Origin of the sequence: Halobellus captivus (assembly GCF_003697845.1) — an archaeon.
GTDB classification, from domain to species: Archaea; Halobacteriota; Halobacteria; order Halobacteriales; family Haloferacaceae; genus Halorubrum; species Halorubrum glutamatedens.
In genome coordinates this window covers 170385-224743 of sequence record NZ_RDQE01000006.1, presented here as the reverse complement: position 1 = coordinate 224743, position 54359 = coordinate 170385, and the positions used below count along the sequence as shown (strand labels likewise).

Genomic DNA, 54359 nt, shown 5'->3' with positions numbered 1-54359 from the left:
CGACTCCAGGAGGTCGTCCTCGACGACGGTCCCCGGCGTGATCACCTCGGTCACGGCGCGGTCGACGAGCCCGGAGGCCGCCTCGGCGTCCTCGACCTGGTCGCCGATCGCGACGCGGTAGCCGGCGTCCAAAAGCGCCTCGAGGTAGGAGGCGGCGTTGTCGATCGGGATCCCCGCCATCGGGTAGTCGCCGGTCGAGTCGGAGCGTTCGGTGAGCGTCACCTCACACACGCGCGCGACGGCCTCGGCGGCCTCGCAGAACGCCTCGTAGAAGTCGCCGACCTGGAAGAGGACGATGGCGTCCTCGTGGGCGGCACACAGCTCCGCGTACTGCGAGAGCATCGGCGTGAGCTCCTCGCGGGCGGCCGCGATCCCGGGCGGAACCCCCGTGACCGTCTCCCGATCCGCGGTTGACATACCCGCAAGCGGGTCGCCCGCGAACATAAACGACACGGGCCGGCGGGCGAGCGAAATTCGACACGGATCGACGCTCGATACGAACCGAGGACGTCACGGAAGGGTTCACACACCTGAAACGGGTTTCGTTCAATACAGCCACTTTTTTTCGTCCTCAGAAATATTTAATTTCTGATGAGCTGCACGAGAGCTATGCTCTCGTGAACGTCGGGTTCCCTCGCTCACTGCGTTCGCTTCGGGAACCACTCCTCGAAAGACCTGGAGGGAAAAAGCCGACGGCGAGGCGAAGCCGAGCCGTCGGTGAACCGCTCGCTTCGTCGCCGGCGGCATTGCCGCCGGCTGCCAGAGGCGCTCCGCGCCTCGCTGCTCGCGGATGCTCAAGACAGCCTAAGCAACAATCACTTGTAGCGCGGTGGCGCGCCGGTGAGCGCCCAAAGGGCGCGAACCGCTCGCGAGGGACGCCGCGAGCGAAAGCGAGCGGCGAGGCTGGGGAGGCGTGAGGTGCGGTCGCCGGGAGGTCGGGCGGGACTCAAAGGGGCAGTCGCGATTCCCGCGAGTGAAACGAGCGGGAAGACGGAAGACGCAGCGCCGAGTGAAACGAGGCGACCGTCTTCCGGAAGGACGAAGCAGGGCGACGTAAGCACCGCAGTGAGGGAGCGAAGGCGACTGAACGAGGAGCGCAGCGAGCCGCGCGAGTCCTCGCGACTGGGGCTTTGTGAGTGTTCTCCCCACTCTCCTTCACCGCGCCAGCAACGATCCACTCTCGATCAAACGATCCGTCCTACACGCAAACTCGATATAACGGCCGGTTCACGGCAACAAACCGCAAAAGAACGTCTCGAATGGGATGGAATCGTCGCGAGCGTGCGATTCCGCACCCTCTACTCGTCCGTGACGCCCCAGGCGTCCGGCATCTCGATGACGTATCGGCCGTCCTCCTGAAGCGAGATGATGTACTCCTGGCGGTCGTACAGCTCCATCAGGTTGAGTTCGTACTGGCCGGGGCTCACGATCCGGATGCTCTCGAACTGCTCGTTGAGCTCGTCGCGGAGCTCGTCGACGCCGGGCTGTGACGCCGGCGGTTCCGTCGACTCCGAGTCGACCGCCGCCGACCCCGTCTCCCGAGCCGCGCGGTCGAGTTCGTCGGGACTGACGACGTCGGAGCGCGCGCTCGCCTGCGCGGAGTCCTCCGCCTCCTCGCCGTCGATGTGTTCGGCGTCGCCGTCGACCGGATCCGTCGCGGCCGACCCCGTCTCCCGTTCCGGGCGTCGATCGACTGGATCGCCCGGATCGTCCGATTCGGCCGGCTCGGGCGATGCGGCCCCGGTGTCGGATCCCGACCTCGAGTTGAAATCAGGGGCCGGTTCGGTCTCCGTGGTTGGCTCGGAGTCGGCGGACGGAGCGGAGCCGGCGGAGGGTTCGGCGGATGGCTTCGATTCGGCCGCGCCGCTGGGTTTGAACTGGAACTTGTTGCCCCCACAGTCGGGACAGCCGGAGAGCATCTCCTTCGAGCCGTCGGGGAACGTCCGACCGCACTCGATACACTGGTGAGGCATTATTTTCTGGAGACGAGGGTGCTGATGAGGTTCTCGTCCTTGTGGAGCGTCTCGATCCGGTTGGCCGGGCCGATGACGGTGAGCTTCTGTGTGGATTCACGTCCCATCAGCCTATCGAGGAAGCTCTGGTTGCCCGACTCCGGTTTGGGGTACGTCTCGATCTCGATCCCGGTGAAGTCGTCCGGGCTGATCTCCGTCATCGTTACTTCGATGAGCTTCGACTCCTCGTCGGGCGAGAGCCCCTCCTCGAGGATGACGATGTTTCCCTCGCGGACCCCGTCGAGGATGAGCCGGATCTTCTCCATGCTCGTGAGTCCCTCCATCCGGGCCCCGCTTATCATGTCGATGCGGACGCCGTCGTCGGCGGGGTCGTCGTTCCCGTCGACGTCTGGGGTAGCACCCGGCATTATCCGAAGTACTCCGCGATCTTCGTGTACACTTCGTCCATGTTCTCGCCCTCCAACGCCGACAGGGGTATCGTCTCGTGTTGGGGGAACGCGTTGGCGATCTGCTGGACGTCCGATCCGGAGAGGTCCGTCTTGTTCGCGAGGATGAGCGCCGGGAGGTCCTGTGATTCGATGATCCCGATGAGCATCGTGTTCACCTGCGTGAACGGGTCCGTCGTCGAGTCGAGCACGTAGATGACGCCGTCGACGTCCTCGCGGAGCCAGTGCATGGCCTCCGCGACGCCCTCGGTCGCCTCCCGGGAGCGACGGACCGCGTCCTCCTTGTCCATGTCGTGGTCGAGGAACTCCTTGTAGTCGACCTTCGTCGTCACGCCCGGCGTGTCGACGATGTCGATCGTGACCTTCCGGCCGTTCCGTTCGATCTCGACGTTCTCCTTCCGGCGGGCCCGCCTGGTTTCGTGTGGAATGTGGCTCTCGGGGCCGACGGCGTCGCCGGTCCAGTCGCGTGCGATGCGGTTCGCGAGGGTCGTTTTTCCGGCGTTCGGCGGTCCGTAGATCCCGATCCGCTTGGGCTCGTCGGCCGCGAACAATCCGTCCGTGACCCGCGATATGCTGTCTCTGAGGTTCGTTAACAGTCCCATCCTGACCTCCACTTGGTGTGGTGTTCTCCCAAACGGCCCGTGCGTCGCGTCATGTGATCCCAGGCGCGTGCGGGTATGACGTGGAATCCACGCCCCTTTCACTTAACAACTGCGTCAGACGTGGATGATCCGTCACGTCGCCGCCGAACGAGTCCGAAATCGGGCGGTCGAAACGCGACCGATGCGAGGGAGTGAAGCCCGGCAGTCGGACCGGTCACTCCTCGTCGCTCGCGGCGTCAAGGAGGACGAGGGCGGCACCGAGCAGCGCGAGGTTCTTCAGGAAGTTGATCTTGTTACCATGGCGCTCCTTCCCCTCCATGTTCCAGAAGTCGTGGATCGCGGGCGTCGTCCCGAGGAAGAAGACGACGAGTGCGCCCGCGGCGGCCCGCGGGAGCCGCCAGAGGACGATCCCGAGGTTGGCGACGAACAGCATTCCGGTGACGAACGGGACGAGGACGTCCGGCATCGGGACGCCCTTCCCTTCCGCGACCGCGACGCGCTTTTCGTTGTTTCTGAAGCCGTCGACGGCCATGTACGCGAGCACGCCGCCGTACAGCGACCGACCGAGAAGCGAGGGCGGGTCGCGAGTGGACTCCGACTCCGCGGATGGCTCGTCGCCCATTCACACCACCTCGATCCGGCTGACGTTGGCGTCGACTCGACCGACCGTCTCGTAGGTCGGGCCGTCGTCGGTCCCACGGTCGGTGCGACGCATGATCCGGCCCTCGACGTCGTCGCGCTGGTCGGGGACGTCGAAGAGCCCGGACCCGCAGATCACGTCGCCGTCGTGGACCGCCCACGTCTCGACGACCTCGTGTGGCTCTCCGGGGAACGGGACGCGATCGAAGTCGCGGCCGAAGTTCGTCGACTCGAACAGGGCGGCCTCGTGGTCGTCGTTCACCCACGCCGGAGGAGCCTCCTCGCCGCCACAGTAGAACACCCGGCCGTCGTGGACGAACACGCGCCGGACGTACGAGAAGTCGCTGCCGACGTCGAGCCGACTCCACGACTCGCCGGCGTCGGTCGTCCGCCAGAGCCCGCCCTCGCCGACGGCGTGGCCGAGTCCGAGGTTCTCCAGGTCGTGATCGAGGTAGCCGGTCGCCGCCAGCCAGACGTCCTCCGAGATGGGAAGGATCTGATGAACGTCGTCGACGATGGCGTCGCGACGGTCGGTCCACGTCCGCCCGCCGTCGCGGCTGACGTGGATCCCGCCGGCCTCGACGCCCGCGATGAGGTGCTCGGGACGGCCCGGAACCGCTTCAAGCGCGCGGAGACGCGCGTAGTGGGGGTCGATCGGCGACTCCCAGTGGCCGCGGGAGGGGAGCTCGCGGAACCCCTTCTGCTCGACCCACGTCTCTCCCCCGTCGACCGACCGGAACAGATAGGGGTCGTTCGTGCCGGCGTACAGCGCTCCGTCGGCCGTTGCGAGGATCGACCACACCTCGCTTTGCCCGGCGTGCCAGAAGCGGTCGCCGAGGGGCACCTCGAGGTCGGTCCACGTCTCGCCGCCGTCAAGGGAGCGGAACGCACCCGTCGAGGAGGCGACGAACACCCCCTCCGTGTGGTCCCACGACTTCACCGCAGTGACGACGCCGCAGTCGAGGACGGGTTCGAGATCGTCGCGGTCGAACGGTACGTCGGCGACTCGGTACAGACCGGAATCCGTTCCGATCAACAGTGACATATCCATGTGTGAGCCGGCCACATAATAAAGTTTTACCAATCCGTAAAACGCTAAGTACGGGGAAATACAACTCGCGAGACGACGGGATCTCATGAATCAACGCTACCCTACCGCACGACCGACCGACGCCGACCGTCTCGAGGAACTCGACCGCGACCGCCTATCAGACCCCGATCGTCGATCCGATCTCGACCTCCCGACGGAACTCCTCAATCTTCCCTGGATCGATCCCCACAACCACGCGCACACGCTCTCGTGGGGCGACCGCGAGCGCTACGCCCTCTCGGGCTGCCGGTCGATGATGATGGTCTCGTCGGGGTATCACTGGACCCCGTACAAGCCCGTCGAGGCGAGCGACGTCCGTTTCCTGTGGGACGACGCGATCAACCGACGGACGGCGATCGAGCGGAACCACTTCTTCGAGGCGAAACTCGGGCTCGGGATCCACACCGGCGTCCGGATCGAAGATCCCGACGACCTGCTCGCGGTGATGGACGACTACTGCGCGCTGGAGGAGGTCGTCGCGGTCGGCGAGACCGGCGTGACGCCGGGCCAGCACGTCGAACGGTGGGACGTCGACGAACAGCAGGCGGTCGTCGGGGCGCAGATGGAGATCGCCGCCGACCACGACCTTCCCGTCCTCCTCCACACGCCGAACACCTCGGGAGAGTCGAAGCGCGACTACCGCGACGGACTCGGCGTCACGCCGGGGTACGAGAAGAACGCCGGACTGGGTGCGGAGCCCGTCCTCGACGGCGAGAACCCGGCGCTGGAGGCCGTCGAGCGGGACGTCGAGGCCGCACGGAACGCCGGCCTCGACGAGGAGCGAGTCGTGGCCTCGCACGCGGACGCGAACAACACCGCCTACCTGATGACGGAGACCGACTGTTATCTCAGCTTCACGATCGGTCACTCGTGGCTGATCGGCGTCGACGCCGCCGACGTGGCGAACGCCATCGACGAGTACGGCCCCGAGCGGATCATGATCGACACCGACTGCGCGAACGTCCTCCGGACCGATCCCTACGCCGTGAAACGGGCGATATTCGAGCTGTACCGCTACGGGATCGACGTCGACGACATCCGGACCGTGGTGTACGAGAACCCGCGGGACGTGTTCGGGCTGGCCGAATGAGCGATTCGACCGATCCGTGGGTGCGGTGGCGCGCGCCTCCGAGCGGCCGCATCCGGCGGCCGCGAGGAGCGTCGCGCGAGGGACGCGGTGAGCGCTCGGAGAGCGCGAACCGCGAGGCTGGGGACGGGTGAGGCTGCGGTTGCGGTACTGGGCGGATTCGAAGCCCCAGCCACGAGACGGGTGCAGGCGACGTAAGGACCGCAAGGAGCGAACGGAGTGAGCGACTGAGGACCACAGCGAGCGTGTGCCCGCCTCGTGGCTGGGGCTTCGGAGGCGTTCGTCGTCGTCCAGCTCTATTTACAAGCAGCAACACACAGCCGAGCGATTGGGGCTTCGGAGGCGTTCGTCGTCGACTCGACTTCCGGGAAACGGAACGAAAACACGAATCCGCGAACCGCCTACTCCGTCACGAACTCGTTCGTCAGTTCGCCGACGCCCTCGACGCCGATCGTCACGGTGTCGCCGTCGCCGAGCAGCACCGGCGGCTCGCGGTAGACGCCGACGCCGGGCGGGGTCCCCGTGAACACCAGATCGCCGGGTTCGAGCGTGAACGCCTGACTACAGAACGAGACCAGTTCGTCCACGCCGAAGATGAGGTTCGCGGTCGACGATTCCTGGAGCCGCTCGCCGTTCACCTCGGCGAAGATCCCGAGGTCGTGTGGATCCTCCACCTCGTCCGTCGTGACGAGGTCGGGACCGATCGGCGCGAACGTGTCGAGGCTCTTCCCGCGGACCCACTGACCGTCGCCGTGTTGGAGGTCGCGCGCGGAGACGTCGTTGCCGACGGTGAAGCCGGCGACGTGATCGAGGGCGTCGTCGGGGTCGACCCGGCGAGTCTCCTCGCCGATCACGGCGACGAGTTCGGCCTCGTAGTCGACCTTCTCGGTGTAGTCCGGATCCCACCGGACCGCGTCGTCCGGGCCGACGACCGACGTGGGGAACTTCGAGAAGAGGACCGGCTCGTCGGGGATGGGGTTGTCGCCCTCCTCGGCGTGGTCGCGGTAGTTCAGTCCGACGCAGACGACCTTCCGCGGGTCGTCAACGGGGGCGGCGCGGTGGAGGTCGGTGGGATCACGGAGCCCGACGCCGGTCTCCTCCGCGTACTCCACGGCGAGGTCGGCCTTCCGGCGCCACTCCCAGTCGGCCAGCAGGTCCGTGGTCTTCGGACCGATATCGACGCCGGCGGCCGCGCCGGCGGTCGCGAGGTCGACCACGCCGCCGTCGATGGCGACGCCGCTCCGAGGTGATTCGTCGTCCGTCGTCCGGTATTGTCCGATTCGCATGTGAGGTGTGGTGAGTGAGTCGAGTTCCGCTCGACGGTTTCGTGTCGGTTCGGATGGTTATAGTTCGTGTCGGTTCGGGCGATTACAGGTCGATGCCGGCCTCGTCGAGGAGGCGCTCGCCGGAGGCGACGAACCGGTCGAACTCCTCGTGAAGCTTGGGGTTCGTCAGCTCGCCGTCGCGTTTGACGACCTCGCCGTCCACGAGGACGGTGTCGACGTGCGAGGGGTCGGACTGGAACACCACCGTCTGGACGGGGGAGTGCGAGGGAGCGGTCATGAAGTCCGAGGCGTCGATCAACACGAGGTCGGCGCGCTTGCCGGGGGTGATCGTACCGATCTCGTCGGCCATGTCGAGGGCTTTGGCACCCTCGATCGTGGCCATCTCGAGCGTGTCGCGCGCGGAGATGCTCACTTCGGTGACCTCCTCGTCGCCCTCGAGGACCGCCTGGTTGTCGAACATCCGCTGGAGCTGCATGCCGATCCGCATCTGACTGCCCATGTCGCCGCTGACGTTCGAGCAGACGTCCACGCCCCACGCCGGGCGGCCGCCCGCCTCCAACACCTTCCCGGTGACGGGGATGCCGTGGCCCATCTGCATCTCGACCTCGGGCGTCGACGAGAAGGAGACGCCCTGCTCGACGGCGTGGTCGACGTCCTCCTGCGAGAAGTGGTTCCCGTGGGCGACGTTGACGTCGGGACCGAGCAGGTCCTCGAGGCAGCCGAAGCCCTGGTAGTCGTCGCCGTAAACGGAGGAGGGCCACAACGCGGCACCCATGTGGATGGTCGAGAGCACGCCCAGATCGCGCGCCAGTTCCAGGTCGCCGCGGGCGGTCTCGTCGGTACAGAAGTCCGGTCCGCGGAGCCCGAGCGCGAGGCTGAGGAGGTCGTCGTCCCGGATCTTCTCCTCGTGGAGTTCGCGGATCTTCTCCTCGGGGAGGCCGACGTCGCTCTCGTACCACCACTTCGCCGCGTCGTCGCCCGGCGGCCCGTAGGTGTACACCGCGCGCAGCCCGGCGTCCTGCAGCGCGTCGACGGCTCGTTCGCCGTGTTCGAGCGTGTTGGGGTACGACCAGTCCAGCGCCGTGGTCGTCCCGGTATGGAGCTTCTCGAACGCCCCGAAGAGGCCGCCGAGGTACATGTCCTCGGGTCGGTAGAGCCCGGTGATGTTGCCGAGCATGTGATCGAAGTACTCGCCCATGAGCGACCAGTCCCCGGCGATCCCCCTGACCTGGGTCTGTGCGAGGTGGATGTGTGAGTCGACGAGGCCGGGGATGACGACGTGGCCCGAGGCGTCGATCTCCTCGGCGTTCGACGCCGACAGCCCGGTTCCGACCTCGACGATCTCGCCGTCCTCGATCAGGACGTCGGCCTCGTCGAGATCCCCCACGTCGGGATCCAGCGAGACGACGGTCCCGTTCCGTACGATCGTTTGTGTCATGTTCGATAATAGGATTTGACCAAGAGGTTAAAAGTTTACTGGACGGTAAAGTCGCGTCGGGATCGGCGGACGGCCGTCGCCCCCATCGCGAGGATTCCGCTCGCGGATGTAATGACCGATCACAGTGCGGTCGGCGCGCCTGCGAGCGCCCGGATGGGCGCGAGCAGCCCGCGAGGGACGCCGCGAGCGGAGCGAGCGGCGAGGCTGGGGAGGCGTGAGGTGCGGAGTTGTGCGGTTCGGGTGGGGCTCAAAGGAGCAGTCGCGGTTCCCGCGAACGAAGCGAGCGAAAGTCAGGGAGTCGCAGCCGGCGAGCAACGCGAGCCGGACCGTCTCCCGCGACAAGCAGAGAGGGACCTCCGGTCCCTCAAGCAGCCGGCGCAAAGCGCCGGCGACACTGGAAGGAAGTGAGCACTGCGAACGACTGAAGCGCGCAGCGAGCCGTGCGAGTCTCCGCGACTGGGGCTTTGGAACGTTCACCGCGCCAGCAACGATTCCGTTCTCATCACCCTCATCTCCCTCGAAACAACTCTCCTACAAGCACCCTCGATCGAGAACAATATTCAGACGAGTTGAATTGAAATAATGCTGTGATCACTCATACCTCCTCCTGGTATCCCGATCCGGAAACGATGTTGAGATCCGATCCGGCGGAGCAATCGTATTATGTACTTCACACGTAGAGTACGGGTATGAGCGAGTCATCGGACGACCCCTCGGGTGCGAGGTCCGGCGATCCGTCGAGCGGGTCCTCCTCCGAATCGTCGGGCGGATCTTCTTCCGAGCCGTCGAGGTCCTCTTCCGAGTCTTCGGAGGATCCCGTCGAGAGCGCCGGCGACGACACCGTCTCCTCCAAGGACACCAAGGAAGTCATCATGGAAGCGACCTTTCGCGCGCTGAGCAAACACGGGTACAAGGACCTGCGGATGCGCGACATCGGCGAGGAGATGGACCTCACGCGGCAGGTGATCCACTACCACTTCGACGGGAAATACGACCTGCTGTCCTCGTTCCTCGAGCACATCATCGACCAGTACGAGGGCAGCGTGGTCGTCGAGTGTGACGCCGATCCGCGGACCGAACTGCGCGCGCGGATCGACCAGTGTCTGTTCGGTCCCGAGTTCGAGCAGTTCGGCCACTGGGACCGGATGAAGGTGTACCACGAGCTGTACACCCAGGCGCAAAACGACGGCGACCACCGCGAGGTGTTCAACGAACACTACGACCGGATCCGCGGCAGCATCGTCGAAGTCGTCGAGGACGGGATCGAGAAAGGCGTCTTCCGGGACGTCGACGCCGAACGAATGGGACAGCTCATCACCGACGTGATCCACTCCGCCCGCGGGCGGCGGATCTCGTTGGGACACGAGGACGCTCCCGAGGAGGCACGGAAGGCGATGGACGAGTTCGTCCTCGACTCGCTGGAGCGGACCGAGTGATCGGGTACGCGGGACCGTCCGCTCCCGCTCAGTCGTCCTCCCCGAAGACGCCGAGTTCCGCGAGCCGGTCGATCGCTTCCTCCGAGTAGCCGCGTTCGCGGAACACTTCGCGGTTGTGTTCGCCGAGGAGCGGCGGCGGGAGTTCGAACCCGCTGTCCGCGTTGCGGAACTTGAGCGGGTGCTCGATCACGGGGACCTCGCCGAGTTCGGGATGTTCGATCTCGGAGATCGTCCCGCGTGCCTCGATCTGTGGGCTATTGAGGGCCTCCTCGACGCTGTACACCGGACCGGCCGGTACCCCCGCGTCCTCCGCGATGACCTCGATCCACTCGTCCGTCGTCCTCTCGGCGAGCGTCGCCTCGATCTCGGCTTCGAGCTCCTCGAGGTGCCCGACGCGATCGGCGTTCATCTCGAAACGCTCGTCCTCCGGGAGATCGGGGCGGTCCAGCGCCTCACAGAGTTCGCCCCAGAGCTTCTCGTTGAGGATACAGATGTTGATGAACCCGTCCTTCGTCTCGAAGGTCTGGTAGGGAGCGAGCACCGGATCCTTCGTCCCCATTCGCTTCGTCTCCTCGCCCGCGAAGACCATCCCCGCCTGTTTGGTGAGCCACGGGAGCGTCGCCTCCAGCATGCCGAGGTCGATGTACTCGCCCTGGCCCGTTCGTTCGCGGCGGTACAGCGCGGTCGTCGCGCCGAAGGCCGCCCACATCGCCGTGATGAGGTCCGTCATGGGAAGCCCGACCTTCACCGGCTGGCGGCCCTCCTCGCCCGTGACGCTCATGATCCCGCTCATTCCCTGAATGAGGAGGTCGTACCCCGATCGTTCGCTCCACGGGCCCGTCTGGCCGAACGCGGAGATGGCGAGATAGATCAAGTCCTCGTTGTGATCGGTGAGCGTGTCGTAGTCGACGTCGAGTCGTTCCGCGGTTCCGGGACGGAAGTTCTGGATGAAGACGTCGGCCTCCTCGACGAGTTCGTACAGGGCTTCCTTGGCGTCGGGGTTCTTCAGGTCGAGTTCGAGGCTCTTTTTCCCGTAGCTCAGCGTCCAGTAGTAGGGCGATTCGCCCTTGATGAAGGGCGGTCCGGAGTGTCGGACCGCGTCACCGTATCCCGGCTGTTCGATCTTGACGACCTCCGCGCCCTGGTTCGCCAGCATCGCCGAGCAGAATCCGCCGGTGACGAACGTCGAGAGATCGAGGACCGTTACGCCCTCGAGGATCTTCCCGTCCGTACTCTCGGTCATCGAAACACCGTCCGCGTGTGAGCCGACCTCATGTGTTGTCTACCCATACGAAACGAACTCGTGCGTAGTGTACTCATATGTTGTGTCTACTTCCTTTACCGTATGGTAAAACTATCGACATCGATCGTTATTTTTCAGGAGTCGCGATCAGATCTCACCCCCCACCCCTTCGTTTCGTGTGGAACGGTCGGAGGTGACGGTAGTCGTAGTGGGATGCCGGTGGATGATACCGACGACGGTTCGGTCCGATCGAGCTCTAATGATAGTTCCAACCTACGAGCCATAAAATGAACTACTCACACAAACAAATAAACTAAGGGAGATTGTCGAGGGTACTGTTCCGACTATTATATTATAAATCCTTTGGAATATAACCACCGGATCCCTCACCCCACCCTCCCGTCTCACCGTTCCACACGAAACGAAGGGGTGGGGGGGTCCGGGTGGAGGGAGACAACGATATCGATAGCGAAGTCGACATACCCGAACTCGTCCGACGAGATCGGCTATCCGTCCGTTGATCACGCGATCCCACGAACCACGAGGACCGTTTCAACTCCAGAGAGGAACACTTTAGTACCACCTCTTCGTCTGGTTCCACTGTATCAACTGGACGTGGTCGTTCTCGATCTCGACCACGTATTCGTGTTTCAGGCCGGAGACGGTGCAACGGCGCACTTACATCACCGGATTCCACCTGAAACAGAGGGGTTCACATGGACGAAGGCGACTACACACCGCGGGTCGACGGCGGCGGGGAATCGAATGACAGCGACGACTCGGACCATACTCCGTGGGAACGACCCGCGTCACAGGCTCACGAGGATCCGGAACGTACCTCGGAATCGACTCTCGACGACTCGCTCGATGACTCCGTTGATGGCGCCGATCCGGATCCCACGGACGACACGGACCCCACAGACCCCGCGGAGGATCCGGACCCCGCGGAGGACACGGGATCGAACCCGACGGACGACGTCGATTCGGAAGCTACGAGCCTCGGGAAGGGAGGTCGCGACCGATCGTCGCCGGACGTCGATTTCGACGGCGTCGTCCTCGACAACGACGACGACAATCAAGGACTGTTCGACGACCTCCTCTCGGGGGAACCGATATTCGAGAACAAGGAGGTTCTCCGGCCCTCCTACACCCCCCACGAACTCCCTCACCGAAACGATCAGATCAACCGAATGGCGACCATCCTCGTCTCGGCGCTCCGCGGAGAAACCCCCTCGAACATCCTCATCTACGGGAAGACCGGAACGGGGAAGACCGCCTCCGCGAAGTTCGTCTCACAGGAACTCGAGTCGACCTCCCAGAAGTACGACGTCCCGTGTGAAGTCGAGTACATCAACTGTGAGGTGACCGACACCCAGTACCGAGTCCTCGCACAGCTCGCGAACACGTTCATCGAAAAGAACCAAGCGGTCATCGCCGACAGACTCGAGCAATACGAGTCGATGCGCGCGGACGCGCGAGACGACGTGGTCGACGAAGGGGCGATCCTCGCCGGAACTGAATTCGACACCCTCGCCGAACTCGACGATCGGATCGACGAGCTCGAAGCCGACGCCGAGGAGATGGAGGAAGTGCCGATGACCGGGTGGCCGACCGACCGCGTGTACACGACCTTCTTCGACGCGGTCGACTACCACGAGCGCGTGGTCGTCATCATGCTCGACGAGATCGACAAGCTCGTCGAGAAGAGCGGCGACGACACCCTGTACAACCTCTCGCGGATGAACTCCGAGCTCGACAACTCCCGCATCTCGATCATGGGGATCTCGAACGATCTGAAGTTCACTGACTTCCTCGACCCGCGGGTCAAATCCAGTCTCGGCGAGGAGGAGATAGTCTTCCCGCCGTACGACGCTAACCAGCTCCGCGACATCCTCCAACACCGCGCTGACATCGCGTTCAAGGGGGACGCGCTCACCGACGACGTGATCCCGCTCTGTGCGGCCTTCGCCGCCCAGGAACACGGGGACGCGCGTCGTGCGCTCGATCTCCTTCGGACCGCGGGAGAACTCGCCGAACGATCCCAGGCCGAGATCGTCGCCGAGAAACACGTTCGGCAGGCCCAGGACAAGATCGAACTCGATCGCGTCGTGGAGGTGGTTCGAACCCTCCCGACCCAGAGCAAGATCGTCCTCTTCGCCGTGATCCTCCTCGAGAAGAACGGCGTCCACAACATCAACACCGGCGAGGTGTTCAACATCTACAAGCGGCTCTGTGAGGAGATCGACGCCGACGTGCTCACCCAGCGGCGCGTCACCGACCTCATCAGCGAGCTCGACATGCTGGGGATCGTCAACGCGGTCGTCGTCTCGAAGGGACGCTACGGCCGAACCAAGGAGATGGGGCTGTCGGTTCCAGTCGAAGAGACCGAGGCCGTCCTCCTTTCGGACTCGCGGCTCGGCGACATCGAGAACGCACAACCCTTCGTGCAGGCTCGCTTCGATAACTGACGTATCAGTCACGCGGCGACGGAACCCGCCGTCCCGTCCGACGCTCGGATCTCTCCGGCCCCGTATCCGGTCGATGGCGACACGACGACGGTCCCGACCACGTCGCCGATTTCCGCCTGTCCGGTCGTGATCAGCCGGACGTATCCGAGGTACGGCACTCGGACCCTGGCGACGCCGGTGACCCATTCGGCGGCCACGGGCTCGGCGAGCCCGTTGGCCTGGTCGTACTGGCGGTTGTTGTCGCCGAGGGTGACGAACCCGGCGTGCGGCGCGGGACAGTTGCGGAGTTCCGCGCAGTCGTCGGCGTTATGGAACCGATCGTCCGCCCGATCGTACCAGTTCTCGCCCTCCTCGACGTGAAACATCGCGCGATGGATGATCGGCGACGCCTGTCTCCCGGGCGGTTGGTAGATCACGACCGAGCCGTACTCGCCGAAGGTCCGGTAATCGCTCTCCTCGCCCGTCTCGTGGGTCACGACGCCCAGATCGTTGTCGGCGACGTCGGGCGCGAGCCGTCCGGGTTCGGTGACGAACACGAGGTCGCCGGTCTTCATGTTGGGATCCATGCTCGCCGACTCGACCGCGACCATCGGCGGCCACACCCCGCTCACCGCGAACAGGACCAGCCCGATCAGGAGCACGACCGCGACGCTGGAGAGCATCTCCCGGACCCACATGAGCGGCCCTTCCACGTCGTGACGGAACCGGTGGAACAGTCCCGGACCCTCGTCGTCAGCGACTCCCGTTTTCGCGGTCGGTACGTCGTCGGACGGATCGTCGGCATCAGAACCGCGACCGATCTCGGTAGTAGAACTGCTATCGGTCGCGGTAGCAGCACCGCCATCGGCCGGGTCGTCGACCGGTGGGCCGTCACCGCTCGATGCCGGCCGATCTTCGGGGTCCATCACCCCGAATTTGGCGGCTTCCGGTCATAAGTTTCCGGGTCCCGTCCGACGGATCGCCGAATCACCGTCGGATCGATCTGATGAGAAACCGCACAGGTCGTCGGCTTCTGCCCGGGGTCTCGATCGTCACCGGTCCCGATCGCCACCGGTCTCAATCGTCGTCGACGATCACTTCGACGGGGCCGGCGTCCTCGCTCTCGGAGCCGCTCGATCCGGTCCCGGCCGTTTCCGAGCCCTTCTGTTGCCAGTAGAGCCCGCCGGCGACCGCGAGGACGACCCACGAACGCCAGTTCGCGAGGTTCAGCGTGTAGCCGATCCCGAACGGCTTCTCGACTAACATTCCCTTCTCGGGCTGCCAGTACGACGAGAGGAGCCGACCGAGGCTCGGTCGATCGAAGTTGTACGGGATCCCGAGTATCTCTCCCGACGACGGTTTGTCTCCCATACCCGTACGTCACGCTCCGGGCATAAAAACCGTGTCGACGGCGAAACCGTGTCGACGGCGAAACCGTGTCGACGGCGAAGCCGTGTCGACGGCGATCCGTTCAGCGGTATCGACCTCGACCCCGAACCTCGCGGAGCCGATCGAGGACCGTCTCCTCTCCCTCCTCTCGATATCCCTCCTCGAACGCGTCGATGAGCCGATCGGGATCCGTCGCCGTCGCGGTCACCGACCCCTCGAACACGTGGAGATCCATCGCGTGATCCTCGACGTGTCCGGTGTGATATCCCAGACCGAAGTCGATGAGGTACGTCCGATCGTGGGTTCTTCCCGAACCGGACTCACCCTCTCGGACTCTGACGTTCTCCTCTCCGACCCTGACGTTTCGGGTCGTTGGATCGCCGTGAACGAACCCCGCCCCGTGGAGTCGCGCGAGGTGTCGTCCCACGGACCGAACCGCTCGCACCGTCCGATCTCCTCCAGTCCGATCTCCCCCCGTCCGATCGGCCCCCTCCCCGTCTCCCCCGCGGAGAAGCCTCGCCAGATCGCGTTCCCCGACGTACTGGAGGGTCAACGTCGCACCCGGCACGTCGACGTCGTACACGAGCGGGGTCGGGACCCCCGCTCGCCGCGCCTCGCTCGTCAACCGGGCCTCGGCGACGGTTCGTTCCCGCCGAAGCGAGCGGTCCAACGCCGGGTGTCGGTACTCCTTCGGGATCCGACGCTTCCGGACGATCGGTCCGTCGATCGTCGTTCCGTTGGCGGACGCGCGTACGACGTCCACGACCGCCTCGGCCCCTCGACGGTCGTGGTCGCCCTCGCTCTCGAGGTCGCCCTCGCTCTCGAGGTCGTCCTCGCTCTCACGGTCGCCCTCGCTTCCGGTTCCGAGTCGGGCGACGGACGACTCGTCGTCCCGCCACGTCACGGGCACCTGATCCGGCCGGAAGTTCGGATCGATACGCGAATCGCGGATCGCGAGCGTGTCGCCCGCGGCCGCCATCTTCGCGCCCAGCACCGCGATCATTCCGGCGTTGTCGCGGAGGTACCGCGGGTCGGGCGCGTGAAACGCCGCGCCGCGGGCCGCACACATCGTTTCGAGCATCTCGCGGAGCCGGTCGTTCTGGCCGACGCCCCCGCCCAACACGAGTTCGTCGGCACCGGTCAGGGAGAGCGCTCGCTCGGAGACCTCCGTGAGCATGGCGAAGACGTGTTCCTGGAGCGAAAAACAGATCTCCTCGACCGGCTCGCCGTCGTCGTACGCGTCGTTCGCGGCCGAGCTGATCCCCGAAAACGAGAAGTCCATCCCCTTGACCACGTACGGCAGATCGAGCAGGTCGGCCGCGTCGGCTCCCCGATCGGTTCCCGAGACCTCCGCGGCCGCGGCCTCGACCTTCGGTCCGCCGGGATGGGTCCACCCGACGTGTCGGGTGAACTTGTCGATCGCGTTGCCGACGCCGGCGTCCATGGTCTCGCCGAGGACGCGATACCGCCCGTCGTGGTAGCCGAGCAGGTGGGCGTTCGCGCCCGACGCGTTCAGACACACCGGGTTGGAGAAGCCAGACTCGTGGCGGCCGATCTCGAGATGGGCGACCATGTGATTGACGCCGACGAGCGGAACGTCGAGCGCGCCCGAGAGCGCCCGTGCGGCGGTCCCGACCGTCCGGAGACACGGACCGAGCCCGGGTCCTCGCGAGAAGGCGACGGCGTCTATCGCGTTCGGACCGTACTCCGACTCGGCGGCGTCCAGCACCGTTTCGACCACCCGCGGGATGGCCTCCGACATGTGCTCCGCAGCCTCGCGCGGGTGAATGCCGCCGCTATCGGGTTCGTAGGGATCGGATTCGATTCGCGTCGAGCCGGTCTCGGCGTCGTGGAGGGCGGCGCTCGCACACCACGCCGTTCCCTCGATACCGAGAACCCGCATTCGGTCGACGTCTCAGGCCTCTTCGCCGTCGTCGCCGTCGGCACCGATCTTGTTCCGCTCGAGCATGTAGTCCTGCTCGACGTCGAGCGCGTCCGCCGCGGAGTCGTACACCTTCGCGTACCCGACCGTCTTGCGCATCCCGAACTTCGTGTCGAGTTCGTGGACGACGACCTCCTCGGAGGCCTTGTCGAGCTTGGCGGCGAGCGAGTCGCGGACCGAGAGACGGGAGGGGGTCGCCTCGTCGTGGACCGTCTCGAAGCGGATGTCCGTTCGGTGCAACATGGGGTTTTCTTCCTCGGAAATGATGTCGACGTCCATAGTTCAGTTACGTGTACTACCCCCCGAACGCTGTAAAAGGATTTCGAAGCGGGTGGAGGGCCGTCCGAACGGTCGTCCCGCCCGTTCGGCGATCCCTCCTTCCGGCGGTTCGGTTCGTCGTTCCTTGGTTCGGTTCGTCGTTCCTTGGTTCGGTTCGTCGTTCGATCCGCGTCCCGTCGTTCGAACCCCTTGCTTTCCACTGGAACTCCGGACGTCGAACGAGAGATCCCCGCTCCGGTACGGCGATTCTCGATCAGATTCGGACCCGACCGATCCGGTCCGAACACTTCCGCTTCGGTGGACCCCTTCGCTCCGGTACGGACCCCGCGCTCCGAACTGGATCGGCATCCCGAGCCGCTATCGAGGGTCGTTCATCGAGCTATCGAGAGTCATCCGTCGAACTCGATCCGGACAGCCCGAGCGCGTCGAACCCGGCGTCGACGTCCCCCTCGAGCACCTCGAACAGTTCACGGGCGGTCCGTCGACTCTCCGGGGTGACCTCGACCCGAACCATTCCCTCGCCGGGCTGGCCGTACACGACGCTCGCGCCGTCGGGTGTGGCCAGGATCGCCGGCAGCGCGGCCAGGTCCTCCTCGCCGTCGACCTCGATCGTGACGGGATCGGGATCGGAAAGCGCGTCGACGAGCGCCTCGAGGAGCACGACGGTGAGCGTCGCCGGCGGGTTCTCGACGCGCACCCGTTTCTCGCCACCGGCCGCGAGAGCCTCCGATATCTCCGTCCTGACGGCCTCCCGTTCGGTCTTGCCGTCGACGAGCGCGACGTCCGGGACCCGGCCCGCCTCACGGAGGTGATACGTAACGACGTCGCCGACGGCGACGATCGGCGCGTCGGGCGCGTCGTACTCCTCGCGGCTCTCCGCCGCGGCCGCGAGCAACGCGTCGACGTCGGTCGTCACCGGGCCCATCGGCTCCTTGAACGCGTCGCGAAGCGAGTCGGGAAGGGTCAAGATCGGATCCGCCATGCCCGACCGTACGGCGTCGTCGTATGAAGAGTCGTGTGATCGTTCGGGGCGGCTACGCGTCGACGGCTACCGGACCTTCAGCGCGTACGATCCCGGCTTCGAGACGTTCATCTCCTCCGCGATCTGGCTCTCCTCGGGGCTCGTAATGATGACGTAGCCGGCCCAGTCCTCCGTCAGAGAGGAGGACCCACAGAGCTCGCAGGTCTGTGCGTCCGGATCGTTGACGTAGTGACACTCGCGGCAGGCGAGCCGATCCTCCGCCATCAGTCGTCCTCCCCGGTCGTGCCGGCCTCGGCCCGCCGGCGGCGGTCGCTCTCGAGCCAGTCGTGCTTGCCGAGCCCCGGCTGTTTGGCGGTGAGCCCGATCTTCGAGTCGCGGGGGTTCCGCTCGTCGACGCTCTTCGTGACGACCCGAACCCGGACCGCGTCGTCGACACCGAGGCTCTTATCGGAGTCCGAGGAGGCCAGCTGCTGGTTCGCCCCGTCGAAGGTGAGGTACTCGTCCGTGATCTGCGAGACGTGGAGCAGCCCGTCTACCGGGCCGATGCCGACGAACGCGCCGAACTCGACCGTCTCGACGACCGTCCCGTCGACGACCTCCTGCATGTCGGGGTCGAACGTGAGCGCGTCGAACTCCGCCTCGTAGTAGACGCCGGGTCGGTTGTGGAGGACCGCCCCCTCGCCGATGTCGTGGACCTCGATGACGCTCACGACGCTGCCGACGTCCTCGTCCATTCGTCCTTCCAGCTTGTCCTGGAGCAGGGCTTTCACCCGCTCGTCGGTGACGTCCGCCAGGTGCTCCGGCGGGACCTCGACCGTGTCCTTGAGTCGAACTCGTTTGTACATGTGCGTGGGTTGTGTCTGTGATCGCGTGTGTCGTCCGATCGCGCGTGCCGCGTCCGTCGTTTCTCCGCCGGTGCCTCTCCGGGCCGCCGCCGACGTCCGATTCCGGCTCCGTCGACGCCGTCGATGGCCGTTCAGCCCGCGTTCACTACGGGTCCGTTACCGTGAGTGTGTTCCGCCCCCGTAAACAGATTACCGGTGTGTCCGCGTCCAGTACCCGTTCCACGAGGGGTCGGTCGAGCGTGACCACGTACGCGACCCGACCCGTTCGAGCGAGATCGACGAGCGCGTCGTCGCCGTACGCGCCGTCGACCTCGACCGTTCGGGCCCGGTCCGCGAGGTCCGCTCCGACGCTCGCCGCGGTCGCGGCCTGCCCCGCCCCCGATCCGAGCTCGTCGAGTTCGTCGACGACCGCCGACGGCACGACCGGATCGTAGCTCCCGAGGAGCCGGTCGAGCTCCTCGAACAGCCGAACGTTCGCCTCGACCGGGGCCATCAGCGCGCTCGCGTCGAGCGCGACGACGGGGCGTTCGTCCGATCCGGGCGACTCGTCGGACACGCTACGACAGCGTCCCGACGCCGATCAGTCGCCACCGCGCGCCGACGCGACGGTTGATCGCGATCTGTGCGCCCTCCTCGGCACACACCGGGCGCTTGAGCTTGACCTCGCACTCGCCGTCGCGCGCGCTCGTCACGGCCCCGACGGTGGTCGCGGTCCCGACGGTCAACATGAGGGGTTCGCCGGTCGAGATCTCCTCGATGTCGCTCTCGCCGCTCTCGTCGTCCTCCTTGCCGACGACGCGGTCGAGGAGGTCGACCTGCATCTCGAACTCGTGTCGGGTCGGCGGGAGCGTTCCGGGCTCGCCGGCGACCTGTCCGGCGAGCGCGTCGCCCTTCGTCAGGCTGGGATCGAGTCCCGTCCCGACGCCGAGCAGGCCGCCGGGCTTCGCGGACTCGACGCTCCGCTCGCCGGCCTGAAGCGACCGGATCGACGTCTCGAGCGGTCGCCACTCCGTCTGTCCCTCCTCTTCGACCTCGCGGCCGGGACGGATCTCGAGTCCGCCGCCGACCGACAGCTCGCCCTGGACGAGCGAGCCGCCGACGACGCCGCCCTTGAGTTCGTCGGCGGTCGCGCCCGGACGGTTGATGTCGAACGAGCGGGCCGCGAACATCCGGGCGTCCTCGTCGGGATCGCGCTCCGGAGTCGGGATCTCCGCCTCGATCGCCTGGATGAGGAGGTCCAGGTTGACCTCCTGGCCGGCCGAGACCGGGACGATCGGCGCGTTCTCCGCGACCGTGCCCTCGACGAACTCCCGGATCTGTTCGTAGTTGTCCACCGCGCGGTCGCGGTCGACGAGGTCGACCTTGTTCTGGGCGATGACGATGTTCTCGATCCCGATGAGGTCGAGCGCCATCAGGTGTTCCTCGGTCTGTGCCTGCGGGACGTCCTCGGTCGCGCTCACGACGAGGACGGCCCCGTCCATGATCGACGCGCCCGAGAGCATCGTCGCCATGAGCGTCTCGTGTCCGGGGGCGTCCACGAACGAGACGGTCCGCAGCGGCTCGCTCTCGGAGCCGTCCGGACACTCCTCGTCCGTCGTGTAACACTCGGGCTCGTCGACGCCGGGACAGCGGCGGAACGTCGCGTCCGCGTACCCGAGCCGGATCGAGATCCCGCGTTTCATCTCCTCGCTGTGCTGGTCGGTCCACGAGCCGGACAACGCCTGTACGAGCGTCGTCTTCCCGTGGTCGACGTGACCGACGAGACCGATGTTCACCTCCGGTTGTGTGTTGGCTTGGGTCACTGTGGTTCCTCCTAACGGAGCAGTCTTACCCGGATTTTCGCCCCGTGCGAGTGATAAAGTTGCTGTTATAGCGGCGTCAGGACTCCCCGTCGCCTCCGTTTCGAGTCGATCCGAGCCGATATACGGTTCACGCCCGTACCCCGGGTCACGATGGGATACGCCTGTCCGGTGTGTGCGACCCCGCAGCGCGACGGTGAACACCTGGCCCACCACCTCGCGTTCACGGCCATGCTCCACGGCGACGACCACGAGGCGTGGCTCGACGACCACGCGCCCGACTGGCAGACGGCCGACCCCGGGGAACTGGCGGAGGACGTCGTCGACCACGCCGACCCGGCCGAGTACCACGAGGTGTTCGAGGACACGACCGACCGGGGTCGGCCGAACCTCGACGCCGGGATGGGTGGCGGACGCGGACAGGGCGCACGGGGTCACTCCCACGGCCACGATCACGCCCATGATCACGGTCCCGGTCACGGTCACGACGCTCACGGCGACGCGGCGGCTTCCGGAAGCGACCCGACCGACCCCGAAACCGCGGCCGCCCTCGAGGAGGCGCGCGAACTGACGCGCCGGATGTACGAGGGAGAGGACGGAGCGGACGTGGAGGAAACTTCCACCGACTCCTCCGATTCCGATTCGACCGATGCCGACCCCTCGTCGTAACCGAACGGTCTTTTCCTCCCGGCGGCAACCGCCTCGCATGGAGACGAGGGGCGTGTTCGCGCCGACGACTCGCGAGGAGGCGATCGACCGCTACGAGGCCGTCGGCCCGGCCGCGCAGGTGATCGTTCGCGAGACGGCCAAGGCGATGGAGTTCGACGCCGACGAGTACGAGGAACGCGTCACTCCGGCGGTGGTCGAGACCGCCCGCGACGCCGCCTTCGCCGAACTGCTCGTCGTCCACCTCGCCGACCGCGACGAGTTCGACGAGTGGCTCGCGGACAGCGAGTTCGACCCGGACGACGCGGTCGAACTCGGTTCCGAGCACGTCGACCGGGTCGCGTGGCACCCGGTCCCGTTCGCGGAGACCGTGGTCGCGACCACCTTCCAGGACCGCCCCGACGCGGCCGCGAGCACCCTCAGACGCAACGCGTTCGGTCGGGTGTACCGCGACGTCTTCACGGACGCCGACGGGTAGGAGGACCGTCGGATCCGGCCTGATCGTCGCCCGTGTCGTGGTATCTCGCCCGATCCCCACGGACACCGTTAGGTAGCCGGGGAACGTATGACCCGCATGTCCGACCGATCGGCCATCTCGTCGCCTGCCGTGGCGGTCGCGTCGCTGGCGGCGTCATCGCTGACGGCCGTGCTCCTGGCGGTCGCCGTCCGTCCATCGGCCGCCCACGTCGACTACGTCACCGAGGAGGATGGCGACCCGCTCGACGCGGTCGCGTTCCTGGTGGAGGTGCTCTCGGACCCGTTCAACGCCGCGGCGTTCGCCGGCTCCGGGCTCGTCGTCGTCGCGGGGATCACGGCGTACCTGTGGGTGCGGCCGACGATCCGCGACGTGGTCGTTCTCCGGGAGACGCTCGTCGAATACGGCGATCTCGTCCCGTGGATGCTGCGGCTCTCGATCGGGCTCCCCCTCGTCGGAGCCGGATTCCAGGGGTACCTGTTCGCGCCGACGTTGACCTTCGACACGGCGGCGAGTCCGCTGCTCCGGGTGCTCTTCATCGGGATCGGCTTCTGCGTCCTCTTCGGGCTCGCGACCCGGATCGTCTCCGCGATCGGCCTGCTGACGTTCGCGTGGGTGCTCCTCGTCGTCGACCCGGGGGTCGTCATCGCGATGGAGTACGTTCCGGTTCTCCTCGCCCTGCTCGTCGTCGGCGGCGGTCGCCCGAGCGCGGACGACATGCTGTTGGCGGTCGCGAGCACGCCCGGAACGTACTACGGGCGGGTCGACCCGGTCCACCACCTGAAGGCGTTCCTCGACGACTCGATGGCCCCGCTTCGCGAGTACGTCCCGACACTCCTCCGCGCCGGCATGGGCGTCACGTTCGTCTACCTCGGGCTGATCGAGAAGCTCGCCGACCCGGGTCGGGGACTGCTCGTCGTCGAGAAGTACGACCTGACCGCGGTCGTCCCGGTCGACCCCGGGCTCTGGGTCGTCGGCGCGGGCGTGGCGGAGATCGCGGTCGGGCTGGCGCTCGTCGCCGGCTTCTTCACCCGCGGCGCGGCCGCGGTCTCGTTCGTCCTCTTCACGACCACGCTGTTCGGGCTGCCCGACGACCCCGTGTTGGCCCACGTCGCGCTGTTCGGACTGGCCTCGGCCGTCTTCACGCTCGGGTCGGGCCCGCTCTCGTTCGACCGCTGGTTCGGTCGTCCCGCCCTCGAGGAGGGGGAACCGGCGATCCCCGCGGACTGAGCGTATCACGGTCGAATCCGGGAACTCGCCCGAACGACCCACGCTTATGGACCGCCGGAGCCTGCCTCGTGTATGGACGTGGACATCGGCAACGCCCTCGGCACCCAACCGGGGCTCACGGAGGAGACGCTCGACAGGCTCGACGATCGCGTCGCGGACGCCCACGAGCGGATCGCTCGGGGCATGGCGGACGACGAGTTCGGCTACGCATCGCTCTCCCTGCCCGAGACGGCCGACCCGGCGGCGATCCGCGCCGCGGTCGAGCCGTTCGACGAGCCCGCCGCGGTCCTGACCGTCGGGATCGGCGGAAGCGCGCTCGGGGCGGCGACGCTCGCGGACGCGCTCGAGAGCGACGTGGACGCGTACTTCCTCGACAACGTCGATCCCGACCACGTCGACGGACTGCTCGACGACCTCCCGCTCGAGGACGTCGTCGTCAACGTGGTCTCACGGTCGGGGACGACCGCCGAGACGCTCGCGAACTTCCTCGTCGTCCGCGAGGCGATGGACGCGGCGGGCGTCGACTGGACCGAGCGCACGCTCGTCACGACCGGCGTGGAGGGGAACCTCCGCCGGCTCGCGGAGACACACGACCTCCCCGCGCTCGACGCCCCGGAGGGCGTCCCGGGGCGCTTCTCCGTGCTCTCGACGGTCGGGCTCGCGGTCGCCGCGATCCAGGGCCACGACGTCGAGGCGGTGCTCGAAGGGGGGCGAGACGGGATGGACGCGCTCGTGGGGTCGCTCCTCGAGTCGCCGGCGTACGCCTACGGTGCGACGACGTACGCGCTCGCGGAGCGCGGCGCGCTCACGAACGCCTTCATGCCCTACGCGGAGTCGCTGGAGACGTTCGCGGAGTGGTTCGCTCAGCTGTGGGCCGAGAGCCTCGGGAAGGACGGGCTCGGGCAGACGCCCGCCCGCGCGCTCGGCGCGACCGACCAGCACTCACAGCTCCAGCTCTACCGCGCGGGTCCGCCCGACAAGCTCGTCACCCTCGTCCGGCCGACGGAGCGCGCCGACGCGCCGATCCCCGAGACCGACCTCGAGGGGCTCTCGTACCTCGGCGGCTCGTCGCTCGGCGACCTCCTCGACGCGGAGTTCGAGGCGACGGAGGCGAGCCTCGCGGCCGCGGACGTACCGAACGTCCGCCTCGAGATCGACCGCGTGGACGAACGCGCGCTCGGCGAGCTCCTGTACGGGATGGAGGCCGCCTGCGTGCTCTACGGCGAGCTCGCGAACGTCTCGACGTTCACCCAGCCGGCCGTCGAGTGGGGCAAGAAGGCAGCCCGCGGGCTGCTCGGCGGCGGCGAGTTCGCGGAGGTCGAGGCGGTCGCCGACAAGCGCGAGTTCCGGATCGACTAACACCCCGGGTCGCCTAGCGCCGGCGATGACCGAGGAGCTCCCCGCGTCGCTCGACATCGCCGTCCGCGTCGCGAGCGCGGCCTTCGCGATCGTGTTCGCGCTCGTCGTCGCGAGCGCTGTCGCCACGCCGGTCGCGAACCTCGCGGTCCGGATCGGCCTCGTCGACGACGGCGGAAACGGGTGGCGGCTGCTCCGGACGCTCGGCCAGTTCGCGGGATTCCTCCTCGCCGTAACCGGGTACCTCGTGCTCACCGACCAGCGGGACCTCCTCCGGTTCTCGCGACCGTCGATCCGGGAGGTCGGGATCGTCGTCGGCGCGGGGGTCGGCCTCCTGGCGATCCAGTACGGGACCTTGTTCGCGCTCCAGCAGATCGGGCTCTCGACCGGCCAGAACCGGGCGGTCGTCCCCGCCGGCGACCCCGTCGAGTACTACCTCGCGATGGTCGCGGTCTCGCTTCTCGTCGTCGGCCCGGTCGAGGAGGTGCTCTTCCGCGGGGTGGTCCAGGGCGGACTCCGTCGGGCGTTCGACGCGCCCCCGGCGGTCCTGATCGCGAGCGTTCTCTTCGGGCTCGTCCATCTCTCGGGGATCCAGGGGACGCCCGCCGAGCGGTGGGCGTACGTCGGGGTCGTGATCGTGTTGGGCTGCGTGCTCGGCTACCTCTACGAGCGGACCGGGAACGTGTTGGTGCCCGGACTCGCGCACGGCGTGTACAACGCCGCGATCTACGCGGTGTTGTTGGCGGGGGCGATCTGATCTGCGGTCGGGTGTGGACTACTCCGAGTCCCGGAGGAGGAGGTAGATGACGACCACCAGAAGCATCACGTCGATCCCCGCCACCACGGTCAGGGGCGTCCCGAACCCCCACTGCCAGGCCCACTCGCTTCCCCTGGCTTTGGCGTCGCGGTACAGCCACCGCCCGACCGTCGCCCAGAGGATCAACAGGGCGACCAGGAGCCACAGCTCGTCGCGCGCCACGACGACGCCCGGCAGGATCTCGTAGGTCGGTATCTGCGTCAGGGAGGGCGGAATCGACATCGTGTTGGTGTTCTTATTTGTTATGATAAATCCACCGCTCGGCGTGCTTTCCGTTCGGATTCGGTGAACGGGTCGAGGAGGGATCCGCGGACGTTCCGGACGCTTTGTCATACTCGGTCGTGATCGAGAACGCCGACCTGAGTTCCACCCACCCACCCTACCCCACCGCTCCGCCCCGCACCTCACGCCTCCCCAGCCTCGTCGGTGCTCCTCTGCTTCGCTCCGGACCACCGACTCCCTCGCGGACTCCTCGCGCCCCGTCGGGGCGCTCGGAGGCGCGCCGACGGCGAGGTTCGGGGTGGATCCGATCGCGGCGGATCCGGTCACGTTTCGGGCCGGGATCGGTCGCGTCGCTTTCCGAACCGTCACCCGCCGTTCGTGCGCTCCGCCACGGTGACCTCGCCCGAGAGCTGCTGTGCCGAGGGCGGAGCGAGCGTGATCCCCTCCTCGTCGAAGCGCCGTTTCACCGACCGGCGGAAGTCCGACCGGAGCGTCAGGACGTCCCTGTTGCCGGGTCGTCGATCCACAGATCGGCCTGTATCGTGATCGCGTTCTCCCCGAGATCGAGGACGCGCACGTTCGGTTCCGGCTCGTCGAGGACCGACTCCCGGTCCGTCGCGACCTGCCGAAGCTCCATCAGTGCTCGCTCGAGGTCCTCGTAGTAGGCGACGTACACCCGTTCGGTGATACGGTACGTGTCGCGACCGTAGGGCCGGGTGAGCGCGTTGCTCGTGAGGTCGGTGTTCGGGACGGTGATCGTCTCGTTGTCCGGCGTCCGGACCCGCGTCACGCGGAAGTCGACGGCCTCGACGGTTCCCTCCCCGCCCGGCCACGCGATCCAGTCGCCGACGTTGAAGTCGGGATCGGCCACGAGGAAGATCCCGCTGATGAGCGAGCCGAACACCTGCTGGCCCGCGATGCCGAAGACGAACGTGATGGCCGCGATGACGACCGCCGACTGGGTGAGCACGCTCCCGTAACCGGCGGCGATCACCCCCGTCAGGGTCGCGAACCCGATCAGAACCACCTGGAGGTACGTCTCGACTGCGGACTCGATCGTGGGGTTGTTGCGGTTGCGTGCCCGCACGACCCGGATCACGAACGGAACGACGACGACCCGGCCGAGGAGGTAGACGACCGCGACCCCCACGAGGAACCAGAACAGCTCCGAGAACGCCCGATCGTACGCCGACACCAGCTCCGTCGTCCACTCCGGCGGCGATAGCTGTCCGGTCGGTCTCTGGCCGATCATACGGTCGGGTCGCGGCGAACGGACAAAAAGCCCGGATCGGTGGAGCCGTGGAGCCGTCCCTCCGTACCGTTCAGTACCGCTCCTTCCCCCATCGGTGGTCGTCGTAGGTCGCCTGCTGGTCGCTGTCGAACCGCTCCTCGAACTTTCGACGGAGCGCCGCCTTCTCGGTGGCGTCGATCCGCGCCAGCGCGTCGGCCTTCCCGACCGCCGCGGGCGGTCCCCGGGTGGTCGCCACGTCCGCGAGCACCTGCCGGGTCAGCCGGTCGCGGGTCGCCTCCTCGCGGGTGAACGCGTAGGGAGCCTCCAGCTTGTAGGTCACGTCGGTTCGCGGGTCGTACAGCACCATGAACGTGGGCTCGTACAGCTCCGGATCGAGTGTACGGTCGATCCCGAGCGCGTCGGCGTCGGCCGCCATCGTCCCGTCCGCGCCGCCGCGGCTGTGGAACCAGGTGGTGAACGTGAGGTCGTCGTCGAGGCGGGCGTCGGTCCCCCGACCGCCATCGCTCCCGCCTCGTCCGGCGGTCCCGCCGTTCCCGCCGCCACCCCCCCGCCGCTCCAGGAGCCGGGTGAAGAGCGCGGTGTCATCGGGCCAGGGCGACTCGAACCCCTTCCGGGCGAGCGTCCGCACGATCGTTCGGCTGGAGGGGTTCTTCACGAAGCCCGCGAGGGGGACGTCGCGCTCGACGAATCGCTCGACGAGCCGCACGTACTTCTCGACGACCGCCCGCGGCTTCGCCTCGCGCGCGAGCTCGCCGAGTTCGGGGTCGCGGTCCTCCCAGGTGAACAGCTCCTTGGGGTAGATGGGGCCGTCGAGGATCAGGAGCTCCCCGACCTCGTCGGCGTGGTCGAGCGCGTGGGTGCCCTCGGCGAGGTAGAGCGCGAGCGCGTGGACGATCCCCTCGGCGTACCGGTTCACCCGCGGCGCGTGGAGCACGCGCTGGCGGGTGTGGCCCGCGTCCCGCTCCGTCCACTCGTCGTCGAAGTCGGCGGTCGAGTCGCCGGCGTGGACCGTCGCGACGATCGTCCGGTCGCGGTGGAGGTCGAGATCGGTCGGTTCGGCGGCCATCGCCGCGTGTGCCACGTCGACGACCAGCCCGTTCTTGAACGTCGTCGGGTTGATAGTTCCGGAGTCGAGCCCGTGAACCGTCCCGAAGGGCCGCTCCCCGAGCGCCACGTCGTCGATGGGCGTTCGCCGGCGCTCGTGGTCGGCGACGGGCTCGATCACGACGCGGCCGTCACGCCGGAGCCCGGTGAGCCAGTCGTCCCACACCCGCCCCGCGAGGTCCTCGTGGTCCGTCGTGTCCACGTCGCCCGCGATGCCGTACGCGAGCCGCGCGATGTTCTCAACGTGGATCGGATCGAGGGTCACGCCAGTACTGTGGTCCGGAGTGATTTAAAAGTAAATCGGCTTCCCCGGCCCGTCGTCCGAACGGGGATCGAGCCCGACGTCATCGACCGTCCGAACCGATCGTCGATCTCCTCCGTCGTCGACCCCCCGAATCCGTCGTCGACCGCCTCGAAACGGGACTCCCGTCGCAGGCCGTCGAGTACGGACGCTATTCCCCTCCCGTCTCGGCTGTTCGCTCGTCCCCGCCTCCTTCTCCGTCCAGGAGCATGTTCCTGAACCGATCGAGCCCCAGCGTGAGGACGAAGAAGCCACCCCCGACGTACAGGAGCGACTGCGGTTCCGCGACGAGCCGACTTATCAGCCCGTTCCCGTATCCGATCACGGTGCTCAAATACCCCAGTACGGACGTGGTCCATCCGAGCCCCGTGAGCCCGGTGAGCTGGTTAAGCAGGTCTTTATCGGTGTCGTGTATGGATCTGATCGGCATGGCGCTGTTAATATCCCCTTAACCGTGCGTATCCGGCGGCAGTACATAAATTTATTTTCATGAAATCATGACTGTATTTCTTGTGTGAACGTGTTGGTCAAAAAGATACGGCTTCCCGGGATCGACGGACGTCCACGGGTCCCGTCTCCGACCTCCGCCGGGATCGAACGACGGGTCGGACCGGCTACGCTTTTCCCGGCTCGTCGCTAGCGACACGTTCAACGAATATCAAACGAGATACTCGGAAGCCAACGTTCTTTGAGGGATCCCACTTCCCGCGACCATGAGCGAGCCAACGATGGGGTCTGAGGGGGGCGAACTGGACACGCCGGGAGGGGGCGATCACGGCCGAACGACGCCGACGGAGCACGATCGGACGGGCCTGGATGCGCTTCGGGAGGTGATCCGGTATATCCCGGACGGCACGTCGATGCCGGAGGAGATGTGGCGCGGCCGGCACCGGAACATCCTGCTTCTCGTGGTCGCACAGGTGCCGTTCCTCCTCGCGTTGGGCCTCTATCGGGGAACGGAGCCGTTCACCGGCGCGGAGATCCCCGCCGTCCCCTCCTGGATGCTCGGGGGCTTCCTCGGGGGGATCCTCGCGACCGCGGCGCTCGCGAACTGGTCGGTTCTCGGTCGGCGGACCCGGACCGTGATCGCGGCGTTCTCGGCGATGACCGTGTCGATGGCGCTCGTGAAGCTCTCCGGCGGCTACATCGAGGCGCACTTCCACTTCTTCGTGTTCCTCGCCGTGCTCGCGGTCTACGAGGACTGGCTTCCCTTCGCGGTGGGGATGGGGTACGTCGCGCTCGGTCACGGGGCGTTCAGCCTGATCGATTCGAGTCTCGTCTACAACCACCCGGCCGCCGTCGCCAACCCGATCGTCTGGGGCGGGATCCACGCGGTGTTCATCACTGGGCTCGCGATGGCCCTGGTGGTCAACTGGTACTCCATCGAGAAGTCTCGGGCGGAGGCGAAACGGCAGCTCGAACTCGTCGCCGAACAGAGAGCGGAGATCCAGGACGTCGAGGCGGCCAAAGCCGAGGCCGAGAGGCGTCGCGAGGAGGTCGAGCGCCTGAACCGACACCTCGAGGCGAAGGCCGACGACTACCGCGCGACCATGGCCGAGGCGGCCGACGGCGACCTCACGGTCCGGCTCGACGCCGACAGCGAGAGCGAGCCGATGGAGCGGATCGCCGTCGCGTTCAACGGGATGATCGACGATCTGGAGTCCACCGTGTGGGAGGTCCAGTCGTTCGCCGACGAGGTCTCCGAGGCGAGCGAGGAGACGATGACCGGCGTCTCCGCCGCCGAGGAACTGAGCGAGGATCTCGGCCGCTCCATCGCGGAGATCGCGTCGGGAGCCGACGAACAGCGCGAGATGCTCGAGGAGGTCTCCGGCGAGATGAACGACCTCTCGGCGGCGATCGAGGAGGTCGCCGCGTCGACCGAGACGGTCGCGGACGCGGCCCGGCGGACGGCGTCGATCGCGGACGAAGGACGGGACACCGCGGACGGGGCGATGGACAGCGTTCGGGAGTCGCGAGACGCGCTCGATTCCACCGCCCGGACGGTCAGGGACCTCGACGACCGGATGACCGACATCGGCGACATCGTCGACCTGATCGGCGACATCGCCGAACAGACGAACCTGCTCGCGCTCAACGCCAACATCGAGGCCGCCCGTGCGGGCGGTGGGGGCGGCGCGAACGGCTCCGGAGCCGGATCGAGCGCCGGATTCGCCGTCGTCGCCGACGAGGTCAAGCAGCTCGCCGAGGAGACGAAGGAGGCCGCGAGCGACATCGAGGAGCTCATCGCCGGAACCCAGGCCCGAACCGAGGCGGCCGTCGACGAGGTCCGGACCGCCGAGGATCACCTGGAGGCGGGGGCGGATGCCGTCGGGGACGCCGCCGACGCGTTCACGCGGGTGGCCGAGAACGCGGCCGAGACCGACGACGGGATCCACGAGATCGGCCAGGCGACGGACGACCAGGCGGCGAGCACCGAGGAGGCGGTGGCGATGGCCGAGGAGGTCGCCGAGATCAGCCATGCGACCGCCGACGAGACGGACGCCGCCTCCGCGGCGGCCGACGAGCAGCTCTCCGCGATGACGGCCGCCGCCGCGGAGGCGGGATCGCTCACCGATCGCGCCGAGCGCCTCCGCCGACTCCTCCGGAAGTTCGACGTCGCCGGTGAGTCGAGGGGGGAGGACCCCTCGCCGCCGGGGTCCCGATCGGTCGCGATGGGCGACGGCGGACCCGAGTAACGACGTGGTGGCGTGACGAAATGACGGCGGGGCACGGAATGACGGCAGGTCGACCGGCATCCACCGACCGTCTTCGTCCGGTTGGCCGCTCCGCTTCGTGCGGTTCGGCTGCTACGTCTCCGACCCGTCCTCGACGACCGTCTCCAACGCCGGCAGCACCCGCTTCACGTCCGCGCCGTCCTCGAGGAACACGAGCGTCCGCGGCGGGCGCACGGCCTTCGGTCTGACGAGCAGTCCCGCCTCGCCGGCGGCGTCGGCGACCCGTTCCGGCGCGCGGCGGAACTCGACCCTGACGCGGTCCGGCTGGACGTACGCGTCCGCGACGACGTCCCCGTCGTTCGCTTCGATCGCGTCGTCGTCGTCCTCATCGTCGTCGCCGGCGGCGGAGACGACGGCGACGTCGACCAGCCGGAACGCCAACGCGCCGTCGGCGGTCGGTTCCACGTCGGGGTCGGCGTCGGTCACGGCGAGCTCGCGAAGGCGTCCACGGTCGCCGGTCACCTCGGAGGCGAACAGCTGGCCGATCCGGACGCCGTCGGTCAGTCGGTCCTCGACCATCACTCGCCCCCTGCCAGCTCCGCGCGAACGTCCTCGACGAGGTGGTCGACGCGCGCGCCCTGCTCCTTCGCGTAGAGGACGGCGGCCGCCTCGATGGTCACCGCCAGCGCGCGCTGGCGCTCGTTGATCCCGGCGACCGCCCGCTGCTTCTCGACGCCCGCGGAGACGACTGCGTCGAGGGCGGTCTCGAAGGTGGACTGCTCGCGCAACACGTCCTCGTCGGGTTTGAAGTCCTCCGGAACGACGACCTCGTCGGGATCGAACCGCGCGACCAGCTCGCCGTCCTCCTCGTCGACGAGTCCGCGTCCGACGGCCACGTCGACGAGTCGCTTCGCCTGGTCCGGCGAGAACCACTCCCGTTCCAACGAGAGCGCGACGACGAACTCGCCCTCGCCCAGCCGCTCCGTGGCGTGTCGCTTGAACGGGGCGGCGACGGTGGCTTCGAGGCTCATGTCCCACCCGCGGCCGTCGACCGGGGTAAACGTACCGGGTCGGAAAGCGATCGGGTCATCCGGCGCCGTCGGCCCCTCCGTCGACGCCCTCGACCAGCCGCGTCGCGGTCGCCTTCCAGGCGATCCACACGTCCGTTCCCGGCCGTATCCCGAGGCGTTCGGCGCTCCCGTCGGTGACGAGCGCCCGGATCGTCGCGCCGTCGACGTCGTCGATGTCGTCGACGGCGACCCGGACCGCGTGGACCGTCTCGCCGCGGTCGACGCCCTCGACCCGGCCGCGACGCCGGTTCCGCTCGCTCGTCGCGGTCGGCTCCCCGTCGGCTCCCGCCGACCGAACCGTCACGGCGTCCGCGCCGATCCGCACCTGAACGCGGTCGTCGGCCGTCAGTCCCTCGTGAAGCCCCCACACCGTTCCGATCGGCGTCCCGACCGCGGCCAGTTCGCCGTCGACCGTCTCGACCGTTCCCGCGAGGACCGTCTCCGGGACGCCGGCGGTCGCCTCGATCGCGGCCGACAGCCGGTCATAGCGGCCGAGAACCCGGCTTCCGCGGTCGGTCAGGCGACTCCCGCCGCCGCCGCTCCCCCCGCGATGCCGTTCCACGAGGTCGCCGAAGGCGGTCTCGAGAACGTCGATCCGCGAGAGCGCGCGGGCTCGCGACCGGCCGAGCTCGGCGGCCGCCCGTGCGACCGATCCGGTTCGGGCTATCTCGCGGAGCAGGGCGGCGTCCCGTCCGTCGAACTCGACGTCGGCCTCGACGAGCGTCGCGCGCCCCCGACCGGTCGCGTCCTCCATCACCCGTGAGTACTCGCCGCGGGCGAGTTAACCCCTCCGCCGGGACGGGGTGGGGAGACGGGACAGGGGGACGGGACGGGACGAGGCGTCGACCGTCGGTCGGATCGGTCCTGAAGGCATCCGCTCAGTACACGAGCTCCCCGTCGATGAACTTCCGCGTGCGCGGATCCCGGGGATTCTCGAACACCCGCTCGGTCGGACCGACCTCCGTCACCCGGTCGTCGAGCAACACCGCGACGCGGTCCGCGACCCGCTCGGCCTGGTGCATGTCGTGGGTCGCGACGACGACGCCGATGTCCCGGCTCCGGGCCTCGGCGATCGCCTCCTCGATGACCGCGGTGTTCCGTGGATCGAGATCCGAGGTGGGCTCGTCGAGCAGCAGGACGTCCGGCTCGTACGCCAGCGCGCGGGCGAAGGAGACCCGCTGTGCCTCGCCGCCCGACAGCGACGCCGCGTGCTCGTGCGTCTTCTCCGCCAACCCGACGACGTCGAGGGCCTCGGTGACGGCCTCGGCGGTTCCGTTCGACCCCACGACGGACCGGAGTTCGCCTCGCAGCCGCTCCGACCACGACCGTCGGACCCGCAGCCCGTACTCGACGTTGCGCGCGACCGGGGCGTCGAAGAGGCTCGCCTCCTGGAACACCATTCCGACGCGCCGCCGCAACGAGAGCCGTTCGGCCTCGTCGACGGCCCACGCGTCGGTCCCGTCGAACGTCACCGACCCGTCGTCCGGTTCCCGTGAGAGTGCCAGCAGCCGGAGCAGCGTCGTCTTTCCGACGCCGGAGGGCCCGATGACCGCGAGGACCTCGCCGGTCTCGACGTCGATCGAGAGGTCCTCGAACACGCGTTCGTCCCCGAACGACCGGGTGACGTTACTCGCGCGGAGCATCAGCGCTGTACCCCCCGATCGCCGAAGCGAACGACGACGGCGTTGACCACCAACACGAGCGCGACCAGGACCGCTCCGAGCACCATCGCGGTCTCGTACTGGCCCTGTCTCGCTTCGAGCTGGATCGCGGTCGTCAGCGTCCGCGTCTTCGAGATCCCGTCCGCGCTCGTGATGTTGCCGCCGACGATGAGCACGGAGCCGACCTCGCTGATGGCGCGGCCGAACCCCGCGAGGACCGCCGTCGCGATCCCGTATCGCGCCTCCTTGAGCACGACCAGCGCGGCGTCGACGCGGGTCCCGCCGAGGACGCGTGCGGCGTCGCGGACGCCCCGATCGACGCCCGAGACGGCCGCGAGGCTGATCGCCGTGATCGGCGGCGTCGCGAGCACGAACTGCGACATGATCATCGCCTCCCGGGTGAACACCAGGTTCAGCGACCCGAGCGGCCCCTGATTGGAGACGGCGAAGAGGACGAGGAGGCCGACGACCACGCTCGGGAATCCCATTCCCGTGTTGATGGCCGACTTCACGAAGCCCTTCCCGCGAAAGTCGGCGAGACCGAGGACGACCGCGACCGGGATGCTAACGAGCGTGCTCAGCGCCACCGCCACGAGGCTCACGTACAGCGAGACGTAGACGATGCTGGAGACGTACCCCTCCCTGAACGGGAGGTCGAGGAGGGACGGGAGCGCCGTGAGTAGTTGTGCGGTCGGTTCGAGCGGCATGCTCACGCGTCGGAGGAGTCGCCACTCCAGCCTTCCGGAACGTACTGCCCGAAGTTCGGGTCCTCGGAGACCGCCTCCGGGAAGAACAGCTGTTCGCCGTCCACCTGGTAACTCGAGATGGCCTCCTGCGTCCCGGGGCTCGTGATCCAGCCGATGTACGCCATCGCGAGGTCGTAGTTGGCGTTCTCGTGGACGCCGGGGTTGGCTGCCATGACCCCGTAGGGGTTCGCCAGGACCTCAGGACCGTCCTCGATCGGCCCCTGAACGAGGATCACCAGGTCGATCTCGGACCGCTGTGAGATGAACGTCCCGCGGTCCGAGAGCGTGTACGCGCCCTGCTGGGTGGCGACGTTCAACGCCTCGCCCATCCCGGTCCCGGTCTCCTGGTACCAGTCGCCGCCGGGCTCGGTGCCGGCGGCCTCCCAGAGGTTCAGCTCCTTCGTGTGGGTTCCCGAGTTGTCCCCGCGCGAGACGAACGTCGCCCCGGCGTCGGCGACGGCGGTAAGCGCCTCCGTCGCGGAGTCCATCCCCTCGATTCCGGCCGGGTCGTCCTCGGGGCCGACGATCACGAAGTCGTTGAACATCAGGTCGCGCCGGTTGACCCCGTACCCCTCGCGCATGAACTCGTCCTCGAGCCCGCGGGCGTGGACCATCACCACGTCGGCGTCGCCGTTCCGGCCCGACTCCAGCGCCGCGCCGGTCCCCTGGGCGACCGCGTCGACGCTCACGCCGTACATCTCCTCGAAGTCGCCGTGGATCTCGTCGAGCAGCCCCGTGTCGTACGTGCTCGTCGTGGTCGTGAGCGTGAGCGTCTCGCCCGCGACGTCCGCGCTCTCCTCCTCGCCGCCCGCAAGTCCCGAACAGCCGGCGAGTCCGGCGAGCGCGCCCGTTCCCAGCGCCGTGAGCATTTCCCTTCGATGTATCGACATAGAAACATCGATAACGGCGACACCGAAATAGGTTGTGGTCGTGAACGAAACCGTCTCCGGGCACTTCGTCTCGGCGGCGATCGAACCGATCTCTCGTGATACCGGTCCGGACACTCCGATATATCGCCTATTTAGGGTCTGATACCGGTTCTTCTAGTGTCTCTTCCTGTCGGTCTCTCGTTTCACGTCGAGATAGGAGAAACCAAAATATGTTACCCGATCGGCGTTATCGAAGTCGGTCGGCAGTCCGCTTCCGTCGGTGACGGCCCGTGACGGACCGTGACGTCTCGATCCGTGTCTCGCGGTGTCGTGGGGCCTCGAAACGGACGCGCTTATACGCCTCGGCCGGGTATTTCGGAGCATGATATTCGAGGGCCTCCCGACGACCCCCCGTTCGGAGGAGCTCGTCGACAAGGCGTTCTCGCGGGCGGCCCGCGCCGGTCGCGCGAAGCGCGGCCACGAGGCCCAGGAGTCGATGCTGCGGACGGCCGGAAACGTGCTCTCGGACAACCTCGAGAACGTGGTCGTCTCCTGGCCCGACTTCGGCTTCGACGTCGACCCGTTCTACTACGAGCTCGCCGACGCCATCGTCGACGTCGACCGCCTCCAACAGGCGCTCTCACAGGTGATGTGGGCGAGCCGGCAGATCGAGTCGCTTCGCGACGAGTACACGACGAAGATCCGCAACTCCGACGTCGACGCCGCGCGGAAACACCGCAAACAGGCGTTCGCCCGCATGGCGGACGTGATGGACCAGATCGAGGAGGACCTCCGGTACATCGGCGACTCCCGCGACGACCTGCGCGACCTGCCCGACATCCGGCCCGACGAGCCCGCGATCGTCGTCGCCGGCTACCCCAACGTCGGCAAGTCGTCGTTCGTCAACCGAGTCACGCGCGCGTCGAACGAGATCGCGGAGTACCCGTTCACGACCCGCGGCGTTCACGTCGGCCACTTCGAGCGCGACCACGTCCGCTACCAGATCGTCGACACGCCCGGGCTGCTCGACCGGCCCGAGGACGAGCGCAACGACATCGAGCGGCAGGCGGTGAGCGCCCTCGAACACCTCGCGGACGTCGTCCTCTTCGTGCTCGACCCCTCCGGCGACTGCGGCTATCCGCTCGACGTCCAGCTCGAGCTCCGCGAGGAGGTCCGGGCGCTCTTCGACGAGTCGATCCCGCTTCTCACCGTCGCGAACAAACACGACCGCTTCGACGCCGTGCGCGCCGAGGCGGTCGACGCGACGATGAGCGTCACCGACGACGAGAACGTCGAGCGCGTCCTCGAGATGGCCGTCGAGGCGGCCGCCTTCGAGCCGGACCTCCCGACCCGCGACCCCGAGGAGTAGTCGCGTCTCGAGCCGATCCGACGGTCCCGGATCTGGTCACTTCGAGCCCGTTTCGTCGCCGTCGTTGTTTCCGTCATCAGCGTCCGCTCCGGCCTCCTCGTCGGGGTCGTCCTCGTCGGGGTCGTCGTGATCCGTTATCACCGCCGGCTCGGGCGGTCGATCGTCCCCGTCGTCGTCCTCGTCGGGGTCGTCGTGGTCGGTGACGATCGCGGCCTCCGGCGGTTCGTCGTCGTGCTCCTCGTTCCTTCCGGCCTCTTCGTCCGGATCGTCGTCCGGATCGTCGTCCGCCTCGTCGGGGTCGACCGCGTCGGCATCGCCGTCCCGATCGCTGCGGACGTCCGTCCCGCTCGATCCGTCGGGATCGCGTTCGACGGCCCCGTTCGGTGGGCCGGCCTCCCGGCGTCCCGAGCCGAACAGTCGGTCCCAGATCGAGCGGCGGCTGGGCCGTTCGGCGAGCAGCACCGAGCAGTCCACGTCGTGGATCACGTCGAGGTGGAGCGAGTTCGAGACGAGCCGCGAGAGCAGCCCCTTCTCCGTCGCGCCGATGACCACGAGCGTGTGCTCTCTCGCCTCCCGGACGATCGCCGCCTCGACGTCCCCGCCGTCGTCGACGATCCGCTCGGCGTCGCCCACGCCGTTCTCGTCGGCCCACGCCGCGAGGAACCGTTCGCCCCGCTCGCGGTCCTCCGGGCCGTCGACGACGTGGAGCAGCGTCACCTCGGCGTCGGCGGTTCGCGAGAGCACGCTCGCGACCTCCGCGCCCAGCCGCGAGTCCGGACCGCCGGAGGTGGGTAAGAGCACCCGTGAGGTGTCCAGGTCGGTCTCGCTCAGGATGAGGAAGTCACACGGGAGCTGGTTCGTGAGCTCGTCGATCGGTCGCTCCGCGCGGGCGGCGCTCCAGAGCTGGTCCTCGCCCCAGCCCATCAACACCGCCTCCGGACGGGTCCGGCGGGCCATGTTGAACACCTCCTCGAAGGACCGATGCGTCACCACCGTCGAGGTGGAGACGTCGACGTCGTACCCCTCGGCGGTCTCCCGGAGCCCCTCCATCCCTTCCTCGGAGACGTCGGCGATCCGGCCAGCCCCCGCCGACAGCGACATCCGCTCGGGGGCCTGGACGACGTGGACGATGTGGACGAGCCCGTCCTCGTGGTCGCTCGCGATCCGGCTCGCGAGTTCGACGATCGGCCCGTCCGTTCGCGGGTTCGAGATGGGGACCATGATCCGATGACCCTCGCTCGCGAACAGCGTCGCCTCCGTCGAGTCGAGGATGGGCACGTACGACCGCCCCGCGGCCCGGCCGAGCAGCCATTCGGGCACGGTGAGCCGACGGTTCATCCCCTCGAAACGCGCCTCCTCCAGCCGCTCCTCGCTGGTCTGGAAGTAGTTGACCAGGGTGACGAGCACCACGCCGCCGATCGTGTTGCCGAGGAGCACCGGGAGCACGAACCCGAACAGTCCGTCGTACAGGGTGACCCCGCCGCCGTAGAGCCCGATCGCGCCGACGAAAAGCAGGTACAGCACCTCGGTGAAGGAGACGACGACGTGGTAGAGGTTCCCGAGCGGGATCGCGAGGAACGCGAGGTAGACGACGAGCAGCCGGGTGACGGAGTTCGTGGAGGCGAACCCGACCCAGACCACGCCGGCGACGATCAGCCCCGCCACGGCGGCCTTGAAGAAGAGCGGCCAGAAGCCGAGGTCGAACCCGCTACTGGAGACGTAGATCGCCGCGTCGACGCTGTCGCCGGAGAAGACGCCGCCGTACGAGAGCACGAGCGCGCCGACCGCGCCGCCGGTGAAGTTCCCCGCGAGCACGATCCCCCAGTGGCGCAGCAGCGTCGGGACGCTGGCGAGTCGTTCGAGGGTCAACGCCACCGGCGGCAGCGTGTTCTCCGTGTACAGCTGGTAGCCGCCGATGATGATGTAGATGAACCCCAGCGGGTACAACATGACGCTCAAAAGCGGGTGTCGGCCGGTCGCGGCGGTCAACGAGACGTACAACAGGAACGTGATCGTGATCGCCAACCCTGCCGCGACGCCGCTGAAGAACAGCTCGCGCCGTCCCGATGTCACCTCCTCGTCGGCCGCGGCGACGATCCGTTGGAACACCTCGTCCGACGAGAAGCGGTCCCGGACTGCCTCGCCGACGGCGGGAGCGCCGCTTCGCGATCGTTCGACCACCTCTCGCATGGAGTCGTCGTCGGGGTCGGTGGGGTCCGTCACTGCCCTACACAGGGCGATGCCGATAAAAAGTAGTTGCTCTTCCGGCCGGCCGAGATCCCACGATCGTTTCGGAATCGCTCGGTTCGAGGCGGTTCACGCCCGATCGACGGTCACCAACCGGACCTCCACGCCGGGGGTCTCCCCGGTCACTCGCTCGATGCGCGCCTCGAGACCCGTCGCCACTCCGTCGATCGAGACGCCGGGCGGCGCGCCGACGGTGACGATCACGCGGTCGGTCTCCCGCGGCGGGATCGTCCCGGTGCGTTCGATCTCCAACTCGAGCAGCTCGGCCTCCGGATCGAGCGTCGCCAGTTCGTCGCCGACCGCGTTCCGGACGTCGGTCTCCGTCGTGGTCGCGACGTAGCTGTCGTAGGTGACCCCGCCGAGGAAGACGCTCAACACCGCGATCGCGGCGACGAGGACGGCGACGCGTTTCACGACCGCCGCCCGCGCGTCGTCCTCGCGGAACCACCGCTCGGGGCGGTACCCCTCGTACCACAACATCACGAGCGCCGCGAGGTTGATCGAGAGCACGTTCACCGCGACGATAACGCCCGCGCCGAGCACGAGCCGCGGGATCGAGAAGGCGATCCCGATGCCGACGGCTGCGGCCGGCGGGATCAACGCGACCGCGATCATCACGCCGACGAGCGTGGCGGAGACGCCGGTCATGAGCGAGACGATCCCGGCGACGCCGGCCCCGATCGCCACCGCGAGTACGAGCACGTTCGGGGCGAGCCGCTCCGCGACCTCGGCGAGTTCGAGCGGGTCGAGGCCGGGCGGGACCAGCCCCAGCGTCCGGAGGGCCACGGCGAACAGCGTCGCGGCCGCGACCGCGACGACGACGCCGAGCACCTGCATCCGCACGCCCCGCCGGAACATCTCCTCGTCGTCGACGACGGTGCCGATGGCCGCCGACATCGCGGGTCCGATGAGCGGCGCGATCACCATCGACCCGACGACGGTCGCCGGCGAGTCCAGGAGGAGCCCGGCGGTCGCGATCACGGCCGATATCACCGTCATCAGGACGTAGGTCCGCAGCCCCGAGGCGAGATCGTCCGCCTTCGCCTGGAGCTCCTGTCTCGATATCCGGTCCTCGTCCCGCTCGGACTCCTCGGCGTACTCGGCCTCCAACTCCTCGAACCGCCGGGAGATGACCGTCTCGGCCGCGACGATGACCGTGTAGGTCCGATCGTCGATGCCGGCCTCGCGCAGTCGCTCGAGGACGGGCTCGACGGCCGTCTTCGGCAGGGGAAAGGTCGCGACGCCCGTGTACTCGCGGTTGCTCGTCTCGTCGGTGACGACGTAGTCGACCCCCTCGTCCTCGAGCGCGCGCACGACCGCCGCGCGCTTTCCCGCCGGGATCATGACCTGTACGAGTCGCACGATCCGTCGTCTCCCCGGTGCGGCTTATAAGCGAGGGTCGTCGGAAACGGAACTTTAATGCGCGAATCGCTCGCATCTCCCGACGAGATGCTCTCGCCGCTGTTCATCGACACGTTCCTGCTCGACTATCACCTCGGGCACGTCCTGTTGCTCGCGTTCGTCGCCTCGCTGCTCGGGGCGCTCCCGCTGAAGTCACAGAAGGTGATCGCCGCGGTGATCATCACCTTCGGCCTGATATTCTCGATGTCCCCGTTCACCACCATGCCGGCGACGTACATCCTCCTCGGGATCGGCCTCGTGGTGGTCGGGCCGCTCCTGTGGACCACGGCCGACTCGTAGCGTCACCCTCAGTTTCGACGCCTCTCCGTCCGCGTTCGACACCCCATCGCCTCTCCCGCCCCCGGCGTCTCTTCCCCCCAGCGTCTCTTCCGCCTCTACCGTCTCTCTCTTCCGCCTCTACCGTCTCTTCCGCCTCTACCGTCTCTCCCGTTCGTGTCCCGCCGCCGCCCGCGATCCCGCTCCTTTTTGACGCCCCGGAGTAACGCCTCGGCATGGTCACGGTACGGGCACCCGCAACCAGCGCGAACCTCGGGAGCGGCTTCGACGTCTTCGGGGCGGCGCTCTCGCGGCCCGCCGACGTCGTCACGGTCGAGCGGGCCGACCGGACCACCATCGAGGTGACCGGCGTCGGGGCCCAATACATCCCGGAGGACCCCGACGGAAACACCGTCGGGGCGGTCGTCGAGGCGCTCGACGCGCCCGCGCACATCCACATCGACAAGGGCGTCCGCCCGGCGTCCGGACTCGGCTCCTCGGCGGCCAGCGCCGCGGGTGCCGCGGTCGCGCTCAACCGGCTGTACGATCGCGGGTACTCCCGCGAGGAGCTCGTCCCGATCGCCGCCGAGGGCGAGGCGGTCGTCTCCGGCGTCGCCCACTCCGACAACGTCGCGCCCTCGCTGCTCGGCGGCTTCACGATCACCACGACCGACGGTACCCACAGCGTCGACGCCCGCGTCCCGCTCGTGGTGTGTCTCCCCGACGTGGCGGTCTCGACGCGCGACGCCCGCCGGGTCGTCCCCGAGACCGCATCGATGGACGACCTCGTCGAGACCGTCGGCAACGCCGCCACCCTCGCGGTCGGGATGTGTCGCTCGGACCCGACGCTCGTCGGCGCGGGGATGAGCGACCCGGTCGTCACGCCCGAGCGCGCCCGGCTCATCACCGGCTACGACGCGGTCCACGACGCCGCGCTCGCGGCCGGGGCGACCGGCGTCACGGTGAGCGGGGCCGGTCCGGCCGTCGTCGCCGCCTGCCGCGAGGGGGACCGGCAGGCGATCGCGGCCGCCATGCTCGACGCCTTCGCTGACGCCGACATCGACGCCCGCGCCTACCAGACCCGGATCGGTCGGGGCGCGACGGTGTTGGAGGAGTAGCGTCGGACGGCTCGAACGGACGAACCGCCTCTCTCACGGTCCGCGACCCGATCACTTCACGACCGCCGGATCGGGGAGGTCATGCAGTGGATCCCGCCGCCGCCGTTCGTGAGGTTCTCCGGATCGAGGCCCTCGCCGTCCGGCAGCACCTCGACTCCCTCGCGTTTCAGCCGCTCGATGGTCCGGTTCTCTTCGGGGTCGTACTCGCCGTCGTCGGTCTCGTAGATGGGGAGGACGGTCCCGTCCGCGACCGTGAGGAAGTTCGTCGCCCACCGCTCCGGGTAGGGCGCGTCGATCACCTCGTAGCCGTGGCGGTCGAGCAGTTCCGCGAGCGTCTCCTCGCCCCGGCGCTCGTACCCGTCGCCGGCCCGCTCGAACACCTCGACGGTCGCGGCCTCGATCAGCGGCTCACGCGCGACCGCGAGCCCCTCGGCGGCGACGTTGAGCCAGCCGTCGAGGTGGAGCAGCCGCGAGGAGGTGCCGTGTTCGGCGGCGAGCCGTTCGTCGGCCGCGAGCGGTGGCCGGACCAGTCCGACCTCGTCGTAGCCGATCGCGCCCGCCTCGAGCAGCTCCTTGCCCCCGTCGTAGGTGGTCCGGAACACGGTCTCCTCGCCCCCTTCGAGCGCCGAGACGCCCACGAGCGCGAAGTCGCCGAGCGGGAGGAAGTCGCCGCCCTCGAGCGTCTCGGTCGCGCTCGTTCGGTGGGCGATCTCCGCCCCGCGGGCGCGCCAGGCCGCCTCGATCAGCGGTCGCTCCCGTCGGCGCGTCGCGGTTCCGAGCCGCGGCAGGATCGGGCCGCGGTCGCCGACGAGCTGGCAGTCGCGCTGGAAGTAGAGGTTCGTGACCGCGCGCTCGACGCGGACGCTCGTGTCGAGTGCCTCATCGGTTCCGTCGGCCCCGCCCGTCCGGCCGACCGTCGGCCCCAAAAGAACGGCCTGGAGCCGCTCGTAGGCGGACGCGTCGCGGAGGTCGTCGGCGAGTTCCTCGCGCGTCGGCGGGGCGGGACCGCCGTCATCGACGTCGATCGCCTCCGCCAGGAACCCGTCGAGGAGGCCGCCGTCGGCGAGGTCCTCGTGGAGGTGGCGGACCTCGACGCCCGCGTCCTCGAGGGTCTCGACCATCCGTCGGTGTTCGCGTTTCGCCTCGCGCACGGAGAACGGCCGGGCGAAGTGGTTCGGCCCGGGATCCATGGCCCCGATGGCCGCCTCGACCCCCGGTTCGTGGACTCGTACCGTGCGCAACGTGTCGTACTCCGCCTCGACGGTCGGTTCCGGCATGCGATGGTGTCGCGTACCGTGGTCGGGCGGATAAGCGGATCGGTCAGTGTAGTTGATTCATATCCCGAGATCGGTCATCATCGGTTCTCGTCGATCCATTCGCAGAATGCTTCGAAGTTCTCCGCACCGGCGTCGGCAGCAATATCATGGAGCGTTCCAATGCTAATCGAGTCGTGGGCCGGGACAGTCACGGTACGCGCATCTGTATTCTCATGGCTTTCCGGTGGATCCCATCGAAGAATCAGGTGATCGCCTGTGGTACGAACGTGCCGAAACCCACCAACGTTTACCAGCACTTTGTACACGTCTTCACCGGAAAAGTCCCGCGTCACCATCGCTACTGAAAGACATCGGGAAGTTCATCGCTCTGAGACCGAGCGACTTCAGGATCAACACCGAGATCACGTATCTCCTCGTCGGTTGGAGACCGCCCGCCATCACCTTCTACCGCCTCAATAACGGCATCAAGATTGTCAAGTGCTACGTCCCGGCTTTTACCTTGAGCAGTCACTCCAACGCGGAGATCACGAGCCGTCCACTGACCATCCGGATTCTTCACTAAGCGGATCTCCCGGTCAGGAGAGTCCGAATTACCGGAATCGGCTCGTGCCATACGTGCCGATACTTCATCAAGACGCAAAACACTTCGGGAGACCTACCATCTCACACGGACCATTAATGTTCGATACGCAGGCTGGATCTATCGGCCGGTTCACGATCTAACGGACCGAAAAAATCACTCGTAGATCACCCTACGACACGCTCCCCATGATGCCTTCGCCGATCTAGACGCCGCGACCCTGGAGCTTCTCCTCCTCGGGGAGCGACTCGTTCGACTGGCCCTTCATCCCCTTGCCGATCCCGCTCGCGATGTCGGCGAGCTCGTCGGGGTCGTCCCAGTTGTTGACGGCCTCGACGATCGCGTTGCCCATCTCGACGGGGTCTTCCGCGCCGAAGATGCCGGATCCGACGAAGATGCCGTCACAGCCGTGATACATCATGAGCGCGGCGTCCGCGGGCGTCGCGATCCCGCCGGCCGCGAAGTTGACGACCGGGAGCCGGCCGGCCTCAGCGGTCTCGTGGACCAGATCGCGGGGGGCACCGTGCTCGCGGGCCCACTTCTCGCGCTCCTCGTAGTTGAGCCCGGTGAGCGTCCGGATCTGGTTCTTGATGGTACGCTGGTGTTTGACCGCCTGGTTGACGTCGCCGGTCCCGGCCTCGCCCTTCGTGCGGATCATGGCCGCGCCCTCGCGGATCCGGCGGAGCGCCTCGGGGAGGTTCCGCGCGCCGCAGACGAACGGCGAGGCGAAGTCGCGCTTGTCGGTGTGGTACTCGTCGTCGGCGGGGGTGAGCACCTCCGACTCGTCGATCATGTCGACGCCGAGCGACTCGAGGATCTCCGCCTCCTTGCGGTGGCCGATCCGCGACTTCCCCATCACCGGGATGGAGACCTCGTCGATGATCTCGACCACGTTCGCGGGGTCGGGCATCCGGGCGACGCCGCCGCGCTTTCGGATGTCGGCCGGGACGGCCTCGAGCGCCATCACCGCGACCGCGCCGGCGTCCTCCGCGATGCGGGCCTGTTCGCGGGTGACGACGTCCATGATGACGCCGCCCTTCTGCATCCGCGCGAAGCCGCGCTTGACGAGCTCGGTACCCCGCTTCAGCTCCTCCAGATCCGTAGGCTCGGGCATATCGTTCGATAGTATCGCGGGCCACTTAACGGGTCGCTTTCGGCGGAATACCGGCCGTCGGATCCCCGTTTCCGAACCGCTCGGAGACGCGGTCGGTCCGGCCCGCCTCCGGCGTGACGCGGGGTGGTTCGGCGGCGTGACCGCCACCGCAAACTCGAAGTCCGTCGGCCGCGAGGTCCCGGATATGCCGACCGGTGCCATCATCGCTGGCGGGCGGTCGACGCGCTTCGGCGACGCGGACAAGTCCGTCGCGGAGCTCGCGGGCGTCCCGATGATCCGTCGGGTCGCGGACCGCCTCGCGGGTACCGACGACCCGGTTCCGCCGGGTACGTCGCGGGCCGCCGGCGGCGACCCGGTCGTCGACGACCTCGTGGTGAACTGCCGACCGGACCAGCGTGACGCGATCGCCGACGCGCTCGAGGGATATCCGCTCCCGATCCGGTGGGCGCTCGACGACGAGCCCGACCGCGGGCCGCTCGCGGGGATCCGCAACGCCTGCCGGGCCGCCCCCGGCGAGTACGCGCTCGTCGTCGCCTGCGACGTCCCGTTCGTCGACCCGACGTTCGCGGCGACGTTGTTCTCGGACGCGACCGACGCCGGCGCCGACGCGGCGATCCCGCGGCTCGACGACCGGTGGTTTCAAACGACGCAGGCGGTGTACCGCGCCGACGAGACGGCGGCCGCCTGTGACCGTGCGCTCGCCCGCGGCGACGGCAAGATCCTCGCCGCCGTCGAGGAGCTGTCCGTCGTCCGCGTCGACGACGCGACGATACGCGAGCGGACGACGGAACACACCTTCACGAACGTCAACACCCGGGAGGAGTTCGAGGCGGCGGAGACCCGTCTCGCCGAGTACGTCTGACACGCTCCTCCCCCGGCCGTACCCCGATTCAGTCCGTCAGGACCTCGTGCGCGCGGTTCAGTTCCTTGAACGCCTCCTCGTCGCCGTCCTCGCCGTCGGGATGGAGCCGTTTGGCCCGCTCGCGGTACGCCGACCGGACGGTCTCCGGATCGGCGCTCGGGTCGAGACCCAACGTCGCGTACGCCTCCCGCACGGACATGCCGTTCGTGGCGGGCGCTCGATCACGCGGGTCGCGGGAGCCGCCGCCGAACCGGCCGGACCGTGACCCGTCGCCCCCCGTCCGTCCGCCGGGTCCGGCGTGGGATCCGCTCGCCCCCGACCCGCCCGCTCCGGCCCCGCGATACGCGTCGCGGCGGTTCTCGGCGGCGCGGGCGCGCTGTCGGGCGCGCTCGCGCTCCGTCGGTCCGAGTCGGTCGGCCTCGCGGCGCATCCGCTCGCGGAGCCGGCCGCTGGCGTGGAACCACATGAGGTACGCCGCGACCCCGAACGGGACGGCGACCGCCAACAGCAGGGGGTTGACGACGACGCCGGCGACGACGAGGAGCGCCGTCAGCCCGACGAACGTCGCCGCCATCCCGACGAGGACGGTGCGGTTCGTCACGGTCGTACTGGGGGTTCCAGAACCGTAAGGCTCCCGGGCGGAGGCCTCTCGATGCCGTCGATCCCTCGGCGTCGGTCCGGCCGACCGATCCCACCGGAAATCAAAGATTTCTGATGGGCTGCACGAGAGCTCTGCTCTCGTGAACGTCGAGTTCCCTCGCTCACTACGTTCGATTCGAGAACCACTCCTCGAAAACCTGGAGGGAAAAAGCCGACGGCGAGGCGAACGCCGAGCCGTCGATGAACCGCTCACTTCGTCGCCGGCGCTTCGCGCCGGCTGTCAGTGGCGCGTCGCGCCACGCTGTTCGCGGATCCTCACTACAGGAGACCCACGGATCGCTCAGTACAGGCAAAGCAACGAGCGATCGCCCGAGCGGCGGGGCGCCAGTGAGCGCCAGAAGGGCGTGAACCCGACCGCGAGGTCGCTGCGAACGGAGTGAGCGGCTGCTCGGAGATCTCTGATTTCTGAGGACGAGGAAAAGGTGGTTGTGGTGAACGGATCGGGTCGATCCTCATCGAGAGACGACTGGGGGCGACCCTTGTCGAAGTGGACACAGTTATCCGGTCCCCTCCGTTACGAGGTCGCATGTTTAGTGACGGCCATACTGTTTCGAGCCCCCGACCAGGGGACGTCGTGGGCTCTCCGGACGCTCCGCGAGTTCGACGACGACGGGCGAGAGACGACCTCGAAGACGACCTCGAGGGTCACGCATGCGCGTAGTCGCGAAGTTCGGCGGGACGAGTCTCGGGAGCGGCGACCGGATCGACCGCGCCGCGGACTCGGTCGCCAACGCGGTCGAGGCCGGCCACGAGATCGCGGTCGTCGCGAGCGCCATGGGGTCGACCACCGACGACCTCCTCGACGACATCACCTTCGAGACGGACGACGCCGACCGCGCGGAGATCGTCTCGATGGGCGAACGGACCAGCGTCCGAATGCTGAAAGCCGCCCTCTCGGTCCGCGGCATCGACGCGGTCTTCCTCGAACCCGGCCATCCCGACTGGCCGGTCATCACGAACGAGCTCGGCGAGGTCGACGTCGAGGAGACGCGCCGCCGTGCCGAGGCGCTCGCCGAACGGCTCGACGGCGTCGTTCCGATAATCACCGGCTTCCTCGCGGAGGACCACGACGGGAACGTCACCACGCTCGGCCGCGGCGGATCGGACACGACGGCGGTCATGCTCGGCAACTACATGGACGCCGACGAGGTCGTCATCGTCACCGACGTCGAGGGCGTGATGACCGGCGACCCGCGGGTCGTCGAGGGCGCACGAAACGTCGGCCGGATCACCGTCGACGAGCTTCGAAACCTCTCGTTTCGCGGCGCCGAGGTCGTCGCCCCGTCCGCGCTGTCGTACAAGAGCGAGGAGCTCGCGGTCCGCGTCGTTCACTACCAGCACGGCGACCTCCTCAGGGGCGGAACCCGGATCGAGGGCCAGTTCGAGAACCTCATCGACATGCGCGAGACGCCGCTCGCGTGTCTCACCGTCGCCGGACGGGCGATCCGGAACCGCCCCGGGATCCTCTCGAACCTGTCGGACGGCCTCCAGCGCGAGGAGATCAACATCGACGCGGTCGCCTCCGGGATGGACTCGGTGACCTTCTACGTCGACGTCGACGTGGCCGAGCGCGCGGAAGCCGTGTTACACGAGACGGTCGTCGCCGACGAGACGCTCTCGTCGGTGACCGTCGACGACCCGATCGCGGTCATCCGCGTGACCGGCGGCGAGTTGCCCAACCAGTCCGGCGTCATCCAGGACATCATCGGACCGCTCGCCGAGGAGGGGATCAACATCATCGACCTGATCACGAGCGCGACCTCGGTCGCGGTGTTCGTCGACTGGGACGACCGTGAGGCGGCCCTGCGGATCGTCCAGTCCTGTTTCGACTGAGGCTTCGATCCCGTTCTCTCCCCCCTGACCGTCCGCGCGATCGACCCGGCTACCCGTCCAGATGTTCGACGACCGCGTCGACGTCGTTGGGGACGGGTTCGGGGTCGCCCCCGGCCTCGTAAGCGGCGTCCGGGTCCTTCAGCAGGTGCCCGGTCGTGAGACACACCACCGTCTCGTCGGCGTCGACGACGCCCTCGCGGCGGAGCTTCTTCAGCCCGGCGAGACTCGCCGCGGAGGCGGGCTCGACGCCGACGCCCTCGCCCGCGAGCTGGCGCTGTGCCTCGGTGATCTCCTCGTCGCTCACGGCGACCGCGGTCCCGCCCGTGTTGCGGATCCCCGGGATGGCCTTCGGCGCGTTGACCGGGTTGCCGATGCGGATCGCGGTCGCGCGGGTCTCGACCTCCTCCCACCGCCGGATCTCGTCGTTGCCCTCCTCGATCGCCTCGACCATCGGGGCGGCCCCCTCGGCCTGGACGCCGGTCAGCTTCGGCACCTCGTCGACCGAGAGCGCGCCCGACTGGACCAGCTCGCGGAACCCCTTGTACAGCGCCGAGGTGTTGCCCGCGTTGCCGACGGGGAGGACGATCCGGTCGGGGTACGTCCCGTAGTCGGCGTGGAACTCCTCTACGATCTCGAAGCCGATCGTCTTCTGACCCTCCAGGCGGAACGGGTTCAGCGAGTTGAGCAGGTACGCCTCGCCGCGCGCGGCGAGCGCCTGGACGATGTCGAGACACGCGTCGAAGTTGCCGTCGACCTCGAGGATGCGAGCGCCGTGGAGGCTCGCCTGTGCGACCTTGCCGGCGGCGACCTTCCCCTGCGGGAGGAGCACGAGCGTCGGCATGTCGGCGCGGCCCCCGTAGGCCGCGAGCGCGGCCGAGGTGTTGCCGGTGGACGCGCAGGCGAGCGCGCCGACGCCGAGCTCCTGAGCGACCCGGACGCCGACGGTCATCCCGCGGTCCTTGAACGAGCCGGTGGGGTTCATTCCCTCGTGTTTGATCCGGAGCGCGTCGACCCCGACGGACTCCTCGATGCGGGGGACGCGGTGGAGCGGGGTGTCGCCCTCCGGCAGCGTCACGCCGAGGTCGAAGGGGAGCCCCTCGCGGTAGCGCCACACCCCGCGGTCGGGGCCCTCGGAGTCCGCGCCCGCGCCGAAGTCGTCGAACGTCGGCGGGTCGGCGTAGCGGACCTCGAGCAGGCCGTCGCACTCGTCGCAGGTGTACCGGACGTCCTCGAACGGGGCGAACGTCTCGCCGCAGGCGATACAGGCGAGCCAGGTCCCGTCGTCCGCACAGTCGGGCGCGTCGGGAGTCGCGGCGTCGATGGCGAGGCTCATTGACTCACCGTCGGTCCCGGCGTGTCTTAAGCCGGGCGGTCGGCGGGGATCAGTCCACGATGATCTCGGAGTCGGAGCCGCCATCCCGGTCCGTCCCGCCGCCCATCTCCGCCTGGTAGCGCTGGATCCACTCGGCGAAACACTCGGGACAGAGCCGTTGCGTGTCGATGTTCGCCCGATCGACGCTGAGTCGAACCGTCCGGGCGAGCGCGTCCGTCGTCGGCTCCCCGCAGGCGTCACAGGGTTCGGTCGTCGTCGCGTCGCTCATACGGGTCGCTCGCGGCGCGAGCTCTTAAAAACCCGTCACGGACGGCGACGGTTCACCCCGGACCGTCCCACCTCGTCCCTCCTCTGCCTCACGTCGTCCGGAAGGCGCGGTCGCCGGCGTCGCCGAGCCCGGGAACGATGAAGCCGTCGTCGTCGAGGCGGTCGTCGATGGCGACCGTCAACAGGTCGGCCTCGGGGAACGCCTCGCCGACGCGGATCAGTCCGTCGGGCGCGGAGACCGCGGAGAGCACGAAGAGGTCCTCGAACCCGTCGGCCTCCGCGAGGATGTGCTCGAGGACGGCACACATCGTCGAGCCGGTCGCGAGCATCGGGTCGGCGACGATCACGGTGTCGGCGGGACGGATCTCGGGTAGCTTCACGTAGTCGATCGTGATCGGGAACTCGCCGTCCTCGTTCATGCCGGCCTCCTCGTCGCGTCCGGCGGAGATGACCCCCTGTTTCGCCCGGGGGAACGCCTTCAACAGTCCCTCGACGAACGGGGTCGCCGCCCGTAGCACGTTGATTATCACCACGTCGTCGAGCCCCTTCACGCGCTCGCCGGTGGTCTCCGCCAGCGGCGTCTCGACTGGCACGTACTCGGTCCCCATCGCGCCGTCGATGATCTCGTAACCGCAGATCCGGCCGAGCTTCACCAGCCCCTTCCGGAAGGCGACCTGCTCGGTCTCGACGTCCCGGAGCCGCGAGAGGGTGTCCTTCGCCAGCGCGTGGGTGATGAGATACGCGTTGTCACGGTCCTCGATGGTCATTATCCGATGAGTCGTGACGTTCGTTCTAAAGCGTTGCCACACGTTCGGGGGCGTCACCCGTCCGGGGGTCGCTACCCGTCCGGGGGTCGCTACTCGTCCGGGAGACGCGTCACCGGAGAACGACGACGTACGTCACCGCGAAGATCGCGAGCGCGACGCCCGCGACCGTGGTGGGGCCGTACTCCATCACCCCGAGGAGGTCGAGCCCCCAGACGATCGTCCACCCCAGCCACAGCGACAGGACGGCGTTCATCGCGAGCACCACCCGCGGGTCGCCGCGCGACTCGTCGACCCCGTCGGAGAGGCCCTTCCGCTCCTCGCTCATGCGTGGAGACGGGAACGACCGGCACTTAGCTCTTTGTTCGTGCGGAACCGAGGAGGGGATATGGTCCGACCCCGCTTCCCGCGAAACCGACGGGGAGAGCCGGTCGATCCGGTGCCGTTCCTGGTGAGCGTCGGCCTCGCGTTCATGCTCGTGTTCTCGATCGCCCCGATCTACGGGCTCGCCTACGGGTTCTCGCTGTCGACGTCGCTTTCGGCGGCGGCGGTCGCCTTCGTCGTCCTCGCGGTCGTAGCGTACGCACAACTCGTCAGGGGCGCGCCCGCGGTCGACGCCGGCCCGCTCCCGGTCGGACCGCGCTTCGAGCGCCTGTTGTACGCCGCGGTCGGGTTCGGCGTGGTCCTCGCGGCGCTGACGGTTCCGCTGCTTTGAGCCGGCTGCGGTCCGCCCTAGACGGCCGCCGCGGCGACCGGATGTGTGCGACGTTCACACACCACCCATAGGATGAGGGGGATCGAGACCCGATCGCCGGTCATGGGGATCTTCGACACCGTCACGGAGGCGTTCGCGTCGTCGACCCAGCGCACGCCCGGCGCGTCCGGCGAGGGCGACTCCGCGGGTGCGTACTGGTGTGACGGCTGCGGGACGCGGGTCCGCGACGTCGACGTCGACGACGAGGGGCTCGACCGCGACGCGGAGGGGACCCCGATCTGTCCCGACTGCGGCGAGTCGATGCGGTTCGAGCGCGCGAGCGGCACCGGCTGCGCCTGTTGAGGGGAACGACCGGCCCGAGTCACCCGAACCAGTCGTCGAGCACCGCGCCGAACCCCGTCGCGCCGATCGCGAGCGCGACGAGCGCGCCCACGCCCGTCGCGGCCAGCACGCCGTTGAGCGCCGCGGCGACGAGGATCGCCTTCGGCCAGCCGTCGTCGTGGCCCACCAGCCGGTCGGCGACCGCGAGGTAGGCGACCGCCGCGCCGACCGCCCACACCACGTACGCGACCAGGAGCAGCGGGACCGCGAGGAGGAGGCCGATCCCGGTGATCGCGAGCATGAACACCGAGACGAACAGCGCGAGGAGTAAGAAGAGCCCGTAGAGGAACGACGACGCCGGCCGCTCGAGGACGGCGTCGGTCATCCGCTCGACGTACGCCGGGCGGACCGCAACGAGAACCGCGGCGACGGCGAGCGTCGTGAGGAAGGCGGCGACTGCACCGCCGGCGACCCCCTGTCCGACGGTCACGTCGATCCCCGAGGGAGCGTCGATCGTCCCCGCCGACAGCGGCGGAACGGGTCCGTTCACGGCTCCCGGAGCACGACCTCGTCGTCCGCCTCGTCCGGAAACGGATCCGAGTCGTCGAGATGCTCGCCCGTCTCGACCCGCTCCCACTCCTCGTCGGTGACGAGCGCGTCGTCGAGTCGGTCGACGAGCGCGGCCTCGTCGAACTCGGTCCCGATGACGACGAACGCGGTCTCGCGGTCGCCGTGCTCGTCGTGCCAGTCGAGTTCCGGGCGGTTCGATCGGAGCATCTCGCGTTCGACCTTCGGCCGGCTCGCGATCCACGGGCCGGGCGCGGTCATCCGGACCGACGGCCCCGCCTGGGCCACCCGCTGGCGGAGCTCGGTTCCGGCGACCCACAGCGTCCCCTTCGACCGAACGACCCCCTCGGGGAGGTCCCGCAGTGCCGCCGCGATCCGTGCCGGGTGGAACGGCCGCCGTCGCCGGTAGGTGAACGAGGTGACGCCGTACACCTCGTCGGGGTGGCGGTGGGCGTGGCCGTCCGGGTCGTGTTCGTCATGGTTGTGGTCGTCGTGATCCCCGCTCCCGTGATCGGAGTCGTCGAGCGCGCGCTTCCAGCCCGGGAGCCCGGCGACCTCCCCCTCGTCGAAGAGGTCGACGTCGAGCAGCCGGTCGGGGTCGACCGCGGAGAACTCGGTGCGTATCGTCTCCGCGTCCGGCTGGAGCGCGGCCACGAGCTCCTCCGCGCGGTCGAGCTCCGCGTCGGTACACAGGTCGGCCTTGTTGAGGACGACGAGGTTCGAGACCTCGACCTGCTCGACGAGGAGGTCCGACAGCGGGCGTCCCTCCGCGTCGGTGCCGCGCCGTTCGGGTTCGTCGACGCCGGAGAAGGAGTCGAGGAACAGCCGCGTGTCGAGGACGGTGACGAGCGCGTCCACGCGATAGCGCGCGGCCGCCCGCGACTCGGTCGTGAACAGCCGGGCGACCGGCGCGGGCTCGGATATCCCCGAGGACTCGACGACGAGGTGGTCGAAGGAGCGCTCGTTGGCCAGCCGCACCACGGCGGTCTCGAGGTCGTCCTGGAGTTCACAGCAGATACAGCCGTTCGACAGCTCCGTGACCCCGTCGTCGACGTCGAGCTCGGAGCCCTCCGCGATCAGCTCCGCGTCGACGTTCACGTCGCCCATGTCGTTGACGAGCACCGCGACGTCGCGGTCGCCGGCGTTCGACAGCAGGTGGTTCAGAAGCGTCGTCTTTCCAGCCCCGAGGCTGCCCGACAGCACGGTCACCGGGATCCGGTCGCTCATGGAGGGGAGTCGAGGCCGAGCGTCCTTCAACTCCCCGGCGGCGAGGGTCCGTGGACGGGCGGGCGGTGCGAGCTCGTCGAAAGCCGATACGTTGATACGCCGTCCCCACCGAACGCCGGACATGACGAGTCTCGTTCCCGTCACCGGGATCGCCGCGATCGTCGCGACGGTAGCCATGGTCGCCGCCATGTTGTACCTGGTCTGGCTCTCCATGGGCGACGGAACCCACGGCCCCAACCTCGACCCCGACCGTCCGGAGTTCGGCGACGAGGACGACGAGGAGGACCAGCCCGAAGTCACCGACGGCGCCTCGGCCTGAGCCGACGATCCACGACCGTTTCCCTCCCTTCCGCACCCCTCCCCTCCCTTCCGCGCCCCGACCCCACCCGCGACAGGTTTACGGCGGTCGCCCGGCCATGAAGAACGATGACACTCGCCGATCGGATCGCGGCGTTCCGTGCCGCCCTCGATGAGTGGCTCCGTGGCCTCTACCACGGGATGATCACCCATCCGGCCTACGAGAAGATCGAGAAGGAGGCCGAGGACGCCGAGGACGCGTTCATGCTGGCGTGTTTCCCCGACGCGTTCGGGATCCCCTCGCCCGTCTCGTACTACACGGCCGAGCTGCTCCCGTACCTCGAGGACGAGTTCGAGGCGTGGGAGCGCCGGCTGTGGGACCGTGAGAGCCTGATCGAGCGCAAGGGCCAGCAGTACCACTTCTGATGGAGCGGTTCGTGTTCTTCGGCGGGAAGGGCGGCGTCGGCAAGACCACCGTCTCGTGTGCGTACGGCTACAAGTGTGCGAACGCCGGGTTGCGGACGCTCGTCGTCTCGACGGACCCCGCACACTCGGTATCGGACGTCTTCGACCAGGGGTTCGACGACGACCCGGCCCCGGTCGAGGGGGTCGACGGGCTCGACGCGATGGAGATCGACCCCGACGACGAGGTCCAGCGACACCTCTCGGAGATCCGCGAGGGGCTCTCCGAGCAGGTGTCCGCGGCGATGGTCAACGAGATCAACCGCCAGCTGGAGATGTCCCACGGGACGCCCGGCGCGTAC

At 68.1% G+C, this 54359-nt stretch carries 60 protein-coding genes and 1 pseudogene (2 of these 61 cut by a window edge); 19 read left to right on the top strand and 42 right to left on the bottom strand.

Annotated elements, in window-relative coordinates:
• The 6 genes from mutS to EAO78_RS09200 form a co-directional block, all read right to left on the bottom strand.
• A protein-coding gene (gene mutS / locus EAO78_RS09225; RefSeq protein ID WP_122105547.1) for a DNA mismatch repair protein MutS crosses the window boundary here: on the bottom strand, positions 1–417 show its start. The gene continues 2442 nt to the left of window position 1, outside the view; the window shows 417 of its 2859 coding nt (coding positions 1–417); its start codon is at positions 415–417; the stop codon falls past the left edge of the window.
• Between the two features lie 881 nt (positions 418–1298).
• Positions 1299–1973, bottom strand: a complete 675-nt coding sequence (locus EAO78_RS09220; protein ID WP_122105546.1) for an OapC/ArvC family zinc-ribbon domain-containing protein — start codon at positions 1971–1973, stop codon at positions 1299–1301.
• Positions 1973–2380 carry a DUF2073 domain-containing protein gene (locus EAO78_RS09215; RefSeq protein WP_122105545.1) on the bottom strand — a complete coding sequence of 136 codons (408 nt, stop codon included), beginning with the start codon at positions 2378–2380 and terminating at the stop codon, positions 1973–1975. The genes EAO78_RS09220 and EAO78_RS09215 overlap by 1 nt, the downstream gene beginning before the upstream one ends.
• Positions 2380–3021 carry an Era-like GTP-binding protein gene (locus EAO78_RS09210; RefSeq protein ID WP_122105544.1) on the bottom strand — a complete coding sequence of 214 codons (642 nt, stop codon included), beginning with the start codon at positions 3019–3021 and terminating at the stop codon, positions 2380–2382. The genes EAO78_RS09215 and EAO78_RS09210 overlap by 1 nt, the downstream gene beginning before the upstream one ends.
• A 214-nt stretch (positions 3022–3235) precedes the next feature.
• Positions 3236–3643: a DoxX family protein gene (locus EAO78_RS09205; protein WP_122105543.1), complete on the bottom strand. Its 408-nt coding sequence runs from the start codon at positions 3641–3643 to the stop codon at positions 3236–3238.
• A complete protein-coding gene (locus EAO78_RS09200) occupies positions 3644–4705 on the bottom strand; it encodes a WD40/YVTN/BNR-like repeat-containing protein (protein ID WP_122105542.1) in 1062 nt (353 codons plus the stop codon).
• A gap of 91 nt (positions 4706–4796) precedes the next feature.
• Here EAO78_RS09200 and EAO78_RS09195 point away from each other — a divergent pair, with 91 nt between their 5' ends.
• The gene (locus tag EAO78_RS09195; protein ID WP_122105541.1) at positions 4797–5840 is read left to right on the top strand and encodes a TatD family hydrolase; all 1044 of its coding nucleotides are present in this window, start codon (positions 4797–4799) and stop codon (positions 5838–5840) included.
• Positions 5841–6238: 398 nt separating this feature from the next.
• On the opposite strand, the gene EAO78_RS09190 is transcribed toward EAO78_RS09195, so the two are convergent.
• The 3 genes from EAO78_RS09190 to EAO78_RS09180 all read right to left on the bottom strand — a co-directional run bounded on the left by EAO78_RS09190 (position 6239) and on the right by EAO78_RS09180 (position 9432).
• Positions 6239–7123, bottom strand: a complete 885-nt coding sequence (locus EAO78_RS09190; protein WP_122105540.1) for a fumarylacetoacetate hydrolase family protein — start codon at positions 7121–7123, stop codon at positions 6239–6241.
• An 82-nt stretch (positions 7124–7205) separates the two neighbouring features.
• The gene (locus tag EAO78_RS09185; protein ID WP_122105539.1) at positions 7206–8561 is read right to left on the bottom strand and encodes an amidohydrolase family protein; all 1356 of its coding nucleotides are present in this window, start codon (positions 8559–8561) and stop codon (positions 7206–7208) included.
• Positions 8562–9231: 670 nt separating this feature from the next.
• A complete protein-coding gene (locus EAO78_RS09180; RefSeq protein WP_136516495.1) occupies positions 9232–9432 on the bottom strand; it encodes a hypothetical protein in 201 nt (66 codons plus the stop codon).
• A gap of 1 nt (position 9433) precedes the next feature.
• On the opposite strand from EAO78_RS09180, the gene EAO78_RS09175 reads away from it, so the two are divergent.
• Positions 9434–9997: a TetR/AcrR family transcriptional regulator gene (locus EAO78_RS09175; RefSeq protein ID WP_122105537.1), complete on the top strand. Its 564-nt coding sequence runs from the start codon at positions 9434–9436 to the stop codon at positions 9995–9997.
• 28 nt (positions 9998–10025) lie between these two features.
• On the opposite strand, the gene EAO78_RS09170 is transcribed toward EAO78_RS09175, so the two are convergent.
• The gene (locus tag EAO78_RS09170) at positions 10026–11240 is read right to left on the bottom strand and encodes a CaiB/BaiF CoA transferase family protein (RefSeq protein ID WP_122105536.1); all 1215 of its coding nucleotides are present in this window, start codon (positions 11238–11240) and stop codon (positions 10026–10028) included.
• Positions 11241–11956: 716 nt separating this feature from the next.
• On the opposite strand from EAO78_RS09170, the gene EAO78_RS09165 reads away from it, so the two are divergent.
• A complete protein-coding gene (locus EAO78_RS09165) occupies positions 11957–13708 on the top strand; it encodes a Cdc6/Cdc18 family protein (RefSeq protein ID WP_122105535.1) in 1752 nt (583 codons plus the stop codon).
• Positions 13709–13716: 8 nt separating this feature from the next.
• Here EAO78_RS09165 and EAO78_RS09160 read toward each other — a convergent pair whose 3' ends face one another.
• The 9 genes from EAO78_RS09160 to EAO78_RS09120 form a co-directional block, all read right to left on the bottom strand.
• Positions 13717–14613: a S26 family signal peptidase gene (locus EAO78_RS09160; protein ID WP_238987654.1), complete on the bottom strand. Its 897-nt coding sequence runs from the start codon at positions 14611–14613 to the stop codon at positions 13717–13719.
• A gap of 151 nt (positions 14614–14764) precedes the next feature.
• The gene (locus tag EAO78_RS09155; protein WP_122105534.1) at positions 14765–15058 is read right to left on the bottom strand and encodes a DUF5808 domain-containing protein; all 294 of its coding nucleotides are present in this window, start codon (positions 15056–15058) and stop codon (positions 14765–14767) included.
• A 100-nt stretch (positions 15059–15158) separates the two neighbouring features.
• Entirely contained in the window at positions 15159–16979 is a 1821-nt protein-coding gene (locus EAO78_RS09150; RefSeq protein WP_122105533.1) for a bifunctional N(6)-L-threonylcarbamoyladenine synthase/serine/threonine protein kinase, read from the bottom strand.
• Positions 16980–16991: 12 nt separating this feature from the next.
• Positions 16992–17297: a 30S ribosomal protein S24e gene (locus EAO78_RS09145; RefSeq protein WP_122105532.1), complete on the bottom strand. Its 306-nt coding sequence runs from the start codon at positions 17295–17297 to the stop codon at positions 16992–16994.
• A gap of 379 nt (positions 17298–17676) precedes the next feature.
• Positions 17677–18267, bottom strand: coding sequence for a GTP-dependent dephospho-CoA kinase family protein (locus EAO78_RS09140; RefSeq protein WP_122105569.1), 591 nt, complete (start codon positions 18265–18267; stop codon positions 17677–17679).
• A gap of 78 nt (positions 18268–18345) precedes the next feature.
• Positions 18346–18543 carry a transcription elongation factor subunit Spt4 gene (spt4, locus tag EAO78_RS09135; RefSeq protein ID WP_122105531.1) on the bottom strand — a complete coding sequence of 66 codons (198 nt, stop codon included), beginning with the start codon at positions 18541–18543 and terminating at the stop codon, positions 18346–18348.
• A complete protein-coding gene (locus EAO78_RS09130; protein WP_122105530.1) occupies positions 18543–19124 on the bottom strand; it encodes a DNA-directed RNA polymerase in 582 nt (193 codons plus the stop codon). The genes spt4 and EAO78_RS09130 overlap by 1 nt, the downstream gene beginning before the upstream one ends.
• Before the next feature lie 145 nt (positions 19125–19269).
• Positions 19270–19680, bottom strand: coding sequence for a twitching motility protein PilT (locus EAO78_RS09125; protein WP_122105529.1), 411 nt, complete (start codon positions 19678–19680; stop codon positions 19270–19272).
• 1 nt (position 19681) lies between these two features.
• Positions 19682–20926, bottom strand: a complete 1245-nt coding sequence (locus EAO78_RS09120; protein WP_122105528.1) for a translation initiation factor IF-2 subunit gamma — start codon at positions 20924–20926, stop codon at positions 19682–19684.
• Between the two features lie 150 nt (positions 20927–21076).
• Here EAO78_RS09120 and EAO78_RS09115 point away from each other — a divergent pair, with 150 nt between their 5' ends.
• From EAO78_RS09115 to EAO78_RS09095, 5 genes are all read left to right on the top strand, one after another.
• Positions 21077–21592 carry a DUF5810 domain-containing protein gene (locus tag EAO78_RS09115; protein ID WP_122105527.1) on the top strand — a complete coding sequence of 172 codons (516 nt, stop codon included), beginning with the start codon at positions 21077–21079 and terminating at the stop codon, positions 21590–21592.
• A gap of 37 nt (positions 21593–21629) precedes the next feature.
• Positions 21630–22067 carry a DUF5809 family protein gene (locus EAO78_RS09110; RefSeq protein WP_122105526.1) on the top strand — a complete coding sequence of 146 codons (438 nt, stop codon included), beginning with the start codon at positions 21630–21632 and terminating at the stop codon, positions 22065–22067.
• Positions 22068–22163: 96 nt separating this feature from the next.
• On the top strand, positions 22164–23294 hold the full coding sequence (locus tag EAO78_RS09105; RefSeq protein ID WP_122105525.1) for a DoxX family protein: 1131 nt from the start codon (positions 22164–22166) through the stop codon (positions 23292–23294).
• A 72-nt stretch (positions 23295–23366) separates the two neighbouring features.
• Positions 23367–24653 carry a glucose-6-phosphate isomerase gene (locus EAO78_RS09100; RefSeq protein WP_122105524.1) on the top strand — a complete coding sequence of 429 codons (1287 nt, stop codon included), beginning with the start codon at positions 23367–23369 and terminating at the stop codon, positions 24651–24653.
• 25 nt (positions 24654–24678) lie between these two features.
• Entirely contained in the window at positions 24679–25407 is a 729-nt protein-coding gene (locus EAO78_RS09095) for a CPBP family intramembrane glutamic endopeptidase (protein ID WP_122105523.1), read from the top strand.
• Between the two features lie 18 nt (positions 25408–25425).
• Here the strand turns inward: EAO78_RS09095 and EAO78_RS09090 are convergent, their stop codons facing one another.
• From EAO78_RS09090 to EAO78_RS09075, 4 genes and pseudogenes are all read right to left on the bottom strand, one after another.
• Positions 25426–25689 (bottom strand): hypothetical protein, encoded by a 264-nt coding sequence (locus tag EAO78_RS09090; protein WP_122105522.1) that lies wholly within the window; start codon positions 25687–25689, stop codon positions 25426–25428.
• Between the two features lie 365 nt (positions 25690–26054).
• A pseudogene (locus EAO78_RS09085) lies at positions 26055–26941 on the bottom strand (mechanosensitive ion channel family protein).
• 70 nt (positions 26942–27011) lie between these two features.
• Positions 27012–28310: a DNA double-strand break repair nuclease NurA gene (locus EAO78_RS09080; RefSeq protein ID WP_122105521.1), complete on the bottom strand. Its 1299-nt coding sequence runs from the start codon at positions 28308–28310 to the stop codon at positions 27012–27014.
• Positions 28311–28497: 187 nt separating this feature from the next.
• Complete coding sequence (locus tag EAO78_RS09075) at positions 28498–28776, bottom strand: hypothetical protein (protein ID WP_122105520.1); 279 nt, start codon at positions 28774–28776, stop codon at positions 28498–28500.
• Between the two features lie 430 nt (positions 28777–29206).
• On the opposite strand from EAO78_RS09075, the gene EAO78_RS09070 reads away from it, so the two are divergent.
• Positions 29207–31042, top strand: coding sequence for a methyl-accepting chemotaxis protein (locus EAO78_RS09070; protein WP_122105568.1), 1836 nt, complete (start codon positions 29207–29209; stop codon positions 31040–31042).
• A 111-nt stretch (positions 31043–31153) separates the two neighbouring features.
• Here the strand turns inward: EAO78_RS09070 and EAO78_RS09065 are convergent, their stop codons facing one another.
• The 6 genes from EAO78_RS09065 to EAO78_RS09040 form a co-directional block, all read right to left on the bottom strand.
• The gene (locus EAO78_RS09065) at positions 31154–31600 is read right to left on the bottom strand and encodes a hypothetical protein (RefSeq protein WP_122105519.1); all 447 of its coding nucleotides are present in this window, start codon (positions 31598–31600) and stop codon (positions 31154–31156) included.
• Positions 31600–32052 carry a DUF2240 family protein gene (locus tag EAO78_RS09060; RefSeq protein WP_122105518.1) on the bottom strand — a complete coding sequence of 151 codons (453 nt, stop codon included), beginning with the start codon at positions 32050–32052 and terminating at the stop codon, positions 31600–31602. The genes EAO78_RS09065 and EAO78_RS09060 overlap by 1 nt, the downstream gene beginning before the upstream one ends.
• A gap of 55 nt (positions 32053–32107) precedes the next feature.
• Complete coding sequence (locus tag EAO78_RS09055; protein ID WP_122105517.1) at positions 32108–32845, bottom strand: LysR family transcriptional regulator; 738 nt, start codon at positions 32843–32845, stop codon at positions 32108–32110.
• Positions 32846–32969: 124 nt separating this feature from the next.
• Positions 32970–33734 carry an amino acid ABC transporter ATP-binding protein gene (locus EAO78_RS09050; RefSeq protein WP_122105516.1) on the bottom strand — a complete coding sequence of 255 codons (765 nt, stop codon included), beginning with the start codon at positions 33732–33734 and terminating at the stop codon, positions 32970–32972.
• The gene (locus EAO78_RS09045; protein ID WP_122105515.1) at positions 33734–34459 is read right to left on the bottom strand and encodes an ABC transporter permease; all 726 of its coding nucleotides are present in this window, start codon (positions 34457–34459) and stop codon (positions 33734–33736) included. The genes EAO78_RS09050 and EAO78_RS09045 overlap by 1 nt, the downstream gene beginning before the upstream one ends.
• Positions 34460–34461: 2 nt before the next feature.
• Positions 34462–35388 (bottom strand): ABC transporter substrate-binding protein, encoded by a 927-nt coding sequence (locus EAO78_RS09040; protein ID WP_122105514.1) that lies wholly within the window; start codon positions 35386–35388, stop codon positions 34462–34464.
• Between the two features lie 361 nt (positions 35389–35749).
• On the opposite strand from EAO78_RS09040, the gene EAO78_RS09035 reads away from it, so the two are divergent.
• Positions 35750–36736 carry an NOG1 family protein gene (locus EAO78_RS09035; RefSeq protein WP_122105513.1) on the top strand — a complete coding sequence of 329 codons (987 nt, stop codon included), beginning with the start codon at positions 35750–35752 and terminating at the stop codon, positions 36734–36736.
• Between the two features lie 36 nt (positions 36737–36772).
• Here EAO78_RS09035 and EAO78_RS09030 read toward each other — a convergent pair whose 3' ends face one another.
• Together EAO78_RS09030 and EAO78_RS09025 are read right to left on the bottom strand one after the other, a co-directional pair.
• Positions 36773–38959: a formate/nitrite transporter family protein gene (locus EAO78_RS09030; protein ID WP_122105512.1), complete on the bottom strand. Its 2187-nt coding sequence runs from the start codon at positions 38957–38959 to the stop codon at positions 36773–36775.
• Between the two features lie 93 nt (positions 38960–39052).
• Positions 39053–40327 carry a TIGR00341 family protein gene (locus EAO78_RS09025; RefSeq protein ID WP_122105567.1) on the bottom strand — a complete coding sequence of 425 codons (1275 nt, stop codon included), beginning with the start codon at positions 40325–40327 and terminating at the stop codon, positions 39053–39055.
• 105 nt (positions 40328–40432) lie between these two features.
• On the opposite strand from EAO78_RS09025, the gene EAO78_RS09020 reads away from it, so the two are divergent.
• Complete coding sequence (locus EAO78_RS09020; RefSeq protein WP_122105566.1) at positions 40433–40684, top strand: hypothetical protein; 252 nt, start codon at positions 40433–40435, stop codon at positions 40682–40684.
• Between the two features lie 212 nt (positions 40685–40896).
• On the top strand, positions 40897–41778 hold the full coding sequence (locus EAO78_RS09015) for a homoserine kinase (RefSeq protein WP_122105511.1): 882 nt from the start codon (positions 40897–40899) through the stop codon (positions 41776–41778).
• A gap of 56 nt (positions 41779–41834) precedes the next feature.
• Here EAO78_RS09015 and EAO78_RS09010 read toward each other — a convergent pair whose 3' ends face one another.
• From EAO78_RS09010 to pdxS, 4 genes are all read right to left on the bottom strand, one after another.
• Positions 41835–43055 (bottom strand): arginine deiminase family protein, encoded by a 1221-nt coding sequence (locus EAO78_RS09010; protein WP_122105510.1) that lies wholly within the window; start codon positions 43053–43055, stop codon positions 41835–41837.
• A gap of 77 nt (positions 43056–43132) precedes the next feature.
• Complete coding sequence (locus tag EAO78_RS09005) at positions 43133–43390, bottom strand: type II toxin-antitoxin system HicA family toxin (protein ID WP_122105509.1); 258 nt, start codon at positions 43388–43390, stop codon at positions 43133–43135.
• Between the two features lie 2 nt (positions 43391–43392).
• On the bottom strand, positions 43393–43668 hold the full coding sequence (locus tag EAO78_RS09000) for a type II toxin-antitoxin system HicB family antitoxin (RefSeq protein ID WP_122105508.1): 276 nt from the start codon (positions 43666–43668) through the stop codon (positions 43393–43395).
• 172 nt (positions 43669–43840) lie between these two features.
• Positions 43841–44749 (bottom strand): pyridoxal 5'-phosphate synthase lyase subunit PdxS, encoded by a 909-nt coding sequence (gene pdxS / locus EAO78_RS08995; protein WP_122105507.1) that lies wholly within the window; start codon positions 44747–44749, stop codon positions 43841–43843.
• 184 nt (positions 44750–44933) lie between these two features.
• Here pdxS and mobA point away from each other — a divergent pair, with 184 nt between their 5' ends.
• Complete coding sequence (gene mobA / locus EAO78_RS08990) at positions 44934–45611, top strand: molybdenum cofactor guanylyltransferase (protein ID WP_122105506.1); 678 nt, start codon at positions 44934–44936, stop codon at positions 45609–45611.
• Between the two features lie 28 nt (positions 45612–45639).
• Here mobA and EAO78_RS08985 read toward each other — a convergent pair whose 3' ends face one another.
• Entirely contained in the window at positions 45640–46212 is a 573-nt protein-coding gene (locus EAO78_RS08985) for a J domain-containing protein (RefSeq protein ID WP_122105505.1), read from the bottom strand.
• A 710-nt stretch (positions 46213–46922) separates the two neighbouring features.
• Here EAO78_RS08985 and EAO78_RS08980 point away from each other — a divergent pair.
• On the top strand, positions 46923–48104 hold the full coding sequence (locus EAO78_RS08980) for an aspartate kinase (protein WP_122105504.1): 1182 nt from the start codon (positions 46923–46925) through the stop codon (positions 48102–48104).
• A 49-nt stretch (positions 48105–48153) separates the two neighbouring features.
• Here the strand turns inward: EAO78_RS08980 and thrC are convergent, their stop codons facing one another.
• From thrC to EAO78_RS08960, 4 genes are all read right to left on the bottom strand, one after another.
• A complete protein-coding gene (gene thrC, locus EAO78_RS08975) occupies positions 48154–49437 on the bottom strand; it encodes a threonine synthase (RefSeq protein WP_122105503.1) in 1284 nt (427 codons plus the stop codon).
• Between the two features lie 49 nt (positions 49438–49486).
• On the bottom strand, positions 49487–49705 hold the full coding sequence (locus tag EAO78_RS08970; protein ID WP_122105502.1) for a DUF7569 family protein: 219 nt from the start codon (positions 49703–49705) through the stop codon (positions 49487–49489).
• 88 nt (positions 49706–49793) lie between these two features.
• Entirely contained in the window at positions 49794–50471 is a 678-nt protein-coding gene (gene upp / locus EAO78_RS08965) for a uracil phosphoribosyltransferase (protein WP_122105501.1), read from the bottom strand.
• A gap of 109 nt (positions 50472–50580) precedes the next feature.
• Positions 50581–50796, bottom strand: a complete 216-nt coding sequence (locus EAO78_RS08960) for a hypothetical protein (protein ID WP_122105500.1) — start codon at positions 50794–50796, stop codon at positions 50581–50583.
• A gap of 60 nt (positions 50797–50856) precedes the next feature.
• Between EAO78_RS08960 and EAO78_RS08955 the strand changes: the two genes are divergently transcribed.
• Entirely contained in the window at positions 50857–51183 is a 327-nt protein-coding gene (locus tag EAO78_RS08955) for a hypothetical protein (protein ID WP_122105499.1), read from the top strand.
• Positions 51184–51285: 102 nt separating this feature from the next.
• Entirely contained in the window at positions 51286–51525 is a 240-nt protein-coding gene (locus EAO78_RS08950) for a hypothetical protein (protein WP_122105565.1), read from the top strand.
• A 19-nt stretch (positions 51526–51544) separates the two neighbouring features.
• Here EAO78_RS08950 and EAO78_RS08945 read toward each other — a convergent pair whose 3' ends face one another.
• Together EAO78_RS08945 and EAO78_RS08940 are read right to left on the bottom strand one after the other, a co-directional pair.
• Positions 51545–52054: a hypothetical protein gene (locus EAO78_RS08945; protein WP_122105498.1), complete on the bottom strand. Its 510-nt coding sequence runs from the start codon at positions 52052–52054 to the stop codon at positions 51545–51547.
• A complete protein-coding gene (locus tag EAO78_RS08940) occupies positions 52051–53298 on the bottom strand; it encodes a CobW family GTP-binding protein (protein WP_122105497.1) in 1248 nt (415 codons plus the stop codon). The genes EAO78_RS08945 and EAO78_RS08940 overlap by 4 nt, the downstream gene beginning before the upstream one ends.
• Positions 53299–53419: 121 nt before the next feature.
• Between EAO78_RS08940 and EAO78_RS08935 the strand changes: the two genes are divergently transcribed.
• From EAO78_RS08935 to EAO78_RS08925, 3 genes are all read left to right on the top strand, one after another.
• Entirely contained in the window at positions 53420–53617 is a 198-nt protein-coding gene (locus tag EAO78_RS08935) for a hypothetical protein (protein ID WP_122105496.1), read from the top strand.
• A gap of 107 nt (positions 53618–53724) precedes the next feature.
• The gene (locus EAO78_RS08930; RefSeq protein WP_122105495.1) at positions 53725–54021 is read left to right on the top strand and encodes a hypothetical protein; all 297 of its coding nucleotides are present in this window, start codon (positions 53725–53727) and stop codon (positions 54019–54021) included.
• A protein-coding gene (locus tag EAO78_RS08925) for an ArsA family ATPase (RefSeq protein ID WP_122105494.1) crosses the window boundary here: on the top strand, positions 54021–54359 show its 5' portion. It continues 633 nt past the right edge of the window; 339 of the gene's 972 nt are visible here — the first part of the coding sequence; its start codon is at positions 54021–54023; its stop codon lies off the right edge, out of view. Before EAO78_RS08930 ends, EAO78_RS08925 begins: the two co-directional genes overlap by 1 nt.

Coding starts and splice junctions, on each gene's coding strand:
- EAO78_RS08970 (WP_122105502.1), bottom strand. CDS start 49,705: ATGAGCGACGCGACGACGACCGAACCCTGTGACGCCTGCGGGGAGCCG.
- EAO78_RS09045 (WP_122105515.1), bottom strand. CDS start 34,459: ATGCCGCTCGAACCGACCGCACAACTACTCACGGCGCTCCCGTCCCTC.
- EAO78_RS09075 (WP_122105520.1), bottom strand. CDS start 28,776: ATGCCGATCAGATCCATACACGACACCGATAAAGACCTGCTTAACCAG.
- EAO78_RS09115 (WP_122105527.1), top strand. CDS start 21,077: ATGGGATACGCCTGTCCGGTGTGTGCGACCCCGCAGCGCGACGGTGAA.
- EAO78_RS08935 (WP_122105496.1), top strand. CDS start 53,420: ATGACGAGTCTCGTTCCCGTCACCGGGATCGCCGCGATCGTCGCGACG.
- spt4 (WP_122105531.1), bottom strand. CDS start 18,543: ATGGCGGAGGATCGGCTCGCCTGCCGCGAGTGTCACTACGTCAACGAT.
- EAO78_RS09070 (WP_122105568.1), top strand. CDS start 29,207: ATGCCGGAGGAGATGTGGCGCGGCCGGCACCGGAACATCCTGCTTCTC.
- EAO78_RS09145 (WP_122105532.1), bottom strand. CDS start 17,297: ATGGACGTCGACATCATTTCCGAGGAAGAAAACCCCATGTTGCACCGA.
- EAO78_RS09215 (WP_122105545.1), bottom strand. CDS start 2,380: ATGCCGGGTGCTACCCCAGACGTCGACGGGAACGACGACCCCGCCGAC.
- EAO78_RS09040 (WP_122105514.1), bottom strand. CDS start 35,388: ATGTCGATACATCGAAGGGAAATGCTCACGGCGCTGGGAACGGGCGCG.
- EAO78_RS09000 (WP_122105508.1), bottom strand. CDS start 43,668: ATGGCACGAGCCGATTCCGGTAATTCGGACTCTCCTGACCGGGAGATC.
- EAO78_RS09130 (WP_122105530.1), bottom strand. CDS start 19,124: ATGTACAAACGAGTTCGACTCAAGGACACGGTCGAGGTCCCGCCGGAG.
- EAO78_RS08980 (WP_122105504.1), top strand. CDS start 46,923: ATGCGCGTAGTCGCGAAGTTCGGCGGGACGAGTCTCGGGAGCGGCGAC.
- EAO78_RS09150 (WP_122105533.1), bottom strand. CDS start 16,979: ATGCGGGTTCTCGGTATCGAGGGAACGGCGTGGTGTGCGAGCGCCGCC.
- mobA (WP_122105506.1), top strand. CDS start 44,934: ATGCCGACCGGTGCCATCATCGCTGGCGGGCGGTCGACGCGCTTCGGC.
- EAO78_RS09190 (WP_122105540.1), bottom strand. CDS start 7,123: ATGCGAATCGGACAATACCGGACGACGGACGACGAATCACCTCGGAGC.
- EAO78_RS09110 (WP_122105526.1), top strand. CDS start 21,630: ATGGAGACGAGGGGCGTGTTCGCGCCGACGACTCGCGAGGAGGCGATC.
- EAO78_RS09065 (WP_122105519.1), bottom strand. CDS start 31,600: ATGGTCGAGGACCGACTGACCGACGGCGTCCGGATCGGCCAGCTGTTC.
- EAO78_RS09010 (WP_122105510.1), bottom strand. CDS start 43,055: ATGCCGGAACCGACCGTCGAGGCGGAGTACGACACGTTGCGCACGGTA.
- EAO78_RS09195 (WP_122105541.1), top strand. CDS start 4,797: ATGAATCAACGCTACCCTACCGCACGACCGACCGACGCCGACCGTCTC.
- EAO78_RS09105 (WP_122105525.1), top strand. CDS start 22,164: ATGTCCGACCGATCGGCCATCTCGTCGCCTGCCGTGGCGGTCGCGTCG.
- EAO78_RS09035 (WP_122105513.1), top strand. CDS start 35,750: ATGATATTCGAGGGCCTCCCGACGACCCCCCGTTCGGAGGAGCTCGTC.
- EAO78_RS09050 (WP_122105516.1), bottom strand. CDS start 33,734: ATGCTCCGCGCGAGTAACGTCACCCGGTCGTTCGGGGACGAACGCGTG.
- EAO78_RS08930 (WP_122105495.1), top strand. CDS start 53,725: ATGACACTCGCCGATCGGATCGCGGCGTTCCGTGCCGCCCTCGATGAG.
- EAO78_RS09170 (WP_122105536.1), bottom strand. CDS start 11,240: ATGACCGAGAGTACGGACGGGAAGATCCTCGAGGGCGTAACGGTCCTC.
- EAO78_RS09090 (WP_122105522.1), bottom strand. CDS start 25,689: ATGTCGATTCCGCCCTCCCTGACGCAGATACCGACCTACGAGATCCTG.
- EAO78_RS09175 (WP_122105537.1), top strand. CDS start 9,434: ATGGAAGCGACCTTTCGCGCGCTGAGCAAACACGGGTACAAGGACCTG.
- EAO78_RS08955 (WP_122105499.1), top strand. CDS start 50,857: ATGGTCCGACCCCGCTTCCCGCGAAACCGACGGGGAGAGCCGGTCGAT.
- EAO78_RS09025 (WP_122105567.1), bottom strand. CDS start 40,327: ATGATCCCGGCGGGAAAGCGCGCGGCGGTCGTGCGCGCGCTCGAGGAC.
- EAO78_RS09200 (WP_122105542.1), bottom strand. CDS start 4,705: ATGTCACTGTTGATCGGAACGGATTCCGGTCTGTACCGAGTCGCCGAC.
- EAO78_RS09185 (WP_122105539.1), bottom strand. CDS start 8,561: ATGACACAAACGATCGTACGGAACGGGACCGTCGTCTCGCTGGATCCC.
- EAO78_RS09100 (WP_122105524.1), top strand. CDS start 23,367: ATGGACGTGGACATCGGCAACGCCCTCGGCACCCAACCGGGGCTCACG.
- EAO78_RS09060 (WP_122105518.1), bottom strand. CDS start 32,052: ATGAGCCTCGAAGCCACCGTCGCCGCCCCGTTCAAGCGACACGCCACG.
- EAO78_RS08960 (WP_122105500.1), bottom strand. CDS start 50,796: ATGAGCGAGGAGCGGAAGGGCCTCTCCGACGGGGTCGACGAGTCGCGC.
- EAO78_RS09020 (WP_122105566.1), top strand. CDS start 40,433: ATGCTCTCGCCGCTGTTCATCGACACGTTCCTGCTCGACTATCACCTC.
- thrC (WP_122105503.1), bottom strand. CDS start 49,437: ATGAGCCTCGCCATCGACGCCGCGACTCCCGACGCGCCCGACTGTGCG.
- EAO78_RS09015 (WP_122105511.1), top strand. CDS start 40,897: ATGGTCACGGTACGGGCACCCGCAACCAGCGCGAACCTCGGGAGCGGC.
- EAO78_RS09165 (WP_122105535.1), top strand. CDS start 11,957: ATGGACGAAGGCGACTACACACCGCGGGTCGACGGCGGCGGGGAATCG.
- EAO78_RS08950 (WP_122105565.1), top strand. CDS start 51,286: ATGGGGATCTTCGACACCGTCACGGAGGCGTTCGCGTCGTCGACCCAG.
- EAO78_RS09005 (WP_122105509.1), bottom strand. CDS start 43,390: ATGGTGACGCGGGACTTTTCCGGTGAAGACGTGTACAAAGTGCTGGTA.
- pdxS (WP_122105507.1), bottom strand. CDS start 44,749: ATGCCCGAGCCTACGGATCTGGAGGAGCTGAAGCGGGGTACCGAGCTC.
- EAO78_RS09180 (WP_136516495.1), bottom strand. CDS start 9,432: ATGACTTCCTTGGTGTCCTTGGAGGAGACGGTGTCGTCGCCGGCGCTC.
- EAO78_RS09160 (WP_238987654.1), bottom strand. CDS start 14,613: ATGGACCCCGAAGATCGGCCGGCATCGAGCGGTGACGGCCCACCGGTC.
- EAO78_RS09205 (WP_122105543.1), bottom strand. CDS start 3,643: ATGGGCGACGAGCCATCCGCGGAGTCGGAGTCCACTCGCGACCCGCCC.
- EAO78_RS09155 (WP_122105534.1), bottom strand. CDS start 15,058: ATGGGAGACAAACCGTCGTCGGGAGAGATACTCGGGATCCCGTACAAC.
- EAO78_RS09220 (WP_122105546.1), bottom strand. CDS start 1,973: ATGCCTCACCAGTGTATCGAGTGCGGTCGGACGTTCCCCGACGGCTCG.
- upp (WP_122105501.1), bottom strand. CDS start 50,471: ATGACCATCGAGGACCGTGACAACGCGTATCTCATCACCCACGCGCTG.
- EAO78_RS09210 (WP_122105544.1), bottom strand. CDS start 3,021: ATGGGACTGTTAACGAACCTCAGAGACAGCATATCGCGGGTCACGGAC.
- EAO78_RS08940 (WP_122105497.1), bottom strand. CDS start 53,298: ATGAGCGACCGGATCCCGGTGACCGTGCTGTCGGGCAGCCTCGGGGCT.
- EAO78_RS09095 (WP_122105523.1), top strand. CDS start 24,679: ATGACCGAGGAGCTCCCCGCGTCGCTCGACATCGCCGTCCGCGTCGCG.
- EAO78_RS09055 (WP_122105517.1), bottom strand. CDS start 32,845: ATGGAGGACGCGACCGGTCGGGGGCGCGCGACGCTCGTCGAGGCCGAC.